The sequence below is a fragment of the Salinibacterium sp. genome (assembly GCF_031364185.1).
Lineage (GTDB): Bacteria > Actinomycetota > Actinomycetes > Actinomycetales > Microbacteriaceae > Rhodoglobus.
In genome coordinates, this window is sequence record NZ_JANLVV010000288.1 from 1 (window position 1) to 42763 (window position 42763).

Genomic DNA, 42763 nt, shown 5'->3' on the forward strand with positions numbered 1-42763 from the left:
GGCGTTCGGCGGCCACGTCTGGGCCCGCCCACAAGAGTGGCCGGGCCTCGAGTTCGACGTGTGACCCACCTCGGCGCCCCGGCCCGCGTGGGTAGTTGCGCGCCGCGGGCGGCGCGAGCGACCGGGCTGCACGGTGCCAGCTGCGCGGGCCCTCATTGGCCGCTATCACCGCACCTGTGGTCTGGTCCCCTTTTGCCGTCCCCCCAGCCTGCCGCCTGGACCGTAGGAATCATCGAGAACGCCACTTCTGCTGCCTCAACCTCGATCTACCCAGCAGAAGTGGCGTTCTCGACGCCTAGCGCGAGCGTGCGAGCGGTGGGGAACAGCAGGCGGCGCAGGCGCAGAATGCAGCGCGCGGGAGCGGGAGCGGGAGCGGGAGACGCGGCAGCGGGAGCGGGAGCGGGAGACGCGGCAGCCGACGCAGGATGCAGTTACGCCGCGTCGAGTTCGAGCAGCAGCTCTTCGGCGAGCTTCTGGGTTCCGGGCAAGGGTTCCACCCAGACGCGCACTCGCCCGGAGGTGTCGGCGGCCGTCTCGAACGCGCCGACCCCACGACTGAGCCGTTGCAGCGAGTCGCCCAGGCTGTCGCCGCGTGCGACGAGCGCCACGAACAGGCCGTGGGGCAGGATCGCGGTCGTCTCCCCGGTCGAGAATACGGAGCGCAGCAGGTTCGAGAGTCCAAGGCTGCGGGCCAGCCGGGCCGGGCCGTTCGTGAGTCTGTTCGGAGCATCCACGATCACGAAGCAACGCTCGATGTCGGGTGATTCCGCGTAGATTTCACTGAGCCTGGCGCACACGTAGTCGTAGGTGGCGAGTCCGGTGAGGCTGTCAACGCTGGCGCGGCCGAGCAGCGTTTCGACTTCGGCATCGGCCCACCCCTCGGCGAAGGCGCGTGAGACGGCGTGCGGTGGCGCCGTGCGGAAGTGCAATCGATACGGGGTTTCGAGGTCTTCCACACCTTCGCGCATTCCGATCCCGGCCCCGGCGCGATGCCGGCCAAGCAGTCGGGCAGATTCGGATGCGTCGCGCCGGTGCGTGATCGCGTGGGCGACGTCGTCGACCGCGGCCGTGTGCCAGTCATCGAGGTCGCGCCCGGTGTGGGCGGCGCGCCAGGCAGCGACCAGGGCCGCCGCATCCGGTTTCGCGAATGGTGATCTCATCATGCCTAAGGAGAGGGGCTGGTCACCTTTTCATTACGCGACTTTCGCGCCCGATTCAGAGAGTGTAGTTTCACCTTGTGGGGCGGGGAGTCGATCACTCAGCCGAACGCAGCGACGCGGAGTTGATCAGCGCGGTGCGCGCGGGTGATTCCGGCGCCCACAGCCGACTTTTTGCTCGGCATTCCGGCCCTGCGCTGCGTGTCGCGCGCGCCTACAGTCGTGACGCTTTCGCTGCTGACGATCTGGTGTCGGAGGCGTTCGATCGAACGATCCGGGCCATTCAGGGCGGGCGCGGGCCTGATCTTGCCTTTCGGGCCTATCTCTACACGACCCTGCGGAGGCTGTCGGCCGAGCAGAGTTCCCGTGATGCCCGGGTGCGGGCCACTGACGATATCAGCGCGTTCGAGCGCCCCACCTCGAGTGCTGACCCCGCGGTGGCGTCGTTCGAGAATCGCGTAGTCAACTCGGCGTTCGCCAGTCTGCCCGAACGGTGGCAGGAGGCCCTGTGGTACCTCGAGGTGGAGAGGATGTCGCCGGCCGATGTCGCTCCCATTCTCGGCTTGACCGCCAACGGGGTGTCGGCCCTCGGCTTCCGTGCCCGCGAGGGGCTTCGCCAGGCCTACCTGCAGGAACACGTGGTTGCGGTGGACACAGAGTGCGCTGACGTGCGCGGTCGGCTGGGTGCCTACTCTCGCGACGGGCTCGCGAAGCGTGAGACGCTCGTGGTCGAGAGTCACCTGGACGACTGCTCGAAGTGTCGGGCGATTCTGGTCGAGCTGCGAGACGTGGGCCATGGCATGCGCGTGGTGATCGCGCCTCTCGTGCTGGGAAGCGCCGGCGCGGCCGCTTTGCTCGGGCTCGGACACGCTCCGGCCGCGAGCGCTGCAGTGCTGGTGCCGCGGTGGCGACTGCATCGACCCAGTGGTCGCGCGGTGGCGGCCGTCGCAGCGACGGTGGTGGGGCTCGCGGGTGCGGCAGTCGCGGCGGCCATGATCATCCCGACCCTGTCATCAGTGGATGTCGCGGCTCCCGTCGCCCAGCCGCCCACCGTCCAGCAGCCGGCGCCGGTCTCGCCCCCGACGGCCACTCCCCCGCCGAGCGCTTCGCCCACAACACCGCCCACCCCACCGCCGCCACTCGCACCGCTGGTGGATCCTTCGGCCCGGCCCGCGCCGCGCCAGCCCGCGCTCGCAGCGCCGCCTGCCAACCCAATTCCGGCCCTGCCCCCCTCGATCTCGCTGGCCTGGGAAGACACGGGCGACCTTGTGCTGGGTCGGGATGGCCTGATCGGAGTCGTGGTCACCAACACGGGCGTCTCCCCTGTCGCTGCGCTCTCCGTCAGTATTGACCTTCCCGCCGGGGTGACCGTCGACCTCCGGCGCACCGCGCTGATGGGCCCGCCGACCGGATGGTCGTGCGTCCCGGTCGGTGCCGTGGTGACCTGCTCAACCACGTCGTTCGCGCGAGGCTCCAGCTCGGTGGTGCGCATTCCGCTCGCCGTAGGCCCGGCCGCCGACACGGTCACCGCGCTCCGGGTGAGCGCCAGAGCCGGGGCTGTCGAACTCGCCGCGGCGGCGGCCGCTTCGGTTCGCGTCGCGGGATTCGGCGCCACGGTCATCCTCGATGGGGCCTACACGATCAGGGTCGCCGGGGCTTCGCTGCTGGACTGTGACGGTTCGCCGGGGTGCGTCGACGCCCGTGCGCGTGTGGGGTTATCGTCGCGGTGGGACAACAACGACTGGGTGATGTCCGAGGCCGGGACATCCACCACCCGATTGGATCTGCCGCCCGGCGCGACCGTGGCCGTTGCGCGAGTGTATTGGTCCGCCTATGTGCCATCGGGTGCCAGTGCTGCGGATCTCGGCGGCATCTCGCTCAGCGCGCCGGGTGCCGCGGCCGTCACGGTCGTCGCCGACCGCACGGATCGCACAAAAATCAGTGGTCGTGATGTCTACCAGTCATCGGCGGATGTCACGGCGCTCGTGGGCACCGGGGGCGGCGGCGACTGGGCGGCGGCGGGCGCCCCACTGGTCACGGGAACCAATACCTACGCCGGCTGGGTGCTGGTCGTCGTGCTCGAAGACTCCTCGTTGTCCCCCGGCCGCGTGGCGCTCTTCGACGGGCTGGCCACTGTCGCTGGTTCGGCGTCCGTGAGTTTCGATGTCGCGGTGGTGCCGGGTACCGAGGCGACACTGGGTGTCGTCGCCTGGGAGGGTGACGCCGGCAGCAAAGGCGATGCCCTCCTGGTCAACGATTCCCCGGCTGTTCCCGCGACGGGCCTGGGCGCTGATGACAACGCATTCGACTCCACGGCCGACGGATTCACGCGGCCCAACTCGTTTGGCGTCGATGCGAAACGGTTCAGCGCCATCACAATGCCCGCGTCGCGAGCGCGACTCACGGCGAAGACCGCCGGCGACGCGTACCTGATCGGTGCGGTCACGATCGAGAGCAGATAGTTCCGCGAAGTCGCGTAAGGGATCACCGCCGACACCCTCTCATCGGGTAGAGGGCGCGGAATCCAGATCCGAATTGAGGCGGAGAATGGTTCCCGAGTGCGGCGGCCGGGGCCCTGCCGCCGCACCATCCTCGGGGAGTTGACGCCGACAGTGGCACGATGCCGACAATGGATTGTCGCCGACAGTGGCACGATGCCGACAATGAATTGACGCCGACAGTGGCGCGATGCGGGTGGATGCCACCACAGCAGCCGCACGCGATACCGCCGTGCCGAAGCTGGGGTGCGGCGGCGCACAGGTTAGGGCCAGACTGGAGACATGGCTCATCGACCCGACACCGGTGACCCCGCGGCCGCCGCCTCTGCCGCCGCCGCGGAACTCGCGGAGCTGCTACGGCGCACCGTCGCCGAACTCGACGCACGCGGGGCGCACGACGAGGCCCTGGGCGCAGTCAAGCCCGGCCGAGGCTTCGGGCCGATCTCGACCGCGACGAAGATGGTGCGGGCCGGCCGCGCGTGGCGCCTCGGGGTGCTGCTTATCGACCGCAACGCCGAACTGTACGAGACCGGGTCGGTGACCCGCGCGATCGTGCCGCTGCGCGCGGTGACGAATCGCTCCGCCGAGGCCGAGGCGCGCCGAGACGATCGTCGGGCCGCCGCACGGGGCAATTTTCCGGATGGTGAGGTGGTGAACTTCGACTACAGCCCGATTGACACGAGTGCCGCTGCGCTCGACGAAGGCTCGGGCATCCTGAGCCTGCAAGAGGGGGCGGTCATGGTGCGCTGGCACGCGACCGACCCCGCCCGCCGGCTCGATAGCTACATCGCCGACCGACTGAGCCTGCTGGTAGCCGAATGAGCCCTCCCTCCCCATTCGAGCGTCGGCTGTCTGAGCAAGCACCCCGCCTGCGAGAGCTCTTCTTTCAGCTTTACGGCACTCAGGATTCGGCTCGCGGCGAATTCGACCTGCTGCTGGGCGACCTCGAAGAGTCGTGGGAGCAGAGACCGCCTAGCCTCAAAGCCCTCGACGACACGCGAGAGGCACACCCAGACTGGTTCGAATCGAACCGGATGCTCGGGGGCGTGTGTTACGTCGATCTCTACGGGGGCGACCTGGCGGGCATCCACTCGCGCATTCCCTATTTCAGGGAGTTGGGGCTGACCTACCTGCACCTGATGCCGCTGTTCGAGGCCCCCGCCGAGAACTCCGACGGCGGCTACGCGGTGTCGAGCTATCGCCGCGTTAACCCTGCCCTCGGAACGATGAGCGAGTTGGCGCAGCTGGCCGAAGAGTTGCGCGACAACGGCATTTCGCTCGTGCTCGACTTCATCTTCAACCACACCTCCAGCGAGCATGAGTGGGCCCGCAAGGCCCTGGTCGGTGACCCTGCCTTCACCGATTTCTACCTGATCTACCCCGATCGCGCCCAGCCGGATGCCTTCGAGCTGACGACGAGGGAGATCTTCCCCGATGACCATCCCGGCTCGTTCGTGCCGCTGGCCGACGGCCGTTGGGTCTGGGCCACGTTCTACTCGTTCCAGTGGGATCTGAACTATCGAAACCCCGCAGTGTTCCGCGCGATGGCCCGCGAAATGCTGTTCATCGCCAACCAGGGCGTCGAGATCTTGCGGATGGATGCCGTCGCCTTCATCTGGAAGCAACTCGGCACCTCCTGTGAGAACCTCCCCGAGGCTCACGTGCTGCTCCAGGCGTTCAACGCCCTGTGCCGGATCGCCGCCCCGGCCACCCTCTTCAAGTCTGAGGCGATCGTTCACCCTGACCAGGTGATGACCTACATCGGCGAAGGCGAGTGCCAGCTCAGCTACAACCCGCTGCAGATGGCCCTGATCTGGAACACGCTCGCCACCCGCGAGGTCACCCTGCTTTCGCAGGCCCTCGAGCGGCGCCACTCGATTGCCGAGCACACCTCGTGGGTCAATTACGTCAGGGGCCATGACGACATCGGTTGGACGTTTGCCGACGAGGATGCCACCGAGCTCGGCATTCACGGCTTCGATCACCGTCGCTTCCTCAACTCGTTCTACGTCGGGCGCTTCGACGGCTCGTTCGCCCGCGGGCTTCCGTTCCAGAGCAACCCCCGCACGGGCGACTGCAGGGTCGCGGGTACGACGGCGTCGTTGGCAGGGGTGGAGGCCCATGACCCTCTCGCCGTGCGCCGTATTCTCGCCGCGCACGCCGTCATCCTGAGCACCGGCGGCATTCCGCTGCTGTACCTGGGCGATGAGGTGGGGCAGCTCAACGATCTCTCCTACCGCGGCAACCCCGCGCAGGTGGGGGATTCGCGCTGGGCGGGCCGCCCGAGGTATCCGGAAGCTGACTATGCGCGTCGCAATGACAGCAGCACCGTTTCCGGGCAGATTTTCTCGGGGCTCATAAGGATGATCGCGGTTCGACGGCACACTCCCGAATTCGCCGGTGGTCGCCTCACCGTCTTCGACACCGGCAACCGGCACGTGCTGGGCTACCTGCGGCCCGGCGACGAGGCCACCGTGCTCGCCCTGAGCAACTTCGGCGACGAGCCACAGCGACTTCCGGCGATCGTGCTCTCCGGATTTGCCACCACCGGTGTCGACCTGCTCAGTGAGTTCGTGGTCGAGCCGGGCGACGATCTGCTGCTCGAGCCGCTGTCCGTTGTCTGGTTACGGTTCCCTGCGTCAGGCTGACCGAACGCTACTGCCCGATGACCGCGCCGAACCGCTCCGCCATCGTCGCGCGGTGCACACCGCGCAGCTCGTCGATCGAGATAGTGAACTCGTCCTGCACCTCGAGCACGCCGCTGTCGTCGGTGACGCCGATGCGAAGGTACGGGAAGTTGCGGCCCTCGCACAGCCCCTGGAATCGCACGTCATCTTCGCGCGGCACGCTCACGAGCATCCGGGCCGTCGATTCGCTGAACAGGGCGGCCGTGGCATCCACCCCATCACGGTCCAGGATCTCGGTGATCCACACACGCGCGCCGATACCGAAGCGCATGACCGCCTCGGCGAGGGCCTGCGCGAGCCCGCCATCGGCGAGATCGTGGGCGGATGCCACCAGGCTCTGCTCCCCGCCGGCACCGATCAGCGCCGCGAGTTTCAGCTCGGCACCGAGGTCCACGACGGGCGGCAGGCCGCCAAGGTGATCGTGCACCGTGCCGGCCCAGGCGGAGCCATCGAGCTCGTTTCGGGTGACGCCGAGCAGGTAGATGTTGTTGCCCTCGTCCTGCCAGCCCGACGGGATGCGACGGGCTACGTCGTCGATGATCCCGAGTACGGCAATGACGGGGGTGGGGTGGATGGGCGTCTCGCCGGTCTGGTTGTAGAACGACACGTTGCCGCCGGTGACCGGGATCTCGAGCTCGAGGCATCCATCGGATAGAGCCTCGACGGTTTTGGCGAACTGCCACATCACCTCGGGGTTCTCGGGCGAGCCGAAGTTAAGGCAGTCGCTGACGGCGACCGGGGTTGCGCCGGTCGCGGCCACGTTGCGGAACGCCTCGGCGAGGGCGAGCTGCGCGCCGCGGTAAGGGTCGAGCTGGCAGTAGCGGCCGTTGGCATCCGTGGCGACGGCGAATCCGAGGCCGGACTGCTCGTCGATGCGCACCATGCCGCCGTCGTCGGGGAAGCTCAGCGCGGTGTTGCCGAGCACGTACTTGTCGTACTGGTTAGTGATCCAGCTCCTATCGCTGAGGTTGGCCGAGCCGAGCAGGGCCAGCATGTCGGCCCGCAGGTCGGTCGAGCGGGGCAGCCGGTCGGTGGTGTCGGCCCGCAGGGCGTCGATCCAGGTCGGGTAGGCGACGGGCCGGTCGTAGACGGGCCCATCGACGGCCACGGTGCGCGGTTCGACGTTGACGATCTCTTCGCCGCGCCAGTGGATGATCAGGCGCCCGGTGTCGGTGACTTCGCCCAGCACGCTGGTTTCGACGTCCCACTTCTGCACGACCGCCAGGAAGCCCGCGAGCTTGTCCGGCGTGACGATCGCCATCATCCGCTCCTGGCTCTCCGACATCAGGATCTCTTCGGCCGTGAGGGTCGGGTCGCGCAGCAGCACCTGCTCGAGGTCGATGAACATGCCACCATCGCCGTTGGAGGCGAGCTCGCTCGTGGCACACGAGATACCGGCGGCGCCCAGATCCTGGATGCCCTCCACCAGCTTCTTCTCGAACAGCTCGAGGCAGCACTCGATGAGCACCTTCTCGGCGAAGGGGTCACCGACCTGCACCGCGGGGCGCTTGGTCGGCCCGCCCGCCGAGAACGAATCAGACGCGAGAATGGATGCCCCGCCAATGCCATCTCCGCCGGTGCGAGCCCCGAATAGCACCACCCTATTACCCACGCCGCGGGCATTCGCCAGGTGCAGGTCTTCGTGCCGCAGCACGCCCACCGCGAGCGCGTTGACCAGCGGATTGGCCTGGTAGACCGAGTCGAAATACGTCTCTCCGCCGATGTTCGGCAGGCCGAGGCAGTTCGCGTAGAACGAGATACCCGAGACGACGCCGTGCACAATGCGCGCGGTATCGGGGTCATCGATGTGACCGAAGCGCAGGGCATCCATTACCGCGACAGGTCGCGCTCCCATGGAAATGATGTCGCGGACGATGCCGCCGACACCCGTCGCAGCGCCCTGGAACGGCTCGATGAAGCTCGGGTGGTTATGACTCTCGATCTTGAAGGTGACCGCCCAGCCCTCGCCGACATCCACCACGCCGGCGTTCTCGCCCATGCCCACCATGAGGTTCTTCTTCATCTTTTCGCTGACCTTCTGCCCGAACTGTCGAAGGTAATTCTTGCTGCTCTTATACGAGCAGTGTTCGCTCCACATCACCGAATACATCGCGAGCTCGCCGCTTGTGGGCCGACGCCCCAGAATTTCGCGGATGCGCAGGTACTCGTCCTCCTTCAGGCCGAGCGCGGCGTAGGGCTGCACCTTCTCGGGAGTGGCGGCGGCGTTCTGGACTGTGTCGACAACCTGATTCACGACGCAATTCTACCCAGCGACAATTCTCGCGGCGCCGTCCAGCGGCTAGGATCCGTCGTTCGCGTAGGTCATGCAATAGTTCCCAAGCAACAGCTTGTCACCGTAGGGCTGGGTGTCGCCGACTGTCGCGTCGCTGATAGCGAAGATCTCGGCAATCATGGCGGTGCCGACGAGCTCGTCGTTGCCGAACTCTAGGGTGCTCGTCGAGTACGTCCCATCGCCTCCCGTGGTGGGATCGAAGGCAAGACTGGAGATCACCACGGGCCCGCCGGTCTCGCTCAGCGTGATCAACTCAAACTGCGGGAGCAACCCGGCGTCGATTGCCTCTTGCGACAGGGTGACCGAGAGCTCGGTTCCATCCCCGAAGACCTGACCATTGCCGGGCCCGGCCGCGACAGCGTTCGACGTGAAGAGCGTGAGTTCCGGGTCTGTTTGTCCCTCGTAAATGCTGCAGTCGGTCGAGAGCGTTTCGGAGCCGGAGCCGGAGCCAGAGCCCGCGGAACCCTCTTCGGTGGCTGGAGCGACCTGTGCGCATCCTGCCAGCAGGAGAGAGGCTGTGATGAACGCGACGAGTGTGCGATTGGTGGTAAGGCTGTTCATGAGACTTATTCTGGCCCAAAAGTGCCACCTGGTGAGTATTGGATACACGGTTCGCGCCACGGCGGGTCAGACAAAACTGATTCTGTGCACGCCACCCTGGACACGGCCCCCTGCCTGCCGCCTGCCGCCTGCTGCCAAGAGTGCGCAAACTGTTGCTACCTTTGCAGCGATAACCACAGTTTGCGCGGTCTCGATGCGGTGCGGGAAGCAGCGGGCGAGGCATCCGGAGCTTACTGGCGTGACCGACTGGTACTAGCGGAGAGGTGGATGATGAGGCGCCCGTGGCAGACTCAGAGGGTGCCCGCAGTAGCCAGCCCCGAGACATCACCCCTGCCCGCTCTGAGCTGGGGGCTCATCCCCGCGACGCTGCTGAGTAGCTCTGCGCTTCTGCTGTTCGCCCTGCGCGGCACCTCGCCAGCCGTCACGGTCGCCGGCTACGGGATGCTCGCCGCAGCGCTGCTCATCGCGTGGCTGTTCGACCGCTCCCGCCGCACCGACGGACTGTTCCGCGACCTGGTGTTGATCGCGACCGGCATGGCCATCGTGTCGACGATCTCGGTGGAGGCGAACATCGGTTGGGGTAACTTCTTCCTGCTCGGGTTTGTGCTGGCGGCGGCGGTGGCCGCGCCGTACCTGATCTCCCGGTTCGTGTTCCGCGACCGCGTCATCCGGTTCCCGTGGCGCGGCGGCTGGCCATGGAGTCGCGTGCAGTGGGGCTACGTGGTGCTGGTGCTCTTTCTCGGCTGGCTCATCCTGCCGTTCTACTTCATCACCTCGGGCGTCTACCTGAACTGGCCGGCGGTCACCGAGTGGCATGAGATTGCCCGACTTTTTGTCGGGGTGAATGCGGTAGGAACCTGGGATGAGCTGTTCTTCATCCTCACCGTCTTCGTGCTGTTCAAACGACACTTCCCGGTCTGGCAGGCCAACCTGCTGCAGATGGTCATTTTCGTGTCGTTTCTGTGGGAACTCGGCTACCAGGCGTGGGGGCCACTGCTGACGATCCCCTTCGCGCTGCTGCAGGGGTGGATCTTCTCTAAAACCCGCTCGTTGCCCTATGTGCTCACCGTGCACCTGCTGTTCGATCTTGTCGTGTTCCTCGTGATCGTGCACGCGCGAAACGACGGCGTCATCGGGATCTTCCTCGTCTCGCCCTAAGGCGTTTGTCGCTCCTCCGGCGCCTCGACGCCGATGAAGCGGAATGCCGCGCCCGTAGGATCGGCCGCTGAACCCTGCCGACCGAACGGCGTGTCGACGGGCGCTTCGAGCACCGATCCGCCGAGCTCGATGATCCGCGCGGCTGTGGCATCGGCATCCGCCACCCCGAAGTAGACCACCCACGCCGAGCGTTCCACCGGCTTCATGGTCGAGGTCGCGTCATAGATGCCCGCGACGGGCGCGGCGCCATCGCTGACCGTCGACATCCTGAACTCGTCAGAATCGCCCATGACCGACAGTTCCCAGCCGAAAACCTTCTCGTAAAACGTTGATGCCGCGGCGAAGTCGCGCGTGTGTACCTCGTACCAGACCGGCGCGTTGGGCTCATTGACAACCAGAAAGCCGCGGTGTGCATCCTTTTGCCAGCCGCCCACCATGGCACCGGAGGGGTCGATGATGTTCAGCATCGTGCCCTGCCCGCCGACCCGAAAGTTGTTGATCACCTGACCACCATTCGCCGCAGCGAGCCCGGCAGTTGCCTCCGCATCATCGGTGAGGAGAAAGGTCGTCCAGGCATCGGGCCCGCCGGTATTGTTGCCCTGGCCGATCAGCCCGGCAACCGGAGCGCCGTTCAGGAAGAAGGTCACGTAGCCGCCGTATTCCTCCGGCCCAGACATGTGAGTCCAGCCGAACAGCGTGCTGTAGAAGTCGATCGCCGAGGCCGGGTCTGACGACAGCAGGTCTATCCAGACCGGATTCCCAGCGAGAGTGGTTTCGTGCGCGGGCATGTCGGCTCCTTGTCTTCGCAAAAAACTCAGCACGGGCCGAGGTGATGGGGTTCATTCGACACCCAGGGGGCCTCCGCGTCAAGGTCGGCTGTGCACACTTCGCGCGGCGGGAGTAACAAGCTCGTCTGGCGGGAGTGAGCAGCAGGCGGCGGGAGTAGCAACTCCCGCCGTGGGGGAATATCTCCCGCCGTACGGCGGTGGTGGCGGCGCGAGCCGGGGGGGGCGAGGCGGCGGGGAGAGCAGCAGCTCGCTCCGGCGGGTGTTGTTCGCGAGTGGCGGGAGTAGCAACTCCCGCCGCGGGGCGCAACTCCCGCCGCAGGGGAGCAACTCCCGCCGCGCACCCAGGCGCGGCGGCGTGACCGCGTTAAGCCCGGGTGAGGGCGGCGATCGCGCTGGTGAAAAAGGCGAGTCCATCGGTGCCGGAGCGCATCGCATCCCCCATGTCTGGGCCGAAGCCGGGCTCGGTGGCATGCTCCGGATGTGGCATCAGCCCGACCACGTTTCCGCGCTCGTTCGCCACCCCCGCGATGTCGTTCATCGAGCCGTTGGGATTCACGTCGACATACCGGAACACCACCTGGCCGTTGCCCTCGATGCGCCGGATGGTCTCGTCATCGGCGACGAATCGGCCGTCGGCGTTCTTCAGCGGGATGACGATCTCGGCGCCGGGCGCATACTCGTTCGTCCAGGCGGTGGTGTTGTTCTCGACGCGCAGCTTCTGGTCGCGGCGGATGAACTGCTGGTGCGCGTTGCGGGTGTGGGCGCCGGGCAGTAAGCGGGCTTCGGACAGCATCTGGAATCCGTTGCAAATGCCGAGCACGGGCATCCCAGAATTTGCGGCGTCGATAACCTCCGCCATGATCGGCGCGTGGCTGGCAATGGCCCCGGCGCGAAGATAGTCGCCGTAGCTGAAACCGCCGGGCAGCACGATCGCGTCGACCCCGTGCAGGTCGTGGTCGCCATGCCACAGCGCGACGGCTTCCGCGCCGGCGATGCGGATGGCACGCTGCGCGTCGCGGTCGTCAAGCGAGCCCGGGAAGGTGATGACACCGATTTTCATTCGGCGACCCTTCATTCGGTGACCGAAATGCTGACGACGTCCTCGATGACGGTGTTCGCGAGCATGTCTTCGGCGATCTCCCGAACCTCGGCGAGCGTGGCGTCATCCACTGGGCCATCAATGGTCAGTTCGAAACGCTTGCCGATGCGCACCCCCGTGTAGCGGTCGTGGCCGAGGCGGGTGAGGGCGCCGGCGACAGCCTTGCCCTGGGGGTCGAGGATCTCTGCCTTAGGCATGACCTCGACGACGATGATGGGCACCGAAACACTCCAGGAGTTCGTGGGCGGACGACACGATTCTATGCGACCAGTGGATGCTCGGCGGTGGCCGCACGCATCCCGAACCAGTGCAACCGAGCTCACTCCAGGAACAGCACCACGATCGAGGCGACCACCGCCAACGCTCCGATGCCGGCGAAGATGATGCCCAGAAGCCGTACGAGTGACTCATCGGGGGCGGATTTCTTGAGGTAGCAGTTGCCGGTGCTGCGCTGGCGGTGGAACACCTCAAGGCTGTCATTATCGTGGGGTAGTGCGAGTTCGGCCTCGGTGAGTGCGCGATGGTGAACGTCACCGTCCGAGGACAGCCAGTTCAGCTGCCCCTCGTTGATAGCGGCCGGGACCGTATGCCACGGCCCGCGCGAGAGCCGCATGGCCAGCAGGATGGCAAAGCACACGGCCCCGCAGCCCAGCCCGACAATCGTGAACACCTCGGCCAGGAGGCTGATGGTTGTCACGGTGCCAGACATACGCCAACCCTACGGGCGCGGGCGCCAGGCCGCGGAATATCCCACGCTCGACTCGTCGTATGGCACAGCGGCCGGACCCCGGTGGGCTTCGGGACCAACCGGCATCCAGCCGCTGTGAGTTTAGGGGGTGACGTCCTGAGGCGAGACGTCACAGCCGTGATCTTAGTGAGCCCCGCCTGTTCCCGCGAAGTAGCGATGGAATGCCGTGGCCTCCATGGCAAAAACCCCGCCCTGGCCTAGAGGAATGGACCGCCACCAGTCAACGTCGACCGCCTGGTGCGAACCGGCGACGACCGAGGAACCTGTGGCTTCGAAGTAGCCCCACGGGTTTCGTATCACGACGTAGTCGACCGGCCTCACGGCGAGCTGCTGCCACTCGAGACTCGTCGCGAGTCCGAGTGAGGTGGCGTAATGCACCCCGGGGTCGACCACATCGGCTGGGGCGAGCAGCTGAGGTCCTGGGGAAGGCCAGGCAATGGGCGGAACGGTGTTGCCGGGCAGGATGTGCGGATCGACGACGGACTTCCGCATCGGCTCGTAGCGCCGCATCCAACCGAGCACCGAGTAGGCATGCCCGCCCACCACGTTCGCGTCGGTGTAGGCGACTCGCCCTTCCGCACTGTCGCCGCCGTGGGTCCAGGCGACCATCGGTGTCGTGGTTCGACCGCTGGAGCAGTGCGTTTTGATGAGTTCGAGAATTTGCGGTGATGTGAAGCTGGAGTGCCAATTGCGATAGTCCTGCAACCCGGTCAGCGCGCGCGCGGCGATGGACGGGTCACCACCCGAGATGCTCGGGATGGCCGGGAAATCGTCGGAACTTCCCAGGCGCCACTTGGCGTAGGCCTTCTCGTATACGGCGGGCCAGATCTCGCCAGCCTCACTCGAGCGGGCGAACGTGGGCCCTCCTCCGTTCGTCAGGATCCGATCGGTCACCTCCACGCTGCCCCAGCCGGCATCACCGAAGAAGCTGACCTGATGCTTGAAGGCCTGGTTGTCGTGGCCGGTAGCGCGAGTCTTGTCGGCAATGGTGGAGGGCATCGACCATGCGACGGAGGCAAGCGCGGCGATGAAGTAGCAGTCGCCGACTCCACCCTGCACCGGGTCGAGAAACTCGGTTGCCTCGTTGTAGAACCGGCCTTCGTCGTTCCATTCGAAGCCATCGGGGTGATACCCGGGCTCCAAGGGAAACAGGATGTCGAGCACGCGCCTGTCGAAAAGCCGCTCCAACCGCTCAGCGCGCGCCCGGGGCGTTTCGGAGAACTCCACGATCGTGCCGGTGCGGGTCGATAGCGCCGCGCGGATGCGCAGGTCGCCGAGGGCCTTAACGCCCAGCAGCGAGGCAAGCTCGGCGAGCGTGCGAACACCGGAGAGATCGGGCACTTCGTCGGTGTCGACATCGTTTCTGGATGTGCGGGTGTGATCTTCGAGGTGTGGCCGTTCTCGAACCACGGTCCCGTTCGTCCGCTGAACCCGTCCGACGTACAGTGGCGAACCGTTCGCCGGATCGAAGAGTTGCGTGTAGGGCATCTGGAAAATTTCTTCGAGCAGGGCCGGTCGGTTACCGATCTGGTCCCAGTTGATTGAGCGATTCGCGATGATCTCGGCCAGTGCGTATGGGTTCGGCACACCGGTATTGGCCAGGGGCGATTCTTCGGAATGTGACGACTGTCGCGGCTTCTTTATGCCGGTCGCCTCGGCGTCGACCACACCGCGGGTGTGAATCGTCGATGGTGTTGAGGTCATTGGGTGACACCTTTCTCCTTCGGCGCGAGGGTGTCTCGCATCAGTACAGGAGTCGAAGGGGGCCGGGGTGATACATCCACCCGCAAAGTTCGAAAACCCTGGCGCTCCACGTATCAGGGGCCGACCGGGCGGCTCCTCATCAGGAAATAAGGAGTGCCCGTGTCGCACGCTCGAGGTTCGATATCTATTGCTCGGCGGATTCGATTTCGTCGAGTGAAATTCTGGATTCGTCGCTATGGGCCGCCCGAGATCGTGGGCACGGTCACCATGCTGCTGGCGGCGAACATCACCGGCGGCCTGACATCATCCACCGTCGTTATCGCGCTCTCGGCGCTGCTGGCCGGGGCCATAGGTTTCTACGCCGTGATGGGGATGACCGTCTACCGCGAGCAGTGGGTCATCTGGGGGCGGGATGTTCGGCCACGGCTCTCGACTGTCGTGCATCGCACCACACTCTGCCTGCTGGCCGAATTTGGCGCCACCGAGTTCGTCGATCTCCTGCTGCTCAGGCCGGTTCTGCTGTTCGGCGGCATCCTGCTTATCGGCGACACGACGGGCGGCCTCGTGGCGGGGAAAATTGCCGCTGATGTAATTTTCTATGTGATCGCTGCGGTTGCCTTTACCGTCACTTCTCGGCGGGGCATGCGTGAGGTGCCTGCGCGCTGATCGCCGACGGTCCCGCGGCTGCCTCAGCCGACATGGATGCCCGGCCGCTTAGCCGGATCCTTCTCCACCTCGCGCAGGATTTCGCGCACGATCGGTGCGGTGTCACCCCGGCCAAGGATGAGATAGCGCAGCAGGTGGCCCAGCGGATTGCCCTCGGACCACTGGAAGTAGGCCTGGGGCTTGAGGCCAGAACCGTCCCGCAGCGCCAGCAGGATCGCGGCGATCGCGTTCGGTACGGCAGGGCTCGCCGCGCGGAGGATGCGGTGCCCGTCGATCTCGATCCCGCGAACGTGCAGGATGTCGCCGAACTCGGAGGGATCGATGACCTGAATCTCGAGGAACAGGATGTCGGCGCGCCCCGGCACCGGATTCACCCCGCGTTGCTCGCGTTCCTTCGCTCGGTACTCAGTACGATCGCCTCCATCGAGTTTATTGGCGATGATGTTCAGCTGGCCGTCGTGGAGTGCCGACTCGTCGATGAACCGTTGTGCGGCCTTGTCGAACTCGATGCGTCTGGCCCTCAATTCGGTGGTGCGCGAGACACGCGAGATCAGCGAGATGATCACGATGCCCAGGATAAACAGCGCCGAGATGGCGATTCCATCAGGTTTCTCGCGAATATTCTCGATGAGGGCGTAGAGCAGAATGAGCGTGAGGATGCCGAAGCCGCCGCTCGCCGCGCGCTGCCTTTTGCGGATCGCCGATATCGTCACCGCAATCGCGCCGGAGACCATCATCGCCAATATCCCGGTGGCGTATGCCCCGGCCTGCGCATTGACATCGGCGTTGAAGCCGATGGTGATAACGATGCTAATCGCGGTATAGATCAGCACTACGGGGCGAACCGCGCGGCTCCACTCGGGTGCCATCCCGTAGGAGGGCAGGTACCGCGGCACGATGTTGATCAGGCCGGCCATGGCGGAGGCGCCAGCGAACCACAGGATGAGGATGCTGCTGATGTCGTAGACGGTCCCGAAACCCTCGCCCAGCAACCCGTGTGCCAGGTAGGCGAGCGCGCGGCCATTGGCCCCGCCGCCGGGCGCGAACTGCTCCGCCGGAATCAGGATCGTGGTGACCAGGCTCGACGAGAGCAAGTAGACGCTCATGATCAGTGCCGCGGACGTGAGCAACTTGCGGGTGTTCCGGATGCGCGACTCGAGCCGCTCCTGGGGCGTCGCACCCTTGGCGGCGACCAGTGGCATCATGCTGACTCCGGTCTCAAACCCTGACAGGCCGAGCACCAGGAGGGGAAATGCGAAGAGTGCGGGAAGGACGATTCCGTTCCAGCCGCCGCCGCCCGACCCCAGGGCAGCAATCCAGTCATCCACAGCGATCGGGTTGGCGGCGATGTCGATGAAGCCGGCCACGATCACGGCCGCGTTGAGCGCAAGAAATACCGCCACCAGCGGGATCGCCACGTTCACCGCTTCGGTGAAGCCTTTCAGGAACACTCCCCCGAGAATCAGCAGCAGCACGATGGTGATCAGTACAGCCTGCCCGCTGAGTGCCTCGGGGACGAAGGGGTTCTCGAGAAGATGCACTGTGGCATCCGCCGATGACAGGGTGATCGTGATGATCCAGGAGGTCGCGACAAAGCCGAGCAGTACGAGCACGAAGAATTTGCCCCGCCAGAAGGGCAGCAGCCTCTCGAGCATCGCGACGGATCCCTGCCCGTGGGGGCTTTCCTTCGCCACCCGTCGATACATCGGCAGCATGCCGAGCAGAGTGAGTGCCACGATCAGCAGCGTGGCGAGGGGGGAGAGTGCACCCGCCGCCAGCGCGGCGATGCCCGGCAGGTACGAGAGGGTCGAGAAGTAGTCGACTCCGGTGAGTGTCATGACCTTCCACCAGGAGTGCGCGTGCGCCGTCGACTCGGCGACCTCGGGGCCGTTGGGCTGCACCTTGTCATTGAGCAGCCATCGCGCGAATCGACTAGTGGGCGGTGGTGCGACACCCGCTCCCACCACGCTGGAGGGGAACTCGATGACCTTCGGTTTGCTCACGGCGGTGCTCCACTACGTTATGGCCCTGCAAGGAACCCTCGACCATCATGCCATTTCCGTATGAGCGCAACCCGCACGAGCGCCGCGCCACCGAAGTGAGTGAGCCAGACTGGTTACGTGAACGCAGACACCGCCATCCAGTCCAGGATCGTGCGGGTGCTCGTTGCGGGACAGGTACTCGCGGGACTCGGCCAGGGCGCCACTCTTGCCATCGGTGCCGTCATCGCCAACGAGGTTGCGGGCGAAGCGTTCTCCGGTGCTGCCGCGACGTCGAGCACGCTGGGTGCCGCGATCGCGGCGATCCCTCTGGCGCGCCTTGCGCAGCGGCTGGGGCGTCGGCCGGCGCTGGCGCTCGGTGCGGCTACCGCCGCAAGCGGCTCCATTCTCACCGTCATTGCCACCGGGCTTGAGTTCTTTCCCGTCCTCATCGTGGGGTTCGCCATGCTTGGTGTTGGCACCGCCGTGGGACTCCAGGCTCGCTTCGCGGCAACGGATGTGGCTGAGCCATCGCGCCGGGGGCGAGACCTGTCCCTGGTCGTCTGGTCGACCACGATCGGCGCGGTGGTCGGACCGAACCTTTTCGGCCCCGGGGTTGCGATCCAGGATGCGCTGGGCCTTCCCGAGCACACCGGCTCTTTTGTCATCGCCATCGCCGCGCAGGTAATGGCATCGCTTCTCTACCTCACCGCGCTGCGCCCAGACCCTCTGATACTGGCCCGCGGGAGGGCCGTGCTTGCTTTAGCGACGCCCGATGCCGGGGTCGTTCGCGGCAGAATGGCCCTGGTTTTCGCGATTGGCTCAATTGCCATCAGCCACGCCGTTATGGTCTCCGTGATGTCGATGACGCCTGTGCACCTGAGTAACCATGGGGCAAGCCTGACGATCATCGGATTCACGATCAGTCTTCATGTGGCGGGAATGTTCGGGCTCGCGCCCCTCTTCGGGTGGGCGAGCGATCGCTGGGGCCGACTACCGGTCATTCTCGGCGGCCAAGCGCTGCTCGCGACCGCGGTCATCCTGATCGGCCTTGCCTCTGAGAGCACTCTGTTCGTGACCGTCGCGCTCGTCGTGCTCGGCCTCGGCTGGAGCGCCGCAACCGTGTCGGGTTCGGCGTTGGTATCCGATCTCGTGACGGGCGCCACTCGGCTTCGAGTGCAGGGTCGCGCCGACACCATCATGAGCCTTGCCGGGGCCTTTGGGGGCGCAGTTGCGGGACCGATTCTCGCGCTGATCGGCTATTCCGGGCTCGCGTGGGTTGCCGGAGGATTGGTCGTGGTGGTCGTGGTGGCCGCGAGCATCGTCCGCCCGCGGGTGCCGCAACTCCTGTAGCCCGTTCCGCCTTCCGACCCGCGCCCCGCTCAGCTCGCCAGAGCTGGGTAGTCGGTGTAGCCCTCCGCGGTGGGCGTGTAGAAGGTTGTGGGATCGGCCTCGTTGATCGGCGCGCCTTCCTTCCAGCGCACCACGAGATCCGGGTTGGCGATGACCGGACGTCCGACGGCCACTGCGTCTGCCGTGCCCGCCTCGACGAGTTCTGCGGCCTCGTCCCGGCCGGTGACGCCCCCGAATCCTGAATTGACCACGAGCGGACCGCCGAACCGGGCCCGCAGGTCCTGTACGAGGTCACTATCAGGCTGAGCGTGCAAAACGCTGAGGTAGGCCAGACCGAGCGGGGCGAGCCCCGTTATCAGCGCGTCGTAGGTGGCACGCGTGACATCCGCGTCCTCTTCCAGCACATCCTGGATGTTGTGGGACGGCGAGATGCGGATGCCGACCCGGTCGCCCCCGATCGCCCCTGCTACAGCGGTCGCAACGTCGATTCCGAGCTTCGCGCGCTCCTCGGGGCTTCCTCCATAGGAGTCGTCGCGCACGTTAGATACAGGGGAGAGAAACTCATGCAGGAGATAGCCGTTGGCGCTGTGTAGCTCGACTCCATCGAATCCGGCCTCGATCGCCCGTGTCGCCGCCGCGACGTGCTCGGTAACGATGTCGCCAACCTCCGATTCCGTGAGCGCGCGGGGGGTGGGGAATGCCTTTTTGCCGAGGGGAGTGTAGGTTTCGCCCTTGATCGCAATCGCGCTCGGGGCGACGGGAGTGAGCCCGCCGGTGGTGTCTTCGTGGCTCACCCGACCCCCGTGCATGAGCTGCATCACGATCGTCCCGCCCTCGGCGTGCACCGCCTCCGTGACGCGGCGCCAGCCGGCGATTTGCGCGACGGTGACGATACCTGGCTGACCTGGATTCGAGCGGCCGACGTCGCTCGTGAATACGCCTTCGCTCACGATCATCCCAAGGGATGCCCGCTGCCGGTAATACTCGACCATCATGTCGTTGGGCTCGCCCGAGACACCGGCGCGCATGCGCGTGAGGGGTGCCATGACGATTCGATTGGACAGCGCGAGGGCGCCGAGGCTGGTGGGACTGAACAACTGCATGATCCTGATTTCTCTCGAGGGGACTTTCGGCCGGCGCGATGCGCTTCGATTGCCTTCACCGAAAACGGGCCAGGGCGTCGAAGTATTCCCGCGCCGGCCCACCGCAAAATGTCCCGGCGATGGGGGCTTCGTCAGAGCCTGATGAGATGGTCGGCGACCTCTGCGGTTGCTGCGACCGCGTTCGCGTTCCACTCATCCGGACCCAGCGCCCAACCCCGTGCCTGTTCCGGCGACTTGCCGAACCGGACGTGGCGCCGCACCAGCCTCTCGATACGGATGCCGTGCTCGACCTCCACGAAGAACGTCACATCGAGCAGCGAGAGGGCGCGCTCCCATAGCAGCAGGTAGTTGCCTTCGACCACCACCGTTGATGACTCCTGCAGAATGGTGGCCGCCTCCGGCACCGGCTCCTCAGTTCCGCGGTCGAAGCCGGGGATGACGACCGATCTGCAGGAGTTGCGAACATCAGTGAGGGTCGACACGAACCCGTCGATGTCGAAGGTGTCTGGCGCGCCCATCCGCTCGCGGCGTTCCAGGCGGCGCAGCTCTGACTGGGGAAGGTGGAAGCCGTCCATCGGAAGGAGCGCGGCAGCGGGTAGACGGCCGACGAGCGCCGCGGCGATGGTGGATTTACCGGCACCAGGCGGTCCGGCAATTCCCACGAGCAACCGGCGGTCGGCGGAGGTGGCGGCGCGGGCGTCGGCCACGAGGGCTGCAACCTCGGCAAGCGAGCTGAGGATCACAGCATGCCGGCGGCGGCGGCATCCTCGACGGCAAAATCGGCCCAATCCCGGTAGCCGATCGCGCTCGGGTGGAACAGGTCGGTCGCAAAAAAGCCTTCGGTGTATGGCGGCGGAGGCGGCGACATGTGCACGGTGTCGAAGGTGGCGGCGACGCCGCGGGCAGCATCCTCGAGGCTTTGCGAATGCAGGTAAAGGTTGAAGCGCAGCGGATTGGGCAGCAACTCGAACCTGAAGAACGCGGGCAGGGACGACACCAAAACGACCGGGCTGACCGCAGTGAGTGCGGTCAGGATGCTCCGGATGTCACGCGCGAACGCCGCGCGAGGCCGCAACCCGAGCGCGTCGTTGGCGCCGATCGTGAGGAACACGACATCCCACCGCCCGGTCACCGCGGTGTCGAGGTAGTCCGTGACCAGGTCGCGCGCGGTGGCACCGTGGCGGCCCACGGCCTGCCAGTGGACGCCTCTTCCGGTGTGTGCGCGGAGCCCCCGTGCGAGGTTGCCCGGCAGCGCTTTATCCTGGGTGGCGGCACCCACACCCGCCGCCGTGGAATCCCCGAGCACGAGCAGTCTGAGCGGCTCGGGGCCGTCGAGTGTTCCCTGCCAGGGGTGTGCGGCATCCGGGAGCCTGGGTGTATCGCGCCGCAGCCTGCGTCCCTGCGCGATGAGCACGGGCGCGGCGGGCAGCATCGCGATTCGACTCAGCCTGCGGATCGCATTCATGGCTTGATCGTATAACTTTCATTATTCAGGAGGTGATGGGGCTGATGGGGTTGGATACCGTCAGTGGGACCTTTCCAGCCACTCCACACACTCCAACCCCACCACCTCCTGAATAATGAAAGCCGTAGGCTCAGAGGATGGACACCAGCGGCCTCGATGCCTTTCTCGCCGACCAGGATTTTGCCGGTGTTGTGTTGATTCGGGACGGTAACCGCACCGTCTTCGAGGCAGCGTCCGGGCTCGCGACCCAGCGTTGGGGCATCCCGAACACCCTGGACACCCGTTTCGACACCGCCTCCATCACGAAGCTATTTACGAGCGTGGCGGTGCTGCAGCAGGTCGGCAAGGGCAACCTCGACCTCGAGACCTCCATCCACCACTACGTCGACCTCGAGGGCACCGAGATCGGCATCGATGTGACGCTGCTGCATCTGCTCACGCACACCAGCGGCATCGCCGATGACGCCGATGAGGAAGAGGGGGAGGATTACGCCGAACTGTGGCGTGCGACCCCGAACTATTCTGTGATCGAGACGCGCGACTTCCTGCCGCAGTTCGTGAATAAGCCGCCGCTGGCTGCCCCCGGGGTCGACTGCCGCTACAACAACGCCGGCTACATCCTCGCCGGCCTTGCGCTCGAAAAAGTCACCGGCGTCCCCTTTCGACAGTATGTCTTCGACGAGATCTTTACCCGTTCTGCGATGCATGATTCAGGCTTCTATGACCGGCGGGATGCCGCGCCCAGGGTCGCCGAAGGCTGGGATCGTGTCGACGGCTCCTGGGTGCAGAACATCTACAGCTACCCCCCGATCGGTTCGCCCGACGGTGGCGCCCAGGTGACGGCGGCCGATTTGCTGACCTTCCTTCAGGCGGTGCGGGGCGGCGAGCTGCTCGATAGGGAGTTCACTGACGAGTTCTTCTCGCCGCAGGTCGAGCACGACGAGGCCACCTGGTACGGCTTCGGACTCGAGTTCGACATGAACGAGGACGGCACGGTGCGCTCGTACTACAAGGACGGCATCAACCCCGGGGCATCCGGAATCGTGCGCCACTATCTGGAGGATGGGCTCGACGTGGTCGTGCTCTCGAACTCGGAAGAGGGGGCGTGGGAGGTCATCCGCGAGATCGACGAGCGACTGGGCGGCTAGTGGTTGGGAGGCTAGCGTTCGGGCGGCCAGCTGCTCAGCGTGGGCGCTTCGCGGTGCCGCCGCGGTGGCGTCTGAGGAAGCTGGCGAGCGTTTCGCGCAGCCCGCGCCGGGGCAGCAGGCCCTTCCTCTTCGCGGCGTTGTAGATGCCGCCGGCCTCGAAGGCGGGCATCTTGCCGGCTTTCTCCCTGCGCGACATGTGTCTACGATACTCGCGCACCGGATCGCTACGGGAGCCCTCTGCGATACCTGAGAGCTCCCGTAGCGTGTCGAGCTGTCGCTATTCTCCGGATGACTCGTATCCGGCTGACCAGAATCCGGAGGCATCGCCCGGAGCGCTTTCGAAGCTGGGCGTTGTCTCAACCGCAGTTTTGGTCACCGGGGCCAAGGTCTCCGCTGGGGCAGAGTAGTCGACGGGGGTTGCGAGTCCAATTCCTGTTTCTGCAGCGCGAGCCTCTGACGCCGCGGCTTCCTCCGGCGTCGCCACACCCGAGATCTCTATCCGGAACGGTTCGCTGAGCTCGATGCTGCTTTCCGGGGCGGCACCCTCCCCCACGAAGCTCGTGTCGAGCCCGCTTGGGTCAGGGAAGCCGAGGTTGGGTAGCGAGGCCGAATCCGGGATCTTCGATCCAATCTCAGTCCACGTGGTGCTGTTCGTGTCGACTTGTCCCGCCCAAAATGAGGCACCAAGGCCGAGTGACGGGGCGTAACCGGCACTCGCCGTCGGCGCATTCTGCAGGTCGCCACTGAGACCCGCTCGAAATCCGCCGGCGTTCAAGGTGACGCCCACATTACTCACTGTCGGGCTGTCTGGACCTATGGCCCCCGTAACGTTGCCCTTGATAATGCCCACTTCGAAGGTCGCTCTCGCCTCAAAGGTGGTTCCGGATGGGGGCATCGCTGCCGCGGTAGAGACGCTCGCGTTCGCCCCGAAGCCGTAGGCGTCAACAACCGAGTACGAGACGCCGTCGGTGCCGATATAGCCTCGAACGCCTTGCCCCCAGAACACCCCTTCAGCCTTGATCCCGCCGCTGATGTTGTCGCCGCCTTCGATTCCCTGACCGACGAAGCTGGTATCGAGCCCGCTGGGGTCAGGAAACCCCAGGCTGGGCTGGGTTTGAGTTGCAGCGCCGTCTACGGGCACGCCGTCCACAGAGACGACGACCAGGGGTCCCGAGGTGACAGGACCATCCAGTCCCACCTCGACCGGCGAGTTCACACCGTCGGTGAAACTCTCCCCACCGAGCGACCCCAAATCGCTGAACTCGCTGGCTCCAAAGTCGGTAGCCGCGCCATCGGCGAATGAACCACCGAAGTCCGAACCACCGAAGTCGAATCCGCCCCCGCCGCCGCCGCCGTATCCGCCGCTACCGAAATCGGCGATCTCCAGTGCCGACGCGCTGGGGGCGATCGACAGAGTGAACAGGGCGGTTCCGAGCATGCCTGCGCAGACGACTCCCACTACGGCGGCCGGAGCAGAACGCCTGAACGATGTCGGAATGTGACCGTACCGAGTCGCCCCAGCGACGTGCCTACCGGGTGTGTGTTGTGAACGACGTGTCATGAGGGTCTCCCTGCGGTGGGTTGGTTGAAGGATGTCTCGCCAGCGCGATACCAAAGCCACACTATGTCTACCCTCGTTCAAGGGGGTGTCCGGCAGGTTAACAGTCGCCGAGATCTCGAGGCAATGGCTTGTCGCGCTGCGGGTCACCGCCCACCCGCCGAGGCTGCAGCATGGCTATTCTCGTGAGCAATGCGGCGACTTCTCGTTGTGGTTCTGCGAGCAACGCCGATGCCGAGGGCGGTGCCGTTCGGGATTTTGGGTCATCACAGCGGGAGCTCTCGACTGGCCTCAGCGCGATGTCGACACCCGCGACGGAGTTGCTCGTTGCTGGCGGCTTCGAACGCACGGACTCAGGACGTCGGCAACCATCGCGAGGTGATAAAGCTCTACGAGAAGCTGCGCCATGGACGGTGGTGGGGGACGTCGACAAGCAGTGGTCTCGCGAACTTGCCGTTCGAGTCGGGGTGATTGACGACCAGCCGGACCGGTTCGTGGGCACTGGTGGGTTTAGCCCGGCGCTGACGCCGTGGTCCGAGCCACCAGCGAGCCCCTCGCAGCTCAGCCGTGCACCGAGAATCCGCCGTCGCTTTTGATGAGTTGCCCGTTCACCCAGCGACCTTGCGGCGAGACGAGGAAGGCGACACATTCGGCGATGTCCTGCGGGGTGCCGAGGCGGCCGGTGGGCTGCATAGCGGTGAGTTGCGTGCGCACGGGTTCGGTCATCCATCCCGTGCCGACCGGCCCAGGGTTGATGACGTTCGAGGAGATGCCGAGGTGGGCCAGTTCTCTCGCCGCTGCGATGACGATGCGGTCGAGTGCACCTTTACTGGCGCCGTAGGCGAGGTTACCGACCGTGGCGTCGCTGGTGAGGGCCACGACGCGCCGCCGCCATCCGGAATCTGGCCCGCGAATTCCCTGACGAGCAGCCAGCTCGCACGGGTGTTGATCGCGAAGTGCTTGTCGAACTGCTCGACGGTCGTGTCGAGCAGGCTGCGATCATCGTCCCAGGCGTGCGAGAGTACGAGAGCGGATGCGGCCCCCAGCCTCGCAGTGGCGGTCGAGATCACCCCGGCCGCGGCATCCACTCGCTCCAGGTTGGCGGGAATGGTCAGCACGCGCGCCCCTCGGTCCCCCAGGTCGATGACGAGCTCGGCGAGACCGCGAGAAGCCTCGGCGCCGAAGATCTCTTCGTCGGCCGGAGTCCAATAGTTCAGAGCGAGATCCCAGCCCTGGTCGGCGAGCGTCGCGGCAATCGCCGCACCGATGCCCACAGTTCGGCCAACTCCGGTGACAATGGCCACCGGCCTGTTCGCTGCCGCAGTTTCGGGCATGGCTCACACGATATCTGCTGCATACGGCCGGATGCCTTGAGGGTGCGCCCAGTCGATCTACTATGCTCGCCCCCATGCCCACGATCGAAGAACTTGCCGCGCGCCTGGACAGGGTTGAGAGCATCCAGGCCCTGCATCGCCTCTCCGCCGACTACTGCCGGGGCGCCGATCGCCGGGATCTCGACCTGTTCCTGTCGGTATGGACGCCGACGGCAGTGTGGGCGCCTCGTGAGAATGTCGTGTACACGGGTACGGATGAGATTGCGGAGGCGATCGAGAGGCAGTGGCGAGCGGTGAAGCGTGCATTTCACTGGACGTCGAACGGTGCGATCGACGTCGACGGCAATGCGGCGACGGCCCGATTCGATGTGGATGCCGAGCTCGAGCTTCTCGATGGTTCCTGGATCGCGGTTGCCGGTGAGTACCAGGATGCATTCGTGCGCGTCAAGGGGAAATGGCAGATGTCGCAACGACTTGTGTTGATCCACTCCCAGTTCACTCTGGCCCGGTCAATTTCCTGAGGCGCGGTTTCTAGTTCTGAATGATGATGGGCATCGTCATCCTTAGGTCGGAACGGGGGAGTTCATCCGCGGCACCGTGGGTGCTGCATCCTGCTTCGTCGCCATCGCGGCACTGTCTTTGCTCGTCGGCTCTGTAATCCTCAAGGTGTACGCCGAGGTTCATGCCCCAGTGGGATTCGCGGGGCAGATCCCGCTCGTAGTGTCGGGTCAAGGCACACTCACACGCAGCGGAAGGCGCAACACATGTTTCTTCGTCGACAGGATTCAGACGGCACGCCGATCGGTGCAGCCCACTACGCGCGGGTGCGATACGCTGCGTGCTCGCTGTTTGCGGTGAGCGCTCTCGTCGCCGGCGTCGCCGCGGTGTCGAATCCGGCAAATAGTGGATCCCTGGCGTTGGCCAGCATGGATAACGGACTCACGGAGTCCAGCCTTGCGGCGACAGATGGTACTGAGATTGCCCCGACCACGGCGAAGGAGATCGACGCAAAGTTACCGCCGACAGAGCAGCTAGGCGCATCCGAAGGCTCGCTCACAACCTCGGAAGGGCGACCCGTCTCATCTGAAAGCCAACAATCGGCGGCGAAGGATGGGATTCCGCTCATCGCGTCCGAGGCGGGCGTTCCGGCGGCCGCCGGGGGGTCGTCCAGTTCTCGAGATCCTTCCAAGACGAGCACGTCACCGGGCGCCGGTGCGCTTGGTGAGGTGTCCACACCAAGGGCAGGCGAGGCGCCCGGGCCAGACGGCGTCGCCAGTTCTACCAGCACAGCATTGCCCCTGAGGTCCGAACCAACGCAATCCACCAGGTCGGAAGCAGTCACCGCGGCGCCGCGCCAGGACGCGATCGCCGCGCCGACCACCGTACGTGCGCCGGCCGCTGAGAAGCAGAGAAAGATCACGCCATCTAAAAGGCCTCCATCGGTGAGCAAGCCGGTGGGCCCGCCCGCCGTCATCGCTGCTCCCGCACCCGAGACAGCCGCACCGATTCCCGATGCCGTCGCGCCCGCACCCGTCGTGCCAACCCCGGAAAAGGCCGTGCCAACTACACCGCCTCCTGTGGCGGCCGCACCGGCTCCAACTTCGGCAAAGGCAGCTCCGCCCCCCACGCCAACGAGTTCTGCTTCGTCCGCCGCACCGTCAAGCCCTACTCCGCCCGCGGTCGCGTCGCCTGTCACGCCAGCTCTGGAGCGTGTTGCACCCACCACGCCAGCTCCAGAACTTCAGAAAGTGCTGCGTGCGTTACCGGCGTCGGAGGCTGGCCCCGCCGCCGCGCCTGTCGCAAAAAAAATCGCACCCGAGGCGAGCACTCCTACCATCACCGTGCTCGCCGCCATCGCCGCGGCGTCGGTTCCGGCGCCCACCGTCGCGCCTGCCGAAGTTCTAGCTCCGTCACTGGGCTCGGCGGTGGATCCCGCTTCTACGGTCACCTCACCTCACATTGTTTCCATTGACATACCACTGCCAAAGATCATCCCCAACCCTGAAGTCGCTCCCGCCACTGCCACTCCCCCTCCGGCCGTGACGTTCTCGCCACTTCCGCAACTAAGCGAAAGCGCCGGAATACTGTTGCCGCTTTCGGTCGTCGATCCTGCGGCCTTGCCGCACAGCCTGAGCCACGCCTCCGAGCCCGTCACCACTGAGCAAATCCCGATCGTGATCGGCGAGCACACGTCGGCCAGTTCATCTGCCCCAGCCTCCGAAGTCCCTGAAGCTTCGCCGATCGTTGCAGACATGGGCGTTGGCGTGTCGGAGGCTGACGGAGTGGTGCACCACGACCACTTTGAGGCAGACGCGGCGGTGGCGCGCACGCAGGCTGAGGCCGGTCTGGCATCAGCCTCCGCAGAGGCGGAAGCCGTCGCGGAGGTTGAGGCGACCGCCGAAGCAGCGGCCTGGGAGGCGGCCGCCCATGCTGAGGCCGAGCAGCAGCTCGCTGCTTCCTTAGCTCAGGCACAAGCCGACGAAGCGGCTTGGCACGCGCTGGAGCACGCCGCCGCAGAACAAGCTCACGCCGACGCCCTGGCCGCCGACGCTGAGCGCGAGGCTGCCGCTGCCGAGGCGGCAGCGCACTTCGCCGCGGCCGAGATCCCTGCCGACACGCCGATTCTCTAGTTCCCGAATTACCCGCGGAGGGATGAGGCCGGTTCAGGCCTCATCCTTTCGGCGTTGATGGGGGGCCACACGGGTATTGGGAAGTGACTCTCCTAACACGGCCTTCATCGCGACGCGCAGAAGTTCAACTCTTCGAGTCCCCCTGGGGTGTATTCAAAAGTTCGTTCTCTCGCCGGATTCCGGAGCGAGAGTGAGGCTCCTGCTGTGGTCTCGTGGCAAGCAAAGATTCTGTGTTTGCCCACCGCAGCGAGGAGGTTCGCGAATGGGGCTGAGCGGAAGCACAGTGTCGGTGTCAGGTGGCTTGACAGGCGCTACGCCTTCAGATCTGCCGACATATCGGCCGATAAGACTGGATGCGGCGTGTCATAACGCCGTTGGGTCGTTCACCGCAGCGGGCGTGGCGTTAGTCTCGGTGAACCTGTTAGCCGGTGGCGCATCGGCCGAAGACATCGGCGGGATCAGTTTGGGCGACTTCGACCGTCGGCCTTCGACCGTCGGCCTTCGACCCTGCGGTGGGGGGTGGTGCGGGGACGACTGTGACATTGGCCATGTCAAACTTTGCGGTGTCAGACTCGGTGATGCCGACATCGAGTGTAGCTCCCTCTCTTGAGCCCGATGATCCCGACTTCACTTCCGATGACGCGCGCCCCGGTATTGCCATCACCACCGTCGACATCCCGCACTATGAGAACGGTGTTCCGCTGTTTCATGCATCCTCGCGCCGCCGGTAGTAGATGGCGCGGTATCTACCGGGCTCTCAGCGGAGATCGAGCGGCCGGCCTAGAAAGCGCGGAAGATCGGGCAGCATCGCTCCCTCCGCCGCTCCTTCGGCAGACCCTCCGGTGACGGCGCCGAGAGATTGGAGGGTCGCGTCGTCACGGGCAGCTTCGAATCTTTGTCGACAAACCGGCTGAGACTGACAGTCGACCCTCGTAGATGCCGAATCCCTTGGAATGTTGCTACTCCTGGTCCTTCGCTTGAGGTGCCGCGCGACACGGTCGCATTCGTGTGCAGATCGTTCCCAGTGCCGAGAGTGGCTGTGACGCAGGGTCACCCCATTTCCACGATTCTGCCACCCTGACCAGGAGAGGTATGTAGACGTCCTTTGGCCGCGAGAGCGCCACAGCTTCGCGGCGGCACCGGGCCTCACTGACGACAATGAGGCGGAGTCGCCGATGCGCAAGCAAGCGCGTAGGTGTCATCATCCAGGGTTCTCACCTCCACCCTGAGGCGTACCCGCAGGTTCATGCACGTGCCGGATTCGGGATGATGGCTGTCGATCGTAGCGTTTGGTTACGGCTAGCTCCGCTATGTTGCTCGCCTCCGGGATTGCGAAGGAGATTCTCATGAATGCTCGTAAAAACAGGCGAGGGGCAGCCGCTTCACCGACGAAACGAACGCCACTCGGCGTGGAAATCTACCAACCGACAAAATTTGACTCAGTGTGTCAATACACTCTCGGGTCTTTCATCGTGGCGGGGGCGGCCTTTGCGGGGAGCAACCTGTCTGCGTCACCGGCTTCTGCTGCCACCTTCGATAGCGGCAGCTTTTCCGGTTTCTCCAGCGGATCTCTCCTGAGCACCTCCCCGATTAGCTTCTCGACAACCGCCCTACCGACATCGGTGTTCAGTTCGTTGCCGAGCGTCACCCTGTCCTCTCCTGCTGCTGTGTCAACCTCCGGGCTGGGTGGCGTTGGGTTTAGCCAGACCCTGAACCAGGCGGTTGCCCCCGCCTCGGCACCGCTACCTTCTACCCCGGCTCCGACGCCAGTGGTACAGGCCGCTCCGAGCCCGACGACAACCAGCCTTGTGTTGGGAGGCGCTGGTACCCCCGCGGGGCCGGTCGGCTCGGTTGCGCTATCCAACACCATCCGGATTGATCCGAGCACCACAGCCCAAATCACGCCATCTATCACGGTGGTTCCGAACGGCACGGCCATCCCCGCGGTATCGGCTGCGGTCTCGTCATCGGGGACAACGGTTGGGGGCACGTTCTCGTCGGTCAATGACACCCAGTACATAAACCAAAAAGTGGGCAACGGTTTTGTGGGCCTATCGAATAATGAGTTGGACCAAATCTCTGTCAACGGTTCAATTCCGCTCGGGGATGGTTCTGTGAAGCTTGGCGGTACTTATAACCCGTCGACCGGCATCGTCGGGGCAAAGGTGTCAAACTCCGACGGGTCCCTTAGCTACAGCACGAACGGAGTCGCCGAAATCGGCGTGAAGCTGGGCGATGGATTGAACGGAGTGGCATCCACAGGGCCCGGGGGCTCGAGCGCCGGCATCCAGTACACGATTCCGCTGGGCGGTGGGCCGTCGACTACAGCGAATCCCGTGCCGAGCGCCAGCGGAGTGGAAGCCTTCAGTGCTGACGTACCGATTGGCTTCGGGCCGGGAGTGCTCAACATCTCCGAACCTGTCATGACAGGTGACGTTTCACTGGGTCCGGATTTCGTGTCGATTACCTCTCCCACGCCGGACGGTCTGTTCAACAATTCATCGCTACTTCCGGGAGCAGGAGCGTATTTCACGGACTTCAGCACTCCGGAGGCGGGCCTGAGTGGTGCGTCCAGTTCTGCTTCTGATGGTGCCGTGCCTGTGTACGAGGCTGCCTCTGATGGTGGGGTGACATTTGACGAGTCTGGCGTCGAGGTCTTCGGGGATCCGGTTTCCTTCACGTCGGACGCGGCCACTGGCGTGGATCCCTTTGCTTCTGATGCTTCTGATGGTGCCGTGCCTGTGTACGAGGCTGCCTCTGGTGATGGCGTGACGTCTGGCGTCGATGTCTTCGTGGATCCGGTCTCGTTTACTGCGGATGCGAACACTGGCGTGGGTGCAGGCACCGAGTTTGCAGCGCTCGACTTGCAACCAGAGGTGAGCTTCTTCGATGCTCCACTCTTGTGATCGTTGCCGGCTAGTTCTGTCGCGCTTTTTCCCGGGACGCTAGAGCGTCGGTAGTTTCTCTGGGCACAAGATTTGGGCACGATGGGGCTGCGATACACGTTTACAGCCCAGCGGCGGTGCAGGGAGCCCATGCGCCTTTTGCACTGCCGCTGGCACGGTTTTAACTCGCATGGGCGAGTAAGTATCGCCTGGAAAAGTGCCGAAGCTTTTTCACTCGTCAACGACTGGAGTTGAACCCTGAAACTCTGCGGTCTGTTCGCCACGCTATTCTTCGTGTCTTGGCAGCGTGGTGGAGCTATCCGCGAGGGGCGCGTTTGATGAGGGCCCTACAACTTTGTGAGTGGTGAGTTCGAGCTGTCAGGATGCCCTTTGCCGCATCTCCGAAAGACCCTACTGACGGTGGCGGATGACTGGCTCCTGCAGAGGCTGACACCGATCGCCACAGTCCGCGCTGTTGTCATCATCTGAGGGCGCGATGTCCGCCTTCAGGTTTAGATGCAGGTTCATGCGTGTGCCGGATTCGGGATGACGATGGGCGATCGTAGCGTCAGAGAGGCTCGCTTCGTCGAGTTGCCCGCCTCATGTCGCGAAGGACACTCAATGACTGCACGCAAAACCACATCGAATATTTCTGCGTCATCTGTCGCACGTTCTCCGTTGGGGATCGAGATTTACCGGCCGACGAGGTTGGATTCTGTTTGCAAGTACACGGTGGGCTCGTTCATCGCCGCGGGAGCGGCGTTCGCGGCAATCAACCTGTCGGCGTCGTCGGCGTCTGCTGACGAGTTCGGTGGTGCCCTCCCGGATTCCTCCAGCGGATCCTTTTCACTCAGCGACATTGCCTTGGGCTCTGGGGGTGTCTCGGATTTCAGCACTTTCACTCCCACCCTGCCCGAGTTCACCAGCCCGACTTCGGCTCCGGATGTTTTCCAGGCTGCCGCGCCGGTGCCGGATCAGACGTTCGATCTCGTTCCGGCGCCTGACATTCTGCAGATCTCTGCCCCGGCGCCCGGTGAGTCTGCTTTCATGCCCGCGGGTGAACTGTCGTTCACCACGCCCGATCTTTTCACTGAGGTGCCCGTGTCGACGGGTGCGTCATCCACGGCGGCTGGTCTCGAGGCTCCGGCTGCGCCGGGGCTGGCGTCGGACCAGGGTGAGTTGAACATCGCACCCCCCGAACTGACTCTGGGTTTGACCGATCTTCAGCCCACCGACGGCACCATCGACCCGATTGACCCGACCGGCGTGGTGCCCGATGGTCAGGGGCTTCTGGCTCTACTGAATGGGGATCCTGCGGTGACGTTGGCGGGTGCGGGTCCCGTCTCCGTCCCGGAGGCGAACTTCGTTTTTGGTGCCGGAACGGTTGACTCGGTCGATGTGTTCGGGTTGCCGAACGGGGTGGTGCTCAATGATGCGGGCCTCCTGGCACGGTTGGATGACAATGCACCGCTCGAGGAAACGCTGGTCGCTTCTGCGGGAGACCTCTCCGGCCTCGGCATTACCTTTCTCGCTGATTCGCGGGCTCAAAAAGATGGGTCGAAGCCTCCGGTATACGTGCCGAGGTCTGACGGTATGCCAGAAGGCTCGCCGCCTCAACCGGGCGGTACCCCCGTGGAGATCTACGTTCCACCGCCAGTGTCGTCGGTGATCCCGACAACACCAGGATCTCCTTCACGGCAGGCGCCTGAAATGGGCAATCAGTTACCAGATACTCCCGCGGACGTGGCCAGCGACGAGGAGGCTGCGACATTTAATTGGGGGCCAGCCATATTTACTGGCGTCGGAATTCCCTTCGGAGCCTATGGGAAAACTGTTGCTGGCATCAGCCAAGGCCTCGAACCCAGTGTCGCGTTTAAGGACGCGCTGGTTCGCGCTCCCATTTCTATCTTGACCGACTTGGGTCTCCGAACTGCCTTGGCGAACCCGATCTCGATATCGGAAAATGAAGGCGTCAATCGGATGTTCACTGCAGGTCTAGGGGGGGCGGTTGCTGCAGGAGTCGATGTCGGCGTGACCAAATACATCAACCCTTTCGCTAGCGAAGTGGCGGAGCGTAAAGTGAACGCCGCTTCGGGGCTGTATCCGGGTACATTGGCGGTTCTACCGGTCGTCGAGACTGCGCTACAGGTCGGTGCTAACGAGATAGAAAAAGCTTTCGGTGTGTGCACACCCGGGTCTACGGACCTAGCGACGTATGCCTGCAACTCCGCGATCGGAACTGCAATTACTACCACCACCTGGGCAGGAGGTATTGCTGAAGATCTGAAGCGGCAGGAAACCGCGCGCATCACACAAGAAAATATTGACTGTGGATGCTCGACGGATGGTGCACTTACGCCGGAACAGAAGCAGCAGATCCAGACTAACTACACGAAGGTTCTCCGCAATGTTGGAATAGCAGTGGGAACTCAGTCTGGAATCACCGCGTTGATCGGCGCCCCGTGGGAGGCCAAATCGGAACTCACCACGGAAAACTGCTCAACCACCGAGGGTGTGAATGTGAATTGCTTTCCAGCTGCGAACGGAGTCCCGCCAGCGGCTGGCGGCGACAGTAACGGCACCCCTCCCGCCGTTCCGCCGACCTCCGGGGGCGGTGCGGTAAAGGTCGATGGCGCTGTCGACGCAAACTCCAACCCGGGGATAGTTCCAGCATGCGCCACTGTGTGCAAAGCAGACTACGAGACTGTGCAAGCGCCCAACATGATGTCCGGAATCTCGTGGTCACCAATCAAGGCGCCCGCACCCGACTTCGGCTCGCTCGCACCTGACATCTCATGGTCATCCGTCAAAGCGCCTTCGCCCGACTTTGGTACACCGCCGACGATCGACCTCATGTGGTCCACCGTCAAAGCTCCTCCGGCCAACTTCGGCTCGCCGATCCCGGACACGATCTCGTGGTCCAACGTCAAGGCTCCGACCACACCGTTCGTCGTCGATAGTTCGGCTCCGAAGTTTGGGGAGTCTGTTCCGCAACCCGCCACGGTCGCACCGGGAGTTGCTGTGCCACCGGCGCCAGTGCAACCGCAGCAGCGCACGACGCCGGATGCGGGAACCGCTCCGCTGGATCCATTCATCAATGTGCCGCTGGATGCTGCCGGGCAGGGACTCAAGTGGATATTCGATAGCGGTGTCTGGGGGGCGGTCAAGGTAGGGGAGATCGGTGGCAGTGTCATCAGCCCCTTCTTCGGTGGCTGGTCGACGCAGCCGTGATCCCTCGTCCCGGTGGAGGTATTTGTCTGAATCGCCCTCAGGCAGAGCCTCCGCCGGGACTGACCACCCCGCACTCAAACGCCAGCACGACGGCCTGAACCCGGCTCCGATAAGTGTCAAGTTGGTGGCGTTCGCCGCCGTGCTCAGTCTCCAAAAAGGCGATGGGCTCATTACCTCGCGGGCGACGACAGCGCAATGTGAGGGGGCCTAATCATGCCCAGGATGATCAACCGCCGCAGATGGTGGGAATCAGCGTTCGCGAGAGCCGGTGCCGACAGTCACGGTGGCCACCGCTGCCATTTATGAGGCCTCGACGTCCGTCTTGAGGTGTAGGCGCAGATTCATGACTGTGCCGGATTCGGGATGACGAGTGGCGACCGTAGCGTCATCATATGGTCCGCTTCGTCGGGCTTCCCGCTAGCTGTGGAGATGGAGTTTTTCATGAGTGCTCGCAAAACCAAACCTGTTAGCTCTGCACCATTTGTTGCGCGAACGCCGCTCGGTATTGAGATGTACCAGCCGACGAGGTTGGATTCGGTCTGTAAGTACACCGTGGGATCGTTCATTGCGGCGGGGGCGGCGTTCGCGGTGGTGAATGTTTCTGCGTCTTCGGCGTCGGCTGATGAGTTCGGTGGTGGCTTTTCGGATTCCTCCAACGGGACATTTTCGTTCAACGACATTTCTTTAGCTTCGGGGGGCGTCTCGGATTTCAGTACATTCACGCCGTCCCTGTCGGACTTCGCCGCGCCGGATCCTACCGATGAGGTATCTCGGTCGACGCTCGAGTCGGCCCCGGCGTCTAACGCCAACGGACCCGCGTCCGAGATTCCCCAACTGAGTCTGGGTCTGACAGATCTCCAACCAACCGACGGTACGGTCGAGCAAACCTACCCGACTGGTGTGTTGGGGCCGCCAGGTGGTCTGGTCAGCGATGACCCCGAGTCCCAGGCTGTAGCAAAGCAAGACTTCACTCCGATTCTCGCCAGCACTGAAGCCAGCACTGAAGTCCGCTCCGATGCGGACGTGGGCCTCAGCCTGGATGAGGGCACAGTCCGGTCGGAAAGTCCCATTGACGCGTCCGGATTGGCGAGTGGTCTTGTGAACGACGATCCAAAATTCGCCTCGGTCCTGAATGAGGCTACGGACGGCGGCGGTCTGAACGAGCTCTCCGGTAGAGCGCCGGAGTTGCTCTTGGGCGATGGGTCAGCATTCGACTTTGCCGGTGCCGACCTCAGCACCGACTCGGGTATCGCAGGGCGCGTGGTGCCGTCGGACGTGCTGGGATTACCAACTGATCTGCTACTGAGTGATCTCGTATTCGCGACTGTTGTAAATGAGGCCGGGTCGATGCTCGCGCCGGGAGTTGACTTCAACGCTGCCGGCGGTACGCCGTCCTCGACCCTTCCCCTCGACGCAGTAGCGTCGGTTGGCGACCTTAGCCAACTCGGCCTGAACAGGTCTGGCAACCTCGACACCCCCGTGAGCGGCGTTACAAACTTCGACGCCGCAACCCCGGATACAACAGACCTTCTCCTGGCCGCTACTCCGCCGGAAGGGGGGGACGAGAGGAGCGTCTGGGAAAGGATGGGCCAGGCAATAAATGGCGCGGCAATCCTCGTCAACGTGCTTTTCCCCGCCTTCGGCCTTCCTGCACCTAAGCTCCCGACCGTCCCGCCCGCTGAGCCGACCCCCGTTGTTGAGGACAGGGACAAGCGCGGGACTGATCGCGAGCGCAGCGGGCTGGAAGATGCAACTGGGGACGGTCCCGAGGGTGATCCGCCGCCCGACCCGCCCACCACTGGTAAGCAGCCCCCCGGCGGCGCTCCTGACCCGGGGGGCGCGCCCAACGTCCCGTTCCAGCTGCCGGAACCCGGCGGGAGCACCGCGACATACTCCTACAGTTCGTACGTCGCGAAGCCGTTCGTTCCTGAGCCAGAATCGATCCCCTCAAGTACGCAAGACGCGACAAACCAACCTGTTATCTTCGACAGCTCATTCGGGAAAGCGCCCGTCTGGCAGCCCGATCCGACTGCGCAAAACGTGCCGAATGCGCCAGCAGTATCGCCAAACACAGAGACTAGCTGGACCCAGATTGCAGTTCCGACAAAAGTCATGAACGAGCAAACAGGCAACCTGTTCGGCTATCCGATGCCAGCAGCTCCGCAGCCCGCCAACGCCACGCCAACCCAAAGTCTCCCACCGGCGCCCGTCACTACGTGGTCGAATATCAAAGCTCCGACTACCCCATTCGTGCTTGATGATTCATCCAGCACGTTCGGAGAGGCGACCCCGCAGCCCACTAAGGTCACTCCGGTGGTTGCCTCGCCGCCGGGGCCGGTGCAGCCCCAGCAGCGCAAAACACCGGATGCTGGTACCGCCCCGCTGGATCCGTTCATCAACGTCCCTCTGGATGCAGCCCAACAGGGGCTCAAGTGGATCTTCGACAGCGGCGTCTGGGGAGCAGTGAAGGTCGGGGAGATCGGCGGCAGCGTCATCAGCCCCATCTTCGGTGGCTGGTCGACGCAGCCGTAGCGCCTCATCCCGGCGGGCGGCATCGGCCTGTGCTTACCTCAGACCGATCCTCCGCCGGGACTCACGACCCCACACTCGAACGCCAAAACGACGGCCTGAACGCGATCCCGAAGATGAAGCTTTGCTAACAACCTCGAGACGTGAGTCTTGACGGTAGCCTCACCCACCGTCAGTTGGGTCGCAATCTCGGCATTGCTGAGGCCACGAGCTACGAGGCCGAGCACTTCAAGTTCGCGCTCGGTGAGATCAGCGAGAAGGTCTGGTCGGTAGTCGACCTGGGTTGTGTCGGCGAATCTGGCGATCACCCGCTGGGTGACCTCGGGAGCCAGCAAGGCGTTACCCGCGGCAACCAGTCGAATTCCAGTGACGAGGTCTTCAGCCAGAGTGTTTTTCAAGAGGAATCCGCTGGCGCCAGCACCCAGAGCTTCAAAAAGATAGTCATCCCGGTCGAAGGTCGTGAGCACGATCACCCGAGAGTCTGTGGATGCCACGATCCGTCGGGTGGCGTCGATGCCATCCATCCCGGTCATCTGCAGGTCCATGAGCACGATGTCCGGATGCAGCGTCATGGCAAGTTCGACCGCGTGCGCGCCATCGGTGGCCTCGCCGACAATGTCGATGTCGTCCTCGACCGAGAGGATCATCGAGAATCCAGTACGGACGAGGGCCTCATCGTCAACCAGCAGAACTCTGATCGGTGGCGTTGGCTGGCTCACGGCCGCGCCTCAGTTTTTGACACTGGAGCCGATCCTGACGCCGGAGCCTCAACCAGCGCAGGCTCATTAGTGATGGGAAGTCTCATGCGCACCCGAAATCCTCCTGTGGGCATGGGCCCAATCTCAACCTCGCCACCATGGAGTGAGGCCCGTTCGCGCATGCCGCGATGGCCCAGCCCGGTACCCTGTGGGGCACCAGACGGACTACCGATATCCTGCACATCAACCTCGACGGCTGTGCCCTCAAGATATCGCAAAGTAACGTGCGCGGCGAGGGTCGTGGAGTGTCTTCGCACATTCGCGAGTGCCTCCTGCGCGCTTCGGTACAGCGACAAACCCATGCTTCTCGGCACCGGGAAGGGTTGCCCGACCACGCGGAATTGAGCATTCAGCCCTGTCGCCGACACCTTTTCCACCAGGGCTGGCAGGTCGGAAAGTCCCGGGAGGGGGGTGAGGGATGGGTCGCGCGTATCGACCAAGTCAAGGGATGCCGTTGCCTCGGTGAGAGACGGCTCATCCTCGGATCGCAGCACGCCCAGCAGGGTGCGCATCTCGCCGACGGCCTGGCGGCTCGATGTCTCCACCTCTGACAGAGCCTTCGCTGCGGAATCCGGGTCACGGCCCATCGTGCGGCGAGCGGCAGAAGCCTGAATGCCGATGATGCTCACATGGTGGGCTACCACGTCATGCAGCTCCCGTGCGATGCGCACCCGATCGGCAAGGACCGCCTGGTAAGCGTTTTTATCCTGCGCCGCCTTCAACTCGACGGCGCCCAGGCGCAACTCTTCCTGTTGGCGTGCGTTACGCCACCCGATCGTCCCGACGATCCACGACGCTGTGGTGTAGAAGATTGTCAGGCCGATCAGGAACAGCGAATTCGAGAAGTGAGCGGGCAGGTTGCCACTGGGGTTTTTGACGGCCTCCACCTGGGCAATGATCGCGGGAGCGTTGATCCGGTACGCCAACGACCAGATTTGGCTGAGCACCAGGATGGCGAGGGCGATATTGGTGCGCTTGCGACTCTGACCCCATGCCGCCGCGGTGTAGACAAGGGAATAAAGGAAGAGATCGAGAGGAAAAGTCGACACAGCCTGCGGATTAAAAATCGTTGCGAGGCTCGCCGCCGCGATCCCATACATGAGACACCACAGTGGATATCGCCGACGAACAGCGAAAGCCAGCCCCAGCACCACCGACCAGACCATTGCCTCGAAGGCGGCCCGATCAGAGTCCTGCCACAGCCCCACGCTGGTCGTCAGCTGAAATCGCAACCAAAACAGCGGCAACAGCACCACGACGGCGATGACGTCGAATCGTTGCTGCGAAACAGTTGGCGCAGGGCGCACCCAATCAGGGCCGAGCGTCGACCCGCCTGAGCGGGTGAAGCCTGGCCACAGGGGGTTCGCTGCCTTAGGGCCCACCGCCTAATTGTAGCGCTCGGCTCTGTTATCGCTGCTGGTCGGTCTTCACGCCCACCGTGATTTGGCTGCCCCACGGGTCGTCGAAGCTGACACTGCTGCCGTCATCCCTGGACTGGATGCCGAAGTGCGTCACGCGCTCGACCAGCGCCCCAAGGTCGTCTGCGGCCGGTACCTCGATCTGAACCTGCGCGAGGCCGAGGGCCGGGAGCCGGGGCCCGGCTCCGCCGGAGTTCCAGGTGTTCATCGCCATGTGGTGGTGGTACCCGCCGGCGCTCACGAACAGCGACTGCGGCCCGAGCATCGCGGTCTGGGCAAAGCCGAGCCTCTCGACGTAGAACTCGCGCGCGGTATCCACGTCACCAACCTGAAGGTGCACGTGGCCGACCCGCGCGGCCCCAATCACGGGATCTGCTACCGAGGCCTCGGTGAGGTTGTCGAGGAGGAAGGCGTTCGGGTCGAGAGACAGCGTCGACATCTCAACGGTGCCGTGCACCCAGCTCCACGTGCTGCGGTTGCGATCCCAATAAAGTTCGACGCCGTTGCCCTCGGGGTCGGTGAAGTAGAAGGCCTTGCTGACGAGGTGGTCTGCACTTCCCGTGAACGTCGCCGGATACTTTTGCGCGACAGAGTAGACGGATGCCGCGAGCGCTTCTTCGCTGTCGAACAGGATCGCCGTGTGGAACAGGCCGGCCTCGTGGGGGCTTGCCCGCACCAGCTCGGGGGCGTGGGTGAGGACGACGATGGGCGTGCCGCCCCGGCCGAGCGTGACCGTGTCGCCCGTCGCATCCATCACCTGAAGCGCCACGGCGTCGCGGTAGTAGGCCGTCATGGCATCGAGATCGCCGACGCGCAGGGTAACCGCCCCCATCGCGGTATCTGCGGCAAGTCGGTCGTCGGTCATGGTGCGTGCAACGTCGCTCGTAGGTGGCCTATTCCAGAGTGGCGTAGCAGCCCGCGGTACCTGGCAAATGTGCGGTCGCCATCGTCATGACCGACAATATGCCGCATCTCGGCGTTCCGTGAGGGTGAGCGCACGCAGCAGACACAAGGATGGCCCGCCGTCTGGGGCGGCGAGCCATCACAGTTGTATTCGTACCACGAGCGAAGAAGGGTTTGGCATTTCGGGCTAGATTCCCGTGAGCCTCTCAATCAATTCACGGTAACGCGCCGCGGTGCGCTCGACAATCTCTGCGGGAAGTTCCGGTGGGGCGCCGGCCTTATCCCAGTGACCCGCCAGCCAGTCGCGCACGATCTGCTTATCAAAACTCGCCGTGCGGTCACCGGTCTCGTAGAGGGCGGCGTCCCAGTAGCGACTGCTATCCGACGTGAGCACTTCATCGGCGAGGGTCAGTTCACCCGTCACCGGGTCGGCCCCGAACTCAAACTTCGTATCGGCCAGGATGACGCCCCTCCGCTCGGCGATTGCCGACGCCGTGGCGAACACCGCCAGGGACGTATCGCGAAGTGCCGCCGCGGCATCCGGCCCCACCAGCTCGACCGTGCGCTCGAAGGTGATGTTCTCGTCGTGCTCACCCAGCGGCGCCTTCCAGGCCGGGGTGTAAATCGGCTCCGGCAGCCGGTCACCGTCACGCAGGCCGGCCGGAAGCGCCACGCCGCAGACGCTCTGCAGCCGCTGATACTCGACCCAGCCACTGCCCGAGAGGTAGCCGCGCACCACGCACTCGATCGGGTACATGTCGAGCGACTTCACGAGCACCGCGCCGGCGGGCAGCTCGCTCGAACTGTCGACCAGGTGATTTGGAACATCCAGCTGGGCGAACCACCACAGGCTCAGGCTGGTCAGCAGTGCCCCTTTGCCCGGGATGCCCGGCTCAAGCACCCGGTCGAACGCACTCACCCGGTCACTGGCGACCATCAGCACGCGGCCCTCATGCTGGGCTGAGCGATACAGATCGCGCACCTTGCCCGAGTAGAACAGCTGCCAGCCGTCGGGAACCGTGCTCGTTCGGCGACCCGCTTCGCTACGTGTGCTCATTCGGCGACCCGCTTCGCTACGTCGGTGCGGTAGTGGCCACCCTCGAGGTGGATGATGTCCAGCGCCGCGTAGGCCCGTGACCTGGCCTCGGTAAAGTCGGCTCCGAGCGCCACGACGCTGAGCACGCGTCCACCGGTCGCGACGAACTCGCCACCAACGAGTGCGGTGGCGGCATGCGCGATGGTGACATTCTCGACATCCGCGAGGCCGGTGATGGGTCGGTTGGTGAGCGGATTCTCGGGGTAACCCTCACTAGCGAGAACCACGGTCACCGCGACATCCGTCGAAAATTCCGGGCGAGGCAGCGAACCGAGTTGACCCGTGGCGGCCGCCAGCAGCAGCCCGCTCAACGGAGTGAGCAGGCGCGGCAGCACTACCTGAGTCTCGGGGTCACCGAATCGCGCATTGAACTCGATCACCCGAACGCCGTCGTCGGTGACAATCAGCCCGCAGTAAAGCAGGCCGATGAACGGGGTGCCCTCGGAGGCCAGTTGCCGGATGGTGGGCAGCGCGACGGACTCGATTACGTCATCCACGAACGTGTCCGGCAGCCACGGCAGCGGTGAGTACGCGCCCATCCCGCCGGTGTTGGGCCCCTCGTCGCCGTCGAATACGCGCTTATAGTCCTGCGCGGGCGAAAGTGGGAGCACGGTGTGGCCGTCGCTGACCAGGAACAGCGAGACCTCTTGGCCTGCCAGGAACTCTTCGACGAGCACGCTGCCGTGGGCGAGCCAGAAGGTGGCGTGGGCGACGGCAGCGTCGCGATCCGGTGTGACGAGCACGCCCTTGCCGGCCGCCAGACCGTCCGCCTTCACGACGTAGGGGGCGCCGAATTCGTCGATGGCCTCGATCGCCTCCGCGAGGGAACCCGCCCGGGTCGCCAGGCCCGTCGGCACGCCGGCGTCATCCATGATCCGCTTGGCGAACGTCTTGCTACCCTCCAGCGCTGCGGCGGCCTTGCCGGGGCCGAACACCGGGATTCCGCGCTGCCGGAGGGCGTCGGCAACCCCGGCGACCAGGGGCGCTTCCGGCCCGATGATCACCAGCTCGATGTCGTTGTCGAGCGCGTACTGGGTGACGATATCGCCGCGCGTGGGGTCGAGCGCGACCACCGGCACGACCGTGGCGATGCCCGCGTTGCCGGGGGCCGCAGTGATGTGATGGTGGCGGGGTGCGCCGGCGCTGCCGGTGCTCTTGCCGGGGGAGCCGCTGGCGCTGGCGCCGCTGGCGCTGGCGCCGCTTGCGCTGGCGCTGCTGGCGCCGCTTTCGCTGGCGCCGACGGTCTCGCCGAGAGTCTCGCCGAGAGTCTCGCTGAGCAGCGAGGTGATGATGGCGTGCTCGCGCGCACCAGAGCCGAGCACCAGGATTCGCACGGGTCAACCTTACCCAGCGAAGTACCGTAGGAGCATGCCCCCCAAACGCATTGCCGATGACGCAGGGCGGGCGGCGGTGGCCGCCGCGCTGGCGGCGCTCACCTCCCGCGACACACCGGCTGTGCCGCTGGTTGCACGCGCGGGTCAACCACTCGCATCCCGCGAGGCTACTGCCGCGACCTTGGGCGCACGCACGGCCGAGCCGCCGGCATCCCGCGATATCATTGCCACTGCCGTGCGCTACCTGCTGCAGCTGCTCGCCGACAGCGCGGAGGGCAACACGGTTGAGATTCGCGTGCCGCCGTTCGGTGCCGTGCAGGCAATCCAGGGTCCCAGGCACACCCGCGGAACTCCGCCCAACGTCGTCGAGATGGATGCCGCAACCTGGCTCGCGCTCGCAGCCGGGCAGCTCGCGTGGGCCAATGCCGTTCGTGCGGGCCGTGTGGCGGCATCCGGCCAGCGCGCTGATCTCACCGACTACCTGCCCATCGACTGGCTGCCCGCCACCACTCTGCCCGCCACCACTCTGCCCGCCACCACTCTGCCCGCCACCACTCTGCCCATCACCACTCTGCCCATCACCACCGAGAACGCCACTTCTGCTGGGTCAACCGCGGCGGTTTCAGGGGGCCAGTGCAACACCGGTGATTAGTTGGTTCAGCATCTCATGGGGGTTGTAG

The 42763-nt window shown here is 64.8% G+C and carries 36 protein-coding genes and 1 pseudogene; 14 read left to right on the forward strand and 23 right to left on the reverse strand.

Annotated features, from left to right (window positions below):
* Nucleotides 1–431 precede the first annotated feature (431 nt).
* Nucleotides 432–1160 carry a hypothetical protein gene (locus tag RMN95_RS12565; RefSeq protein WP_309617250.1) on the reverse strand — a complete coding sequence of 243 codons (729 nt, stop codon included), beginning with the start codon at nt 1158–1160 and terminating at the stop codon, nt 432–434.
* 77 nt (nt 1161–1237) lie between these two features.
* Here RMN95_RS12565 and RMN95_RS12570 point away from each other — a divergent pair, with 77 nt between their 5' ends.
* The 3 genes from RMN95_RS12570 to RMN95_RS12580 all read left to right on the forward strand — a co-directional run bounded on the left by RMN95_RS12570 (nt 1238) and on the right by RMN95_RS12580 (nt 6303).
* Nucleotides 1238–3619 carry a sigma-70 family RNA polymerase sigma factor gene (locus RMN95_RS12570; protein WP_309617251.1) on the forward strand — a complete coding sequence of 794 codons (2382 nt, stop codon included), beginning with the start codon at nt 1238–1240 and terminating at the stop codon, nt 3617–3619.
* A gap of 318 nt (nt 3620–3937) precedes the next feature.
* The gene (locus tag RMN95_RS12575) at nt 3938–4477 is read left to right on the forward strand and encodes a hypothetical protein (RefSeq protein ID WP_309617252.1); all 540 of its coding nucleotides are present in this window, start codon (nt 3938–3940) and stop codon (nt 4475–4477) included.
* Nucleotides 4474–6303 carry an amylosucrase gene (locus tag RMN95_RS12580; RefSeq protein ID WP_309617253.1) on the forward strand — a complete coding sequence of 610 codons (1830 nt, stop codon included), beginning with the start codon at nt 4474–4476 and terminating at the stop codon, nt 6301–6303. The genes RMN95_RS12575 and RMN95_RS12580 overlap by 4 nt, the downstream gene beginning before the upstream one ends.
* 7 nt (nt 6304–6310) lie before the next feature.
* Here RMN95_RS12580 and purL read toward each other — a convergent pair whose 3' ends face one another.
* On the reverse strand, nt 6311–8596 hold the full coding sequence (gene purL, locus RMN95_RS12585; protein WP_309617254.1) for a phosphoribosylformylglycinamidine synthase subunit PurL: 2286 nt from the start codon (nt 8594–8596) through the stop codon (nt 6311–6313).
* 45 nt (nt 8597–8641) lie between these two features.
* Nucleotides 8642–9196 carry a hypothetical protein gene (locus RMN95_RS12590; protein WP_309617255.1) on the reverse strand — a complete coding sequence of 185 codons (555 nt, stop codon included), beginning with the start codon at nt 9194–9196 and terminating at the stop codon, nt 8642–8644.
* 297 nt (nt 9197–9493) lie between these two features.
* Here RMN95_RS12590 and RMN95_RS12595 point away from each other — a divergent pair, with 297 nt between their 5' ends.
* On the forward strand, nt 9494–10354 hold the full coding sequence (locus RMN95_RS12595; protein ID WP_309617256.1) for a type II CAAX prenyl endopeptidase Rce1 family protein: 861 nt from the start codon (nt 9494–9496) through the stop codon (nt 10352–10354).
* Here the strand turns inward: RMN95_RS12595 and RMN95_RS12600 are convergent.
* The 5 genes from RMN95_RS12600 to RMN95_RS12620 form a co-directional block, all read right to left on the reverse strand.
* The gene (locus tag RMN95_RS12600) at nt 10351–11142 is read right to left on the reverse strand and encodes a VOC family protein (protein WP_309617257.1); all 792 of its coding nucleotides are present in this window, start codon (nt 11140–11142) and stop codon (nt 10351–10353) included. The genes RMN95_RS12595 and RMN95_RS12600 overlap by 4 nt on opposite strands.
* A 364-nt stretch (nt 11143–11506) precedes the next feature.
* On the reverse strand, nt 11507–12202 hold the full coding sequence (purQ, locus tag RMN95_RS12605) for a phosphoribosylformylglycinamidine synthase subunit PurQ (RefSeq protein WP_309617258.1): 696 nt from the start codon (nt 12200–12202) through the stop codon (nt 11507–11509).
* 11 nt (nt 12203–12213) lie between these two features.
* On the reverse strand, nt 12214–12462 hold the full coding sequence (purS, locus tag RMN95_RS12610) for a phosphoribosylformylglycinamidine synthase subunit PurS (RefSeq protein WP_309617259.1): 249 nt from the start codon (nt 12460–12462) through the stop codon (nt 12214–12216).
* A gap of 98 nt (nt 12463–12560) precedes the next feature.
* A complete protein-coding gene (locus tag RMN95_RS12615; protein ID WP_309617260.1) occupies nt 12561–12950 on the reverse strand; it encodes a hypothetical protein in 390 nt (129 codons plus the stop codon).
* Between the two features lie 162 nt (nt 12951–13112).
* On the reverse strand, nt 13113–14693 hold the full coding sequence (locus tag RMN95_RS12620; RefSeq protein ID WP_309617261.1) for a C2 family cysteine protease: 1581 nt from the start codon (nt 14691–14693) through the stop codon (nt 13113–13115).
* 213 nt (nt 14694–14906) lie between these two features.
* Between RMN95_RS12620 and RMN95_RS12625 the strand changes: the two genes are divergently transcribed.
* Nucleotides 14907–15359, forward strand: a complete 453-nt coding sequence (locus RMN95_RS12625; protein ID WP_309617262.1) for a hypothetical protein — start codon at nt 14907–14909, stop codon at nt 15357–15359.
* Between the two features lie 23 nt (nt 15360–15382).
* Here the strand turns inward: RMN95_RS12625 and RMN95_RS12630 are convergent, their stop codons facing one another.
* A complete protein-coding gene (locus RMN95_RS12630) occupies nt 15383–17326 on the reverse strand; it encodes an amino acid transporter (RefSeq protein ID WP_397545144.1) in 1944 nt (647 codons plus the stop codon).
* A 153-nt stretch (nt 17327–17479) separates the two neighbouring features.
* On the opposite strand from RMN95_RS12630, the gene RMN95_RS12635 reads away from it, so the two are divergent.
* Nucleotides 17480–18691, forward strand: coding sequence for an MFS transporter (locus RMN95_RS12635; protein ID WP_309617264.1), 1212 nt, complete (start codon nt 17480–17482; stop codon nt 18689–18691).
* Nucleotides 18692–18720: 29 nt separating this feature from the next.
* On the opposite strand, the gene RMN95_RS12640 is transcribed toward RMN95_RS12635, so the two are convergent.
* The 3 genes from RMN95_RS12640 to RMN95_RS12650 all read right to left on the reverse strand — a co-directional run bounded on the left by RMN95_RS12640 (nt 18721) and on the right by RMN95_RS12650 (nt 21259).
* Nucleotides 18721–19794, reverse strand: a complete 1074-nt coding sequence (locus tag RMN95_RS12640) for an alkene reductase (protein WP_309617265.1) — start codon at nt 19792–19794, stop codon at nt 18721–18723.
* A gap of 131 nt (nt 19795–19925) precedes the next feature.
* A complete protein-coding gene (locus RMN95_RS12645) occupies nt 19926–20537 on the reverse strand; it encodes a nucleoside/nucleotide kinase family protein (protein WP_309617266.1) in 612 nt (203 codons plus the stop codon).
* Complete coding sequence (locus RMN95_RS12650) at nt 20534–21259, reverse strand: SGNH/GDSL hydrolase family protein (RefSeq protein ID WP_309617267.1); 726 nt, start codon at nt 21257–21259, stop codon at nt 20534–20536. The genes RMN95_RS12645 and RMN95_RS12650 overlap by 4 nt, the downstream gene beginning before the upstream one ends.
* A 137-nt stretch (nt 21260–21396) precedes the next feature.
* Between RMN95_RS12650 and RMN95_RS12655 the strand changes: the two genes are divergently transcribed.
* Nucleotides 21397–22407, forward strand: coding sequence for a serine hydrolase domain-containing protein (locus RMN95_RS12655; RefSeq protein ID WP_309617268.1), 1011 nt, complete (start codon nt 21397–21399; stop codon nt 22405–22407).
* Between the two features lie 34 nt (nt 22408–22441).
* Here the strand turns inward: RMN95_RS12655 and RMN95_RS12660 are convergent, their stop codons facing one another.
* The 4 genes from RMN95_RS12660 to RMN95_RS12675 all read right to left on the reverse strand — a co-directional run bounded on the left by RMN95_RS12660 (nt 22442) and on the right by RMN95_RS12675 (nt 25299).
* Complete coding sequence (locus RMN95_RS12660; protein ID WP_309617269.1) at nt 22442–22603, reverse strand: hypothetical protein; 162 nt, start codon at nt 22601–22603, stop codon at nt 22442–22444.
* 81 nt (nt 22604–22684) lie between these two features.
* A complete protein-coding gene (locus RMN95_RS12665) occupies nt 22685–23968 on the reverse strand; it encodes a hypothetical protein (RefSeq protein WP_309617270.1) in 1284 nt (427 codons plus the stop codon).
* A 558-nt stretch (nt 23969–24526) separates the two neighbouring features.
* A complete protein-coding gene (locus RMN95_RS12670) occupies nt 24527–24775 on the reverse strand; it encodes an SDR family oxidoreductase (RefSeq protein ID WP_309617285.1) in 249 nt (82 codons plus the stop codon).
* Nucleotides 24688–25299 (reverse strand): SDR family oxidoreductase, encoded by a 612-nt coding sequence (locus RMN95_RS12675; protein ID WP_309617271.1) that lies wholly within the window; start codon nt 25297–25299, stop codon nt 24688–24690. Before RMN95_RS12675 ends, RMN95_RS12670 begins: the two co-directional genes overlap by 88 nt.
* Nucleotides 25300–25373: 74 nt before the next feature.
* On the opposite strand from RMN95_RS12675, the gene RMN95_RS12680 reads away from it, so the two are divergent.
* Nucleotides 25374–25820 (forward strand): nuclear transport factor 2 family protein, encoded by a 447-nt coding sequence (locus RMN95_RS12680; RefSeq protein ID WP_309617272.1) that lies wholly within the window; start codon nt 25374–25376, stop codon nt 25818–25820.
* A 293-nt stretch (nt 25821–26113) separates the two neighbouring features.
* On the opposite strand, the gene RMN95_RS12685 is transcribed toward RMN95_RS12680, so the two are convergent.
* On the reverse strand, nt 26114–27022 hold the full coding sequence (locus RMN95_RS12685; RefSeq protein WP_309617273.1) for a hypothetical protein: 909 nt from the start codon (nt 27020–27022) through the stop codon (nt 26114–26116).
* A gap of 25 nt (nt 27023–27047) precedes the next feature.
* On the opposite strand from RMN95_RS12685, the gene RMN95_RS12690 reads away from it, so the two are divergent.
* Nucleotides 27048–27929, forward strand: a complete 882-nt coding sequence (locus RMN95_RS12690) for a hypothetical protein (protein WP_309617274.1) — start codon at nt 27048–27050, stop codon at nt 27927–27929.
* Nucleotides 27930–28477: 548 nt separating this feature from the next.
* On the forward strand, nt 28478–28660 hold the full coding sequence (locus RMN95_RS12695; RefSeq protein WP_309617275.1) for a hypothetical protein: 183 nt from the start codon (nt 28478–28480) through the stop codon (nt 28658–28660).
* A gap of 716 nt (nt 28661–29376) precedes the next feature.
* On the opposite strand, the gene RMN95_RS12700 is transcribed toward RMN95_RS12695, so the two are convergent.
* Entirely contained in the window at nt 29377–29940 is a 564-nt protein-coding gene (locus RMN95_RS12700; protein WP_309617276.1) for a hypothetical protein, read from the reverse strand.
* A 55-nt stretch (nt 29941–29995) separates the two neighbouring features.
* Between RMN95_RS12700 and RMN95_RS12705 the strand changes: the two genes are divergently transcribed.
* The 3 genes from RMN95_RS12705 to RMN95_RS12715 all read left to right on the forward strand — a co-directional run bounded on the left by RMN95_RS12705 (nt 29996) and on the right by RMN95_RS12715 (nt 36577).
* Nucleotides 29996–30835, forward strand: coding sequence for a hypothetical protein (locus RMN95_RS12705; RefSeq protein WP_309617277.1), 840 nt, complete (start codon nt 29996–29998; stop codon nt 30833–30835).
* A gap of 600 nt (nt 30836–31435) precedes the next feature.
* The gene (locus RMN95_RS12710; RefSeq protein WP_309617278.1) at nt 31436–34045 is read left to right on the forward strand and encodes a hypothetical protein; all 2610 of its coding nucleotides are present in this window, start codon (nt 31436–31438) and stop codon (nt 34043–34045) included.
* 441 nt (nt 34046–34486) lie between these two features.
* Entirely contained in the window at nt 34487–36577 is a 2091-nt protein-coding gene (locus tag RMN95_RS12715; protein ID WP_309617279.1) for a hypothetical protein, read from the forward strand.
* Between the two features lie 38 nt (nt 36578–36615).
* Here RMN95_RS12715 and RMN95_RS12720 read toward each other — a convergent pair whose 3' ends face one another.
* From RMN95_RS12720 to purD, 5 genes are all read right to left on the reverse strand, one after another.
* Nucleotides 36616–37293, reverse strand: coding sequence for a response regulator transcription factor (locus RMN95_RS12720; protein WP_309617280.1), 678 nt, complete (start codon nt 37291–37293; stop codon nt 36616–36618).
* Nucleotides 37290–38714, reverse strand: a complete 1425-nt coding sequence (locus RMN95_RS12725; protein WP_309617281.1) for a histidine kinase — start codon at nt 38712–38714, stop codon at nt 37290–37292. Before RMN95_RS12725 ends, RMN95_RS12720 begins: the two co-directional genes overlap by 4 nt.
* 25 nt (nt 38715–38739) lie before the next feature.
* Nucleotides 38740–39615: a VOC family protein gene (locus RMN95_RS12730; RefSeq protein WP_309617282.1), complete on the reverse strand. Its 876-nt coding sequence runs from the start codon at nt 39613–39615 to the stop codon at nt 38740–38742.
* A gap of 225 nt (nt 39616–39840) precedes the next feature.
* A complete protein-coding gene (locus RMN95_RS12735) occupies nt 39841–40710 on the reverse strand; it encodes a phosphoribosylaminoimidazolesuccinocarboxamide synthase (protein WP_309617283.1) in 870 nt (289 codons plus the stop codon).
* On the reverse strand, nt 40707–42083 hold the full coding sequence (gene purD / locus RMN95_RS12740) for a phosphoribosylamine--glycine ligase (RefSeq protein WP_309617284.1): 1377 nt from the start codon (nt 42081–42083) through the stop codon (nt 40707–40709). The genes RMN95_RS12735 and purD overlap by 4 nt, the downstream gene beginning before the upstream one ends.
* 181 nt (nt 42084–42264) lie before the next feature.
* On the opposite strand from purD, the pseudogene RMN95_RS12745 reads away from it, so the two are divergent.
* Nucleotides 42265–42573: pseudogene (locus RMN95_RS12745) on the forward strand (sterol carrier family protein); the annotation flags it as partial.
* Nucleotides 42574–42763: the final 190 nt, after the last annotated feature.

Excerpts from the sequence above, each read along its gene's own strand:
- RMN95_RS12565 (WP_309617250.1), bottom strand. The coding sequence starts at position 1,160 with ATGAGATCACCATTCGCGAAACCGGATGCGGCGGCCCTGGTCGCTGCC.
- RMN95_RS12575 (WP_309617252.1), top strand. The coding sequence starts at position 3,938 with ATGGCTCATCGACCCGACACCGGTGACCCCGCGGCCGCCGCCTCTGCC.
- RMN95_RS12580 (WP_309617253.1), top strand. The coding sequence starts at position 4,474 with ATGAGCCCTCCCTCCCCATTCGAGCGTCGGCTGTCTGAGCAAGCACCC.
- RMN95_RS12590 (WP_309617255.1), bottom strand. The coding sequence starts at position 9,196 with ATGAACAGCCTTACCACCAATCGCACACTCGTCGCGTTCATCACAGCC.
- RMN95_RS12600 (WP_309617257.1), bottom strand. The coding sequence starts at position 11,142 with ATGCCCGCGCACGAAACCACTCTCGCTGGGAATCCGGTCTGGATAGAC.
- purQ (WP_309617258.1), bottom strand. The coding sequence starts at position 12,202 with ATGAAAATCGGTGTCATCACCTTCCCGGGCTCGCTTGACGACCGCGAC.
- RMN95_RS12615 (WP_309617260.1), bottom strand. The coding sequence starts at position 12,950 with ATGTCTGGCACCGTGACAACCATCAGCCTCCTGGCCGAGGTGTTCACG.
- RMN95_RS12620 (WP_309617261.1), bottom strand. The coding sequence starts at position 14,693 with ATGACCTCAACACCATCGACGATTCACACCCGCGGTGTGGTCGACGCC.
- RMN95_RS12640 (WP_309617265.1), bottom strand. The coding sequence starts at position 19,794 with ATGCAGTTGTTCAGTCCCACCAGCCTCGGCGCCCTCGCGCTGTCCAAT.
- RMN95_RS12650 (WP_309617267.1), bottom strand. The coding sequence starts at position 21,259 with ATGAATGCGATCCGCAGGCTGAGTCGAATCGCGATGCTGCCCGCCGCG.
- RMN95_RS12655 (WP_309617268.1), top strand. The coding sequence starts at position 21,397 with ATGGACACCAGCGGCCTCGATGCCTTTCTCGCCGACCAGGATTTTGCC.
- RMN95_RS12660 (WP_309617269.1), bottom strand. The coding sequence starts at position 22,603 with ATGTCGCGCAGGGAGAAAGCCGGCAAGATGCCCGCCTTCGAGGCCGGC.
- RMN95_RS12665 (WP_309617270.1), bottom strand. The coding sequence starts at position 23,968 with ATGACACGTCGTTCACAACACACACCCGGTAGGCACGTCGCTGGGGCG.
- RMN95_RS12675 (WP_309617271.1), bottom strand. The coding sequence starts at position 25,299 with ATGCCCGAAACTGCGGCAGCGAACAGGCCGGTGGCCATTGTCACCGGA.
- RMN95_RS12680 (WP_309617272.1), top strand. The coding sequence starts at position 25,374 with ATGCCCACGATCGAAGAACTTGCCGCGCGCCTGGACAGGGTTGAGAGC.
- RMN95_RS12695 (WP_309617275.1), top strand. The coding sequence starts at position 28,478 with ATGTCAAACTTTGCGGTGTCAGACTCGGTGATGCCGACATCGAGTGTA.
- RMN95_RS12710 (WP_309617278.1), top strand. The coding sequence starts at position 31,436 with ATGACTGCACGCAAAACCACATCGAATATTTCTGCGTCATCTGTCGCA.
- RMN95_RS12715 (WP_309617279.1), top strand. The coding sequence starts at position 34,487 with ATGAGTGCTCGCAAAACCAAACCTGTTAGCTCTGCACCATTTGTTGCG.
- RMN95_RS12730 (WP_309617282.1), bottom strand. The coding sequence starts at position 39,615 with ATGACCGACGACCGACTTGCCGCAGATACCGCGATGGGGGCGGTTACC.
- RMN95_RS12735 (WP_309617283.1), bottom strand. The coding sequence starts at position 40,710 with ATGAGCACACGTAGCGAAGCGGGTCGCCGAACGAGCACGGTTCCCGAC.